We start from the raw sequence: 57,671 nt of genomic DNA on the forward strand, positions 1-57,671 counted from the left end.
TAAAACTAAAACTCATAAAATAAACTACTAAAAGACTTGGTATCCATCCGACTAAACGAAGTCGCTTACTCTCAAGTGCCTGTTGTCCAACTAAAATTCCTAAACTAGCAAAAAAGATACTGATCCCAACACCATATCGTGGCATAATCGTCACAAGAGGTTCACTAAAAATTAAAAGCACACCGTAACTAAAGATAAATAAACAAGCTAGATACACGCCTGTAAACAGCAAGGCGATCCATTTTGGTTGACGCGTTCGTTTCACAACTAAGACTACAAAACAAAGGATCATAACTACCGTGATCACTTGCCAGATTCGAGCTGAATAATCCCAAACCGTATGAAAATAAACAAGACTATTATGCAAAAAGGTCGCTGGAAGATCTGCAGCTTTCGCTACAGCGACCGTATTCCCACGGTTTGCGATTTCTGGATTTAGCGAAGATTCGAAGAAAAAAGCAATAAGCGCAAGGCAATAACTACTTGCTGCTACCCCTAACTTACTTAAAAATGCACGAATCTCAAACTGCGCAAATAAAAATTCGCGTGCGGCTAAGGTCAAGTATACACCTAGATAAATCCCGGACGAAGCTTGGTAGGTATTGCACATCAAAAAGACTCCTAAAAGACTTGCGATAAAAAATGACCCTTTACTAAAACGCCAAAATAAAAAGGGAAGAATGGAGAAGAGTATACTCAATGCCATATACGGGCTATCAAAACGAAAACTAATCATTTGTAACATCCACGGATTCAGCCCAAGTAAACTCGAAGCAAGCATCGCTCCAAATGAAGGTCGATTCCCCGCAAGGATATACGTTAAACACACACTAGATAACGTAAGCAGTGTCCCAGTTACAAAAAAAGACATATTTCCCAGATCAGTTAAATGTCGACTTCCTTGTAACACCCAAGAAGAAATCTCGCTTCCCCAACGTGAATAACTTGCAGCAAAATCGGTTATTCCTGTATTTTGGCGAAGAACATCATCGATATACGCATAATCTTTTGATCCAATCGTCAAGCATACGAGTTGATATAATCCAAAGAGCGTGAGAATCTTCCCTTTATTTTCCATCCAAAACGTTCGTTCAAACAATGCGATTTTCTCTTTTTCCATCGGCTTAGCCTTTTAGCATTTGTGCTAATGCTTCTTGCCAAGTTGGAATTACAAATCCTGTAGCTTTGGCTTTTGACAGGTCCATTACAGAATATTGCGGACGAGTGGCTTTTTGTGGAAACTGATCGCTAGTTACAGGTGCAACTTCTACAGCTTCATCTTTTAAAATCTCTGTCGCAAAATCAAACCATGTTGCACGATTATCATTGGATAAGTGATAAACACCATATTCTGCCTGTTGTGCTACTAAATACGTCATAAATTCAGCTAAAGTACGCGTCCACGTTGGACGTCCAAACTGATCATTCACAACGGTTAATTTAGGATGTGTTTGTGCTAATTTTTGCATCGTGAAGACAAAGTTGTGACCATATTGCCCAAACACCCAAGACGTACGAATAATGTAGTATTTACTCGCATACGTTTTAACAGCTTCTTCTCCTGCTAATTTTGTACGTCCATACTCATTTAATGGATTCGTTTCATCATCAACTGCGTATTCGCCATCTTTTTTCATCCCATCAAACACGTAGTCCGTACTGATATACACAAGGGTTGCGCCAACTGCTTCTGCGGCTTTTGCGACGTGTTTTGAACCCGCTACGTTGACAAGTTCGTTCAATGCTTTACCTTCATCTTCTGCTTTATCAACTGCCGTATATGCTGCACAATGGTAAATCACACTTGGGTTTAGTTCTTTAATAAACGCTAATGTTTTCGCTTCATCCGTAATATCTAGTTCTGTTGAATCTGTCGATATATAGTCTAGGCTTTGCTCATCTAAAAGATGACGCAATTCTGTTCCTAATTGTCCATTTCCACCTGTAAGTAAAATCATCTTTTTTGCTCCTTTTCATAAAGAAAGGCAGGAAGCTTCCTGCCTTTCCGCATCATTTAATTATTGGCCATTTTTCGCATACGTTGCTTCAACTGCGTCTTTTTCAGCTTTCCACCATGCTTCGTTTGCTTCATACCATTTGATCGTGTCAGCTAAACCAGATTCAAAGTTCGTAAATTCTGGTGTCCAACCCAATTCTTCACGTAATTTAGTTGAATCGATTGCATAACGTAAATCATGCCCTGGACGATCATTGACGTGATCATACGCGTCTTTTGGTTGTCCCATCAATTCTAAAATCAATTCAATCACAGTTTTGTTGTCTTCTTCACCGTCAGCGCCGATCAAGTAAGTTTCCCCGATACGACCTTTTGTTAGGATTGCCCAAACTGCTGAAGAATGATCATTTGTGTGGATCCAGTCACGAACATTTTTTCCATCTCCGTATAGCTTTGGACGAATACCGCTTAAGACGTTCGTAATTTGGCGTGGAATAAATTTTTCAATATGTTGATAAGGACCATAGTTATTTGAACAGTTTGAGATCGTCGCTTGTAATCCAAATGAACGAACCCATGCTTTCACTAATAAATCTGATCCGGCTTTTGTAGACGAGTATGGACTTGATGGATTGTAAGGCGTTTGATCAGTAAACTTTTCGCCTTCCCCTTCACCATGACCTGGAAGATCTTCACGTAATGGTAAATCGCCATACACTTCATCCGTCGATACATGATGGTAACGGACTTGATGATTGCGACATGCTTCGATCAACGTATATGTTCCAATCAAGTTCGTATGGACAAATGGATATGGATCTTTTAATGAATTGTCATTGTGCGATTCTGCTGCATAATGTACCACTGCGTCCGCTTCTTTGACTAAAGGTTCTACTACGCTCATATCCGCAATATCGCCTACCACAAGGGTAACACGATCTTCTGGTAAGCCAGCTAGATTTTCTTTATTTCCCGCATAAGTTAATTTATCTAATACAGTGACGTGAACTTCAGGATGATGGTTCACCACGTAATGAACGAAATTCGAGCCGATAAACCCTGCTCCACCGGTTACAATAATCTTTTTCATATAGACTCCTTAAATTTCCCCATAAACGAAGGGGTTTTCTGCTTCAAATTCTTTTAATGTTGGATGTTCTTTATCTTTATCCGATAATACAGCTTTAGTCAGATCCATTGGCCAATCAATCGCTAGATTTGGGTCATCAAAAGCGATCCCGCCATCTGCTTTTGCGTTATAATAATTGTCACATTTATACATGAAATTCACATTATCGGTCAATGTCATAAATCCATGTGCAAATCCTTTAGGAACCAATAATTGACGATGGTTGTGCTCAGATAGGATATACCCTTCCCACTGACCATATGTGGGGCTACCTTTCCGAATATCGACGATCACATCTAGCACAGCACCTGTGACCACACGGATCAATTTTGTTTGTGCGGCATCACCTTTTTGGAAATGCAAGCCGCGAATCACACCAGGTTGTGTCGATAACGAATGATTATCTTGGACAAAATCATGCGTGATACCTGCTGCATGGAAATCTTCTTGTGAGTAACTTTCAGTAAAGAAGCCACGATGATCGCCAAAAACAGCTGGTTCAATAATTTTTACGTCTTGTAATTTTGTATCGGTTACGTTAATTTTTCCCACAGTCTTACTCCTCAATCAATCGCAATAAATACTGACCGTATTGATTTTTTTTCAACGGTTGTGCGAGTTCTTTCAATTCTTCTTTTGTGATATAGCCCATACGATAAGAAATTTCTTCTAAGCACGCTACTTTTAGGTTTTGGCGTTTTTCGATCGTTTCGATAAACGTTGACGCTTCTAGTAACGATTCATGAGTCCCTGTATCTAACCAAGCAAATCCACGTCCCATAACTTCTACAGATAAGTCTCCGCGTTCTAAGTAGACTTTATTGACATCTGTGATCTCAAGCTCACCACGTTCAGATGGTTGGATATTTTTAGCGATCTCCACGACATCATTGTCATAAAAATAAAGTCCAGTCACTGCATAATTTGATTTTGGTTGCGTTGGTTTTTCTTCAATCGATAATGCACGCATCTCATCATCAAATTCAACCACACCAAAACGTTCTGGATCATTGACATGATAGCCAAATACCGTTGCGCCTGTTTCTTTTTGGGCAGCGCGTTGCAACATTTTAGACAAGCCGCCACCATAATAAATATTATCTCCTAAAACTAGGCAGACACTGTCGTCTCCGATAAAATCCGCACCTAAAACAAAGGCTTGAGCCAAGCCGTCTGGACTTGGTTGTACTTTATATTCGATATGTAGGCCTAATTCATGCCCATTTCCAAACAATTCTTCAAAACGAGGCGTATCTTGCGGTGTGGAAATAATTAAAATTTCTTTGATCCCCGCTAACATGAGTGTAGACATTGGGTAATAAATCATTGGTTTATCATAAATTGGCATCAATTGTTTTGATGTCGCACGAGTCAGTGGATACAAGCGTGTCCCTGAACCTCCTGCTAGGATAATTCCTTTCATAGAAAAAAGCTCCTTTGTTTTTTATTCGTAAGCATCTCGTGTTCTATTTTACCTATTTCAATTGATAAAAAAAAGGTTTTTTTATCAATTCGCATCATTTTTTAAAGATTAAGCGAGAAATCAATGCATTTATCAAGTTGTAACGCCAAATCAATTTTTGTTTACTAGAACTTGTCGTTTGAATTTCACTGGCATTTTGCTCATGTCGACGATAGTACACTAACGGTTCAGATAAAAAGTACACACGATTGCGTGCAACTAGACCTAGCCACATATCATGCATGGGAATATTTTTAGGAAATGGGAGCGCTTGATCAAGTAAGCTTTTACGCATCGCCATCCCTGCACCGATAAAACTGTTTTTTAAAATATTTCGATAAAAACCTGCTTTTACCTTCCGATAATGAAAATAAGAAGGATATAAAATTTGTTCTTGTTCGTCAACGATCGTCAAATCACTCACCACGACGTCAATATCAGGATGTTGTGAAAAAATTGCTCGCATTCTTTCGATTTTATTTTCTTTCCAAATATCATCTTGATCGGCTAAAAAAATCAGCTCTCCACAAGCATGAGACAATAAATGCTCAACATTTCGAATCACACCTTCTTGAGGTCCTTTGATCAATTTGATTCGCGGGTCCTGATAGGCTTGAACGAGTACACACGTTGTATCTGTCGACCCATCATCAGACACTATCAGTTCATCTTGTTCACCTAATTGTATCAAGATGCTATCGATTTGTTGGGTGATATAGCGTTCTCCATTATAGGCAGCCAAACAAACAGAAATCATTTTCCTACTCCTTTATAAAGTGAGTACCACTCACGAACTGTCATTTTCCAAAGCTTGCGGTTTTTGAGCGTTAAAAACTGTTTCGCACTTCTTAAAAGCAATTGTTTTTGATGTCTAGTGAATTGTGTTGTTTCATATTGCGTATAATAACGCGTTTCACTTGTTAAGATCGAGCGATAACGAGCAGTAGAAAGTGAACCATATGCAAAAACGGAGAGCTGATGATGTAACGTATATCCAGTCACTTCAACAGACTGTCGTCGTGCGTATACTTCAAAAAATATCCAGTGATCTAAAAAATCTAAAGGAAAAGCTTCATTGAACCCTCCGATTTCTTGTAAAAATTTGATGGACCATAACGTCCCAGAGTTGATCGCCATCACCCGCTGCTTGGTGATCCCTTCTTTTGGATAACGTATTGTACGATCGATATACTCATCTGCCAAAACAGGAGAGAGTTGCTTTTGGTCCATCATTTTAGGCAACACGCAAGCTACATCAGGATGGTTCGTCACGGCAAATTCTAAATAAGCAGGTGTGCACGACGTGTCTTGATCTAGCACAAGCAACCACTCACACTGATTTTGTTTCGCCCTATTGAATGCTTCATTATAGGCTGTAGCTAATCCTAGATTTCGTGGATCATGTTGATACGTTACGTTTTCTTTACATAGTATTGAATGTTGTTGCGGTTGTGTTGAATGATCATAGATGAGTACTTGCATCGATTCTGGTATAGAGTATTTCATAAAGGATTGACAAGCTGGGCTTTGATCGATAGCTAGATTGTATAAGACAATCACTACTTGAACCTTTGTTGCCATTAAAACAACCTCCATCCCCATTTATGAAAAAATTTGGCCATAGATTGTAAAAAAATCAAAAACAATTTTGGATTACGATGTGCACCTTTACCGTACAAGTGCGTCACTGTATCAAAAGGAGAATACAATAGACGATACCCTTTTTGTTCAAAGCGCAAACACAGATCATTGTCTTCAAAATACATAAAAAAGCGTTCATCAAATCCATTGATCGACTGAAATTTTGGAATATCAATCACCATAAAACAACCTGACCCCATACGAATCAGGGAATACTGATCATCTGGCAATGCGCGACACTCATAATCTGCTAGTCGCTTTTCAAATAGTCGTTTGACAAAACGAAAAGGCACAAAGCGTAGCATATAGTCAAAGACGGTTAATTTATGACGCACCAAATATTGCGTCGTCTGATCTTCATTCAATACTTTAGGGCTGACACCTGCCAACGTATGATCTTCTGTCAAAAGCCGTGTCAGTTGATCCAAAGTCGCTTGTGTCACTAAAATATCTGGATTACAAATAACACCAATTGCTGAATGTTGCGTCAAAAAAATTTGATTATGACCGTGACCAAATCCTTTATTTTCACTACCTTCTAGGACATGAACAAAGTCATATTGTCGCAAACGCGCCACGTATTCTTTTTCTGAAGCATTATCATAAATAATCACTTGGTATTTTGGATGGGGTAAAAAAGTAGCAAAGTGATCCAACGTTTGGAAAATATCTTTGCTATTATGGGTTACGATCCCAATAATTATCGGTTCCATTTCAGTCATCCTAACTATCGTTTTCTTCATTGGGCCATTATACCATAACTCCAATTCACAAAACGAAAAAACTACTGGAAAGAACCGATTCCAGTAGTTTCTTTACATTAACTAAAAAAATAGCTATTGACGATAGGTTTTTTGATATCAAATAACGTTACTTCGATCAATGGATGTTTTTTCGCAGTCGCTTGATCGATCCATTCACATTGTTCTACTTCAAATACAATGGATTCTGATCGAATTTCGTTTACTTTGCCTGTCATCGATCGTTTAAATTGCTGTGGTTTCACTTCATAGCGTTCTCCAACTTGAATTTTCTCCCAATGTCCCATAGTCACATACCCCATTTTCTTTATTTTCAGTACACTATTAGTTTTAACATGTCTAACCAAAATAGACAAGTTATTTTTGTGAAAAAAATTAAAAACAAAAAAGGGAGTGTGACAAAAGTCTGTCACACCCCCTAAAAAACGAATAAACGGCGTTCCAGAAGTAGCTCCTAAGGAAACAAGCCGAATCATTACCGAAATAGATGAACCTATTATCGGCATGATTCGGCTTGTTTCTTGGAGCTGGTCACTTCTGTCACAGCCTCTTTTTTACTTTATGGATAAATACGATTTAAAAGACGTGGGAATGGAATGGCTTCACGAACATGTTCGATACCTGATAACCAAGTTACCGTACGTTCTAAACCTAAACCAAAGCCAGAATGTGGCACAGAGCCATATTTTCTAAGATCCAAATACCAAGAGTATTCATTTTCATCCAAACCGTGTGCTTTAATTTGTTCTAATAAGAATTCATAATCAGTCGCACGTTCGGAACCACCAATGATTTCACCATATCCTTCTGGTGCGATCATGTCGGCACAAATCACTACGTCTTCACGAGTTGGATGTGGTTTCATGTAGAATGGTTTGATCGCTTTTGGATAATTTAAAATAAAGACAGGTTGATCAAATGAATTGGCAATAAATGTTTCATGCGGAGAACCAAAATCATCTCCCCACGTAATGTCTTCAAAGCCATTTTCTTGTAATAACGTTACGGCATCATCGTATGAGATACGAGGGAATGGTAATGTTGTATATTTTTCTAATACACTACGGTCACGGCCTAAAACATCTAACGCATAATCACAGTTATCTAATACGCTTTGAACTAAAAAGGCTACGTATTGTTCTTGGACTTCTAAGCTTTCTTCTTGATGCGTGAAGGCCATTTCTGGTTCGATCATCCAAAACTCGATCAAATGACGACGTGTTTTAGATTTTTCCGCACGGAAGGTTGGACCAAATGAAAAGACTTTTCCAAAGGCCATCGCAGCAGCTTCCATATACAATTGACCAGACTGTGATAAGTATGCTTTTTGATCAAAGTAATTGGTTTCAAATAAATCAGTCGTGCCTTCTGGTGCAGAACCAGTTAAGATCGGCGGATCGATTTTAACAAAGTTGTTGTTATTGAAAAATTCGTATGTTGCACGGATGATTTCATTTCGAATTTGCATAATCGCATGTTGACGAGAAGAACGCAACCATAAATGACGATGGTCCATTAAAAAGTCTGTTCCATGTTCTTTTGGTGTGATTGGGTAATCTTGGCTTTCTCCTACGACTTCGATTGCGGTTACCCCAATCTCATAGCCAAATTTAGAACGTGTATCTTCACGAATTTCGCCGGTAATTAATACAGCGGTCTCTTGTGTTAACCCTTTTGCTAAAGTAAACACTTCTTCAGGAACTTCGCTTTTCACGACGATCCCTTGGAAAAAGGCTGTTCCGTCACGTAATTGTAAAAAGGCGATCTTTCCACTTGAGCGTTTGTTCGCTACCCAAGCACCGATTTGTACCACTTCACCAACGTGATGTTTTGCTTCGATAATTTGTATTTGTTTCACGAGTGTCTCTCCTATCTTTTACTGTCATCCTTCAAAGGATATTACTTTTTTTGTTTTTTTTCAACAAATTTTTTGATTCTAGCCACCGCTTCATCTAAAGTCTGTTGATCTGCTGCATAGCTTAAACGAATATGTTGGGCTGCTCCAAAGGCTTTGCCTGTCACTACAGCTACATTTGCTTCATACAGCAAGTCGTCGACAAAATCATCGACATCCGTGTAACCACATAATTCAAGTGTTTGTTGAACATTTGGGAAAAAGTAAAACGCGCCCGCTGGCAATAAGACGTCAAATCCGGGTATCTCTTGAAGTGCCTCAAACATTGTATTACGTCTGATCTCAAAAGCTTGGCGCATCTCTTCTACTTTTGTTTGATCGCCTACTAACGCTTCCACTGCGGCATATTGGCTGACTGCAGTCGGATTACTAGTTGCTTGGGATGCAATATCGATCATCGCATTAATGATCGTTTGATTTCCAACAGCAAATCCAATACGCCAGCCTGTCATAGCATATGTTTTCGAGACACCATTGATGATGATCGTTTGTTCTTTGATTTTTTCAGATAAGGATACGATTGGTGTAAATGTTTCTTCACCATATACTAGTCGTCCATAAATATCATCAGCGATGATCAAAATGTCATGTGCGACTGCCCACTCTCCAATTTCTTTCAATTGCAGTTTAGAATAAATCATTCCTGTAGGATTAGAAGGCGAATTTAGTAAGATTGCTTTTGTCCGTGGTGTACGAGCAGCCTCTAATTGTTCGACCATCACTTGAAAATTTTGTGCACTCGTAGTCTCAACAAACACTGATCTTCCTTGTGCTAGTTTGATTTGTTCACTATAACTGACCCAATAAGGAGTTGGAATGATCACTTCATCTCCCTCATCTAAAATCGCTTGAAAAACCAAATAGAGCGCATATTTTGCCCCGTCGGTCACGATCGTTTGCGAGGGAGTGTACGTTACGTGATAAAATTTTTCTAGATACTCTACAATTGCTTGTCTCAATTCAGGGATACCAGCAGTTGCTGTATAGTAACTTGCTTTTCCATTTTTGATTACTTCGATTGCAGCATTTTGGATCGTTTCAGGAGTTGCAAAATCTGGCTCTCCTACCGTTAAACTTAAAATATCTTTGCCTTGCGCTTGCAATTGTTTTGCTTTAGTCGAGGCTTTTAATGTTGCTGAAGGTTCAATATTTTGTGCTCTTGTTGATAAGTTCATCGATCCATCTCCTTAAAAATCAAATATTTTGTTGTTCTTTGATTATTTTCCCATCAGAAAAAGATACATAATAATAATTCAATGCACCATCTTTTGATTTGGTAATCACTTCCCATACAGGTTGATCATTTAGCATCCCTAAATTTTCTTTGTAAACATTTTGATCAGCATGTGCTTGCAAAACAACTGATTTTGCTTCATTTTGATCGATTCCAGATTGCATTTCACGCACTTTGATATTCGTACCATCTTTTGGGATAAAGACTGCGATCGTCTGATTTTGTTTATTTTCTCCTACAACCGTATAAGAAGTTCCATTCTTACTCAAGCGATAAAATTGATCGACAGTTTCAATATTCCCATATTTTTGAGCAAGTTCTGTTGCTTCTTTTTTCGCTTGACGCATCGGTTGCGTCGCTTGCAAATAAATGATCGCAGTACCCGCAATGGTAACTAGTAGTACAACGATGAGACTAAATAACACAATCGTGATACGTTTTTCTTTTTTTGATAAATGAGTAGACACCAGTTTTCGCTCCTTTTGCTAATGGGTTATATTATAACAAATTTTTAGATTCTGAGGCATTTTTTTCCTGATTTGTTGCAAAAAAATCTTCAATCGCCACTACGGCCTCTTGAATCGTTCCATTCACTGCTGGCAATTCTCGTGGTAAAGAACGAATAAAGTCTGCTCCATATGAAGCAGTAAGTAAGCGCGAATCAAGCACGACCATCATTCCTTTGTCTGACGTCGATCGAATCAAACGTCCAAATCCTTGACGCAGTTTCATGACCGCTTTTGGGAGCGCTTCTGCTTGAAAGGCGTTTTTTCCTAAAGATTCAAGATAAGCATACTTAGCTTGCACAAGTGGACGTTTGGGATTTTCAAATGGTAACTTGGTGACCACTAAAAGGTGCAACTGATTTCCCGGTAAATCGACCCCTTCCCAGAAACTATCTGCACCAAATAAAATCGATTGATTGGATTGTGAAAATCGCTTCAATAATTTTTGACGCGAACCTCCAATACCTTGTGCTAAGATTTCGCGTCCTGCTTGTAAAAATTCGAAATGCAGTGCTTGGTATACTGCTTGTAGTTGTTCATGAGAAGTAAACAACACCAAAATCGATTCTGAGTAGTGTTGAAACAACGTACGTAGCTGCTCGATTAGCCGTTGTGTTGGATCACTTGTTGGACGTGCTACAACAGTAAACAAACGTGCTTGTTTTGCATAATCAAACTCTGTAGGCAAACGCAAAACAGGAGTGGCTAATCCGAGTTGTTCTGGTAAATAATTGGGACGATCTTGCGTTGTTAATGTAGCCCCTAAATATGCAATACGCTGATACCGCGCATAAAAACTTTTCGTGGTGATATCGGTTGCGTTTAGATCAATCGTTTCAAAATACATGTTTCGAATGTGCTTAGTATATACTATCCGTCGTAAATGCGACAGTCCATTTGTATAGAAAAAATGTTGGAAAGCTTGTTGCTGTTGTTTCACTTGAGCAAACAGTTCTGCTTTTTCTCCTGCATATTCTGGCATCTCTTGTAAGAGTACTTCCTCAAATTGGGCAATCAACGTCAACATATCTCGAAATGTTTGTTGTACTCGTTGGATCGTTCGCTCGACGACAATCGGTAAAGAGTCTCTTGTCGCATCTTCTACGATCCATTCTACCGTTTGTACAGGTTTTAGCTCATAAAAATATTCGGATAGTTGAAGACTTGTTTCATCCAATTGATCTAACAATCTAAAAAATAGCGCTACTTGAGGGTCGTTTTGTTGAGGCCACTTACTTTCTTTTAATCCTTGAACCACTTGATTGAGTTGTTGAGAATTGAACGCTACGGTAGCGACTCGTTCTAAAGCCGCTGGTAAGTGATGTGCTTCATCGATAAGCAAGTACGGACTTTTAGGTAAAATCGGCTGATCACGTTTAGATTCATGTGCTAAAAAAGCATGATTCACAATAATCAGATTGCTTTGATGCATTTTCGCATACAACCGTCGCAAAAAGTCCCAATTATAAAAAGCGGATTGGGACGAGATAAAATCAACACCTAAATGTGTGACTTGCGTAAAAAACAAATGATCTAAACGTAAAAGATTCAGTTCATCTAAATCGCCCGTAGTAGTTTGTGTCAGCCAAACTAAAATCATCATTTGAAATAACGCATATTGTTTCATCTCTGTCTGTTTCCCTAATGTTTTTTGGAACCGTTCAAGATCGAGATAGTGTTTATGGCTTTTCACAACAACCGCTTGTAACGGATATGGACTAATTTGATTAAGCTGTAAAATATCTCGTTGTAACAGTTGATGCTGTAATAAAATCGATGCTGTACTAATAATTAAAGGATTTTTAGCTGTCGCCAAAAAACTACTTGGAAATAAATAGCCAACTGTTTTTCCGCTGCCCGTTTCAGCTTCTATAAAACAATTTTTATCACTCGTTTGAGCACTAAAATGAGCAAAGACTTGATCCATCAACAATTGCTGGCTTTTACGATACCCCAATTGCTCTTTGAACCATTGGGCTTTTTCTTCTTTTGAAGATGGATAAGTACGTGTATATGACGGTGATTCGTATAGTCTATATTCAGGTTTCACTAACGCAAGCTGCTCTACGACTTGTAGATGATCTGGTAATGGACGTAAGCTTTCTCGCATTTCACGATAGATTGATTCAATAAACAGATTGGTCTGCATCGACAAGTGACGTGCACACTCCGTAATTTTTTCCATCGTGATCAGCGGCAACTGTCGCATTTTTTCTTCAATAGTTAAAAAAAGTTTTGCGGTTACTTCCGCATCACTATCGGCTTGGTGAGGCATATCGTGTGTAAATGCTAAACTTTCAGCTAAATCGCCTAATCGGAAACTCACTTCTGTGGGTAAAAAAATCTGTGCTAGTTCTACAGTATCGATTCCATTTAGCGTTAGTTCAGGCAGACCACAACGCATTAATTCCGCACTTAAAAAGCGATAGTCAAAATGAATATTATGTGCGACAAAAACCGTATCGCTCAACAATTGATAAATCGTTTCTGCTACATCTTCAAAATAAGGTGCGTGTTTTACTTTTCGATTATCAACTTGTGTTAAATGTTGGATTTGTTTTGAAATCGGTCGATCTGGATTAATATCTGTTGCAAACCGGCCAACGATTTCCCCTTCTTGAATCAATACACAACCAAATTGAAAAATTCGATCCTCTTTAGGATTCGTTCCAGTTGTCTCTAAATCGACAACCGCATAAGTGGTTTTCATCGAATTCCTCCTCTACATACCTGTCAAATTATACTACAGTTTTAATTCCACGACTAGAATCCAATTGTCCAGAAAAGAAAATGATGAGAACACTTGAATTTATGTAATACTCGCGTTATGCTAACTAATGGATTCGCCCTTGTAGTTAAACGGATATAACAGACCCCTCCTAAGGGCCAATTATCAGTTCGATTCTGGTCAAGGGCGTCAAAAAGCACACAAGTCTCCACTTGAGACTTGTGTGCTTTTTATTATTTTTGACGTTTGCCTTTGTTTTTTTGACTAGCAGTACGTACTTTTTTCTTTTTCATTTTTGGTTTGGATACAGGAACGTTCTCTTGAACCTGTCTTACTTTTTCAACTGGTTGCGCTTTATCTGTTACATGAGAACTGGATGCATCCTGAGTCCGTTTAGACTCTGTTGATCTTGTTTTTTTCATCGCGACTTCTGCTACCGGTTTGGTCGTCGTCAACTGTCCTCCATGCAAGAAAACTTCTTGTCCTTTAATCTGCATTTGACTCATGATCTTACGATGATCCCGTTGGCTTTGAGGTGTCACTAGCGTCAATACCACTCCATCTGCACCCATTCTACCTACGCGACCAGCACGGTGCAAGTAACTTTCTTTCGTTAACGGAACATCCACATTGACCACATAAGGCAAGCCTTGTAGATCTAAGCCTCTTGCTGCTAAATCTGTTGTTAGTAAAGCCGTCACTTGTTGTTTTTTGAAGGCGTTTAAAGCCAATCGGCGCATTTCTTTACTTTGATCTGAAGCCAGCGAAGCTACTTTAACGCCATTAAACAAAAGTTTTTCCTCTGCGCTACCTAGTTCACTGAGCTGGTTAAAAAACAACAATCCTTGAAAAGCATCGATATAACATAAACGACGTAGCGTATCCACGATCTTACGTGGAGAAACGTTCAAATAATAATGGAGGATCTCTCCTTGACTATCGTCGATATCGGTTGTATCGATCACCATGATATCACGATCGATCAAGGCTTTTACTTCTTCTAAAGCCTGTGATGCAGTAGCGGAAAAGAAAGAAAAAGTCGTTTTTCTTCCTAAGCGTTGCACGATCTCTTTGACTAAACCTTGAGTATCATCTTTGACCAATTGATCGGCTTCATCTAAAATCAACGATTGTACTTGAAACGCATTGATCTTTTTCGCTTTGATCAGTTCTAATACACGACCTGGCGTTCCAATAATGACTTCTGGTTTCTTTTTGAGCTGCTCGATTTGGCGTTTGACATTTGCACCACCAATACATGATTGACAAGTTAAATCTAAAGGCGTTGCCCATTCTTTCGCCACTTCATAAACTTGTACTGCAAGTTCTTGTGATGAAGTTAAAATCAGTAATTGGTTCCCACCTTTTGATTCGACTTGTTGTAAAGCCGGCAATAAATACGCTATCGTTTTACCAGATCCTGTTGGTGAAACAGCTAATATAGACTCTTTTTGACACATTGGTTTGTAGACTTGTTGTTGGATGGCAGTTGGTTGACGAAACTCTTTGTCTTCCCATAATGTTTGCCATGCTAAAGGTAATTGTTTAATTTCCATATGATCCTCAATTCATTTTTTGATCTGCTGGGAAATGAATTCCAGCTTTTTGTCTCATTTCATATAATACCAGATTTACGCTTCGTGACAATTCAACTAACTCTTCATATTGCGTTGCTGTTTTGGCTTTATCGATAGATGTTAAAAGGTCTGCAAATGCACACGCCTCTTCATACAAAGGATTTTCATGTGCTTTTTGTAAAGCAAGCGTTGCTTCTGTTTTGGTCTGGCGGTTTGTCTGAGTTGCAGAAGTAATCACATTAATTCCATCTAATACAATCGTTCCATCAGTTAAATAGATTTCAGATGGAGCAAAAGAATCTGCAGTTTTTCCAAAATGCACCGAAACATCAAATCCATCGTAATGTAAGATTCCATAACCGGAACCATCGACACCTGTACGAATTTTTTGAGCATAATATTCTACAGTTTGCGGTTGGCCAAACAAGCCTACTGCCGCATAAATTGGATAGACACCTAGATCCATCAAGGCGCCTCCAGAAAATTCCAAAGAGAAAATATTCGGAACATCTCCAGCTAATACATCATCATAACGAGATGAATACTTCATATAGGTGAAGCTTGCACCCATGATCTGGTTGAGCGTTGGCAATTGGTTTTTGAGCACTTGAAAATTATGTTCGTGAATATTTCGTGCCCCTTCGAAGTAACATACTTTATGAAGATTGGCCAAGTCAATAATTTCATTCATTTCTGCTGGATTCGAAAATGCGGGTTTTTCTACGATCACATGTTTTCCATTTAAAATGGCTTGTTTTGCTTGTTCAAAATGAAGAGCATTTGGTGAAGCAATATACACAACTTCTAACTGTTTATCCTGAAAAAACTCTTCTAAATGTGTGTAGGACTGTACATTATCTTGCATAGATTCTTCAATAAACTCGGTTGCGGAACTTTGTCTGCGCGAATACACACTATGCAACGCATAACGTTTACTTGATACTGCTGCTTGAACAAATTGTTGTGAAATCCAATTGGTGCCAATAATCCCTAATTTTAACATATGCTTTCCCCATTCCATTTTTTATTATCATAAACGATTTAACGCTTTAAAAGTGTAGAATGATGCTTTTCTAATTCAATGCTCGATTCGATTGGACAATACAACCACAACTCTCCTGGTGTATCTGTTGCGGCATAAAACTCTTGAATGGCACCTGTAAGAATGACTTGTTCTTTTGGTAAAATCACTTCAAATATTTCTTTTACTGTCTGATCGACTAATAAGACATTTGTTTTTAAGACTAAATAATCTTGATCTGGAAGCTCCCAATACGTCCATCCCTTTGGTGCTACCGTGCCTTTTTTCACTTGAATCCCTGCAAGATATAGACCTTCTTTTTCCGGAGGAGCTAAAAAAGTATCTTGATCACTTGAAATTCCCCAGCAATCAACTGTTTCTTCTGTTAATGGCTGTGTAAATAGCGGCTGTAATTCCGTTAGATATTGTTCAAATTCAAACCAGAGCAATTGGATCCATGTACTTGTTTCATCAGATTGCTGCCGCCCTAGACGACCAAGGATCGCCAAATCATGTATTCTTTTTTTATAGTAGTCCATCACACGTCTCCTTTCTTAAATAAAATAACCTCCATAATTTATATTTACGCTATACAAAACTTCGTATAATTCGCTATACTGTAAAAGAGGAGTTGACTATATGCATATTTTACCATTATTTTTTTTCTTACTCTATTATAGTTTGGGATTTTGGCTACTTTTTCGTTGGCGAAAAAAACAAATCGAACCCCAGCAATTTTTTTATCAAGGTACTTGGCTGCTTATTGCCATTATTGGCTACACAAGCGTATTAGAAGCATTAAATGGTAGTTTCTTTTTTGCTATCCCATTGTTCTTTTTTGCCTTATTTTTCTTTAGTTACAGGAGGCAAAAAGCCCGTACCTTAAATGGATTTTTGTTTAATTTATTTATTGTCGTATATGGTGCCTACTTGATTTACGCCACAATGACCACGCGAGATCTTTTAATTGCAGGCTTATTCTTTTTCGCATTTGTGGTTGTTATTTTAGCAGCGACTTTAGGCATTATTGGATTGATTATCTTCTTATACTGGAATGCTTTTATTGTGATGAAACGCGAATCTCGCTCGATTGCAAATCTACTCACTTTACTACTTGCGATTGCGTTAACGATTTATGTCGTGATCACTTTCTTTGTCACACAAAATTCTGCTTGGTATATCGCGCTTCCTGTGACACTATTGACGTTAACTTTAGGGTATTTGTTTTTAGTTTTTGTCAATTTTTTAACCATTTCAATTTTATACCAATTTAATCAACCAAGAAAACGTCAGGATTTTATTATCGTTTTAGGTGCAGGACTGATCAACGGTGAACGCGTGACTCCGCTCTTGGCTAGACGAATTGACAAAGCGATTTTATTTTACCGGGAACAAAAAATCAAAACTGGACATCCATTGAAGTTTATTATGTCTGGTGGACAAGGACCAGATGAAAAAGTTCCTGAAGCTGTGGCGATGCAACAGTATGCGTTGGAACAAGGAATTCCGCATGAAGATATCTTATTAGAAGCCAATTCTACAACGACTTATGAAAATATGATGTTTTCAAAATCAATCATCGATGCTCAAGGTCTAAAACAGGCAAAAGTCATTTTTGCATCGAACAACTACCATATCTTTAGAGCGGCTATTTTTGCAAAAGAAGCCAACTTAGATGCAGATGGAATTGGGGCAAAAACAGCCTTTTACTATTTACCAAATGCATTCTTACGTGAATTTGCGGCTATGCTCAAAATGAAAAAGCATCGCCATGCACTTATTTTAGGAATTTTATTTGTTTTAATCACTGCAGTCAGTTTATTCAATGTCATTTTATCTTAAAAAAAACTGTAGCCAAACGGCTACAGTTTTTTTTAACGTTGTTCAGTTGAAACAGATTTTCTTAATAATTTTTCTTTAAATAATTTGGTCATTGGTGTTGCCGCTTCTTTGATCGCACAATATTTATCCACCATTGTGACGATGTAGCTTTCTTTATATTTCGGTGGAGCAATCGTTGCTCCCCACATATGTTTGATAATGATATCACGTTCAACTTCTGAAAGTTCAGTGATTTTTTCCGCATTTTTCACGGCAATTCGAGGATGCATGTACGCATGACTACCTCCATCAAACTTCGTTGTCCGCCAATCATAATAAAACATATCGTGTAATAAGCCTGCACGCGCTACAGCACGTGCATCAGCATTTGTTTTTTTTGCAATTTGATAGCTGTGGTAAGAAACACTAATCGAATGGTCTAAGCGAGTCGAGTGAAGATGTTGTACGAACTCGGCTAAACGTTGAACCTCTGGGTGTTCCAATAAATCTGCTACATAAGACATATACTCGGCATCTTGTTTCCATTTTTCTGTCATAAATTTGTACGCCACCTTTTCATTCTGTACAATTGTGTACAAGAAAAAGTATAGCACGCTGATTAGAACTCTTCTAACGAAATTGGCCAATTTTATCATTGTTTAATCATTTCTTATAAAAACTAAATTTTAGCCTAAATCTCCTATCTACTTGAAATTTGAGCTATTTTTCCAAAAAATGATACATCAACACTCCAGCAGCAACGCCAACATTTAACGACTCAGCTTTTCCAAATAAAGGAATATAAAGATTTTTTGTGGTACGTTGGAGTAACTCCAAACGTACACCTTGCCCTTCATTTCCTAAAATCAATGCCACATGAGTCGTGGGTACAACCTGACGATAATCGACTGCCTGTTCATTTAATTCTGTACCATAAACCGGAATATTTGCTTGTTCAAACTGAGCGCAGACTTCCATAAGATCTTGTTGGATGACCGGTAAATGAAAATGACTTCCTTGCATGCTTCGCAATACTTTAGGATGGAATAGATCCACTGTTCCTTTCCCTAGAATCACTCCTGAAAATCCAGCAGCATCTGCCGTACGGATCATTGTCCCAACATTTCCAGGGTCTTGGACTTGATCTAAACAAAGCCATTTCCCTTGTGTTAAATCGACAACAATCTCTTTCATATGAAGCACAGCTAAGATTCCTTGTGGCGTGACCGCATCAGTCAACGTATCAAAAATAGCATCCGAGACAAATGTATAATCTAGTTGTTGGCTGTGAAGCCAGTTTTGCCATTCATGCAAGCCTCTTGAGTTTACAAAAATGTGCTCAAGATCTTGATTTGTGTGAACGGCTTCTTCAACTAGATGAAATCCTTCGATCACGTAACGTTGACTTTGATCACGATATTTTTTTTGCTGTAGTTTTTTTAATTCTTTAATTAGTCCATTTGATTTTGATGTAATTTCGTTCATACTTTCACCTCAATTGGCATTATAGCATGGATTTAGTATAATCAAACTACCGAATACAGTTTCTAAAGGAGGATATTATGCGTACAGTGAATATAAGAGTAAGTGGTCGTGTTCAAGGAGTGGGCTTTCGCTACTTGACTAAACTAGCAGCAGATGAAAAACAGATTACTGGTTCCGTTAAAAACGAAGAGAATGGAGATGTCACGATCGTCGCACAAGGACCAGAATCTACGATTGCTTTTTTTATCCAAACCGTCAAATCTTCTCCTTCTCCGATGGGAAAAGTTAAAAAAATGGTGGTCCATGAACTACCAAATGAACCACACTATACTTCTTTTGAGGTTCTTTACTAATTCTTAAGTCTTTAGAATAGAACGGATGTTTTTGCTTCGTGTGATTGAAAAGACACGAAAACTTTAGTATAGTTAACTTTGTCTAAATTACATGAAAAGGAAGAAATAAATGAAAAATAAGAAAACTTGGTTCTTAGCAAGCGGTCTATTCACGCTGTTGTTCTTTTTATCGGGTTGTGTAAAAACAATCGAACAAAATGGTACTCGAGTTCCCGATCCAGATGGGTTCATCTATAAAACGTTGGTCGTGCCTCTAGGCGGGTTTTTAACCTATCTAGCCGAAAACTTTAACTGGGGCTTTGGTCTGGCTATCATTATTGTGACCATTATCGTCCGCATTATTTTACTTCCAATGGGCATTAGTCAATCGAAAAAAGCAATGGTTCAAGCAGAAAAAATGCAGTACTTGAAACCACAAATCGATATCGCCCAAGCGAATATGAAAAAGGCAACAACAAAAGAAGACCAAATGCAAGCGCAAATGCAAATGCAACAAGTCTACAAAGAAAATAGCGTCAGTATGTTTGGCGGAATCGGATGTCTTCCGCTCTTGATCCAAATGCCGATTTTCTCTGCGCTTTATTTTACAGTAAGTTATACGCAAGGAATCAACAGTGCTTCCTTCCTAGGTATCGACCTTGGAAAATCTAGTTTGATCTTAGTGATCTTAGCTGGATTATCTTATGTTGGGCAAGGATATCTGTCGTTGATCGGAGTTCCAGAAGAACAAAAGAAAACGATGCGCAGTATGTTGATCGTCTCACCTTTGATGATTGTTTTTATTTCATTTAGTGCCCCAGCCGGAGTAACACTTTATTGGGTTGTCGGTGGGATTTTCAGTTGTGTACAAACCTTTATTACAAACGTCTTGATGAAACCAAGAATTAAACAAAAAATTGCAGCTGAAATGGAAAAAAATCCACCAAAAATTGTCGTGACTCCTACGGTAAAAGATGTAACACCTGATCAAGCTGCACCAAAAGCGAAAGCTAAACCGATCAATGCACCTAAAAATGGTCGCAATGCTGGAAAACAACAAAAACGTAAATAAAAAAAGCGTTCAGAGAAATTCTCTGAACGTTTTTTCTATTTGGTCATCAATTGATCTAAACTGGCAACAGTTAATGCAAGTTTAGCTAGACGGGTCAACATCGCTAAACGGTTTTGACGAACGCGTTCGTCTTCTACCATGACCATCGTTTGCTCAAAATAAGCATCGATCGGTGCTTGTAAAGCCATTAAAGCAAGGTAGTTTTCTTCTAATGTACGAGATAAGAACTCATTTTCTACAGCTTGAATCGCGTCATACAACTCATGCTCTGCTTGATTTTCAAATAATGCTGCATCGACTGTGACATCTGTTAGCTCTTGTTTTTTCGCTAAATTGATCACACGCGTCAAGGCCTCGATCGATGGTTTAAATTCTGCATCTTGAACATGTTGATTCAATACAGTAGCGGCTTCAAACATCTGGCTAAGATCGGTTTGATTGGAATTTACGACCGCGTCAATAATATCATGACGGATCGCTTTAGTTGCTAAGAATTGGCGCACACGTCCGTTTAAAAAGTCTAAAAATGGCGTGTGATCATCTAATTGGATATTTAATTCAGCCAGATCTTCCGCTACTGCGGCTTTGATTTCTTCACGCAATTTCAGTAATGAAAGATTCCACTCTTGTTGTTCAATGATACGAATGATCCCGTATGTTTGACGACGTAGTGCAAATGGATCGTTTGACCCGCTTGGTACCATCCCCGCTGCAAAGAAAGTCAATAAACTATCTAGTTTATCGGCTACAGCTAACACAGCGCCAATCGCAGACTCTGGTAATGCCCCATCACTAGAAATTGGTAAGTAATGCTCACGGATCGCTTGTGCGACTGCGGGCGTTTCACCTTGTACTAATGCATATTTCTCACCCATGATTCCTTGTAATTCTGGAAACTCACCTACCATATTCGTCACTAAATCAAATTTATAAATTTCGCTAGCACGCAGTAGATCTGCTTTTTGTGTCGAGGTTAGACCAATGGTTTCACCAATAAGTTGTGCGACTTTTGTCACACGTTGCATTTTTTCATATAAAGAGCCGATTTTTTCATGGAATGCAACATTTTTTAATTTTTCAACACATTCTGCGATCGTTAGTTTTTGGTCTTCTTGATAGAAAAACTCCGCATCTTCTAAACGTGCAGTCAGTACTTTTTGATTTCCTTTTGCGACATTTTCGATCCCTTTTTCATTTCCATTACGTACGGAGACGAAATAAGGCAGCAAGTGTCCTTCTTTAGCTCGAACATCAAAATAACGTTGGTGTTCTTTCATCGACGTGACCAATACTTCTTCTGGTACACTTAAATATTTTTCTTCAAACGTACCTAAAAAGGCAGTTGGATATTCAACTAAGTTGGTTACTTCTTCTAAAAGGTCAGCATCTAGATCGATCGTCACTTGTTTATCCGTTGCGATCGCTTGAATCTGTTCTCGGATCATTGCTTCACGTTTCTTAGCATCCACGATTACCGCTTGTGCAGCTAGTGCGTCTTCATAGGCTCCTGGTGTTGCAATGAGCGCTTCTTGACCTAAAAAGCGGTGACCACGTGACGTGCGCCCTGTGTGTACATCCAATAAGGTAAACTCGATAACATCTTCTCCAAACAACGCCACGATCCAGTGAATCGGACGAATGTATTCAAAGGTATATTTATTCCAATGCATCGTGACAGGGAATGTCAGACTTGTAATGACCTCTTTTAACCCAGGCAATACATCAATTGTCTTTTGGCCTAAAATTTCTTTTGTCACATACACGTATTCGACATCTTTGATGGTTTTAAACGTAATGTCTTCTACTGTCACTCCTTGACCACGTACAAATCCTTGGGCCGCTTTTGACCAATCACCATTTGCATCTAGTGCGATTTTTTTAGCAGGACCTTTGACTTCTTCTTTGATATCCGCTTGCGTCTCAGGTACATTGGTTACTCTAAGAGCTAATCGTCGTGGTGTTGAAAATACTTCGATCTGATCAAACGTTAGACGATTTGTTTCTAGAAAAGCGGCTGTTTTTTCTTTTAATTGTGTGACACTTGGCAAGACCACGTGTGCTGGCATTTCTTCTAAACCAATTTCTAATAAAATATCTCGAGACATTAGTTTTCCTCCTTGATCCATTTTGCTGCTTCTTCACGACTAAGTAATGGATACCCTAATTTTTCACGTTCAGCAACAAAAATTTTCGCTACCGCTTTTGCCATATTTCGAATGCGCGCTAGATATGCCGCACGTTCCGTAACCGAAACTGCACCTCGAGCATCAAGTAGATTAAAATTGTGGCTACATTTTAAAATATAATCATATGCTGGATGGACTAAATTTTCAGCAATACAACGTTTTGCTTCTGCCTCAAATTTAACAAAATTATCTAATAACAAAGCTTGATCGCTTAATTCAAATGAATATTTTGAATGTTCATATTCAGGCTGTGTAAAAATCTCACCATATTTAACTCCTGGCATCCATTCTAGATCATACACGCTTTCGACTTCTTGAATATACGAAGCTAAACGTTCTAATCCATATGTGATTTCTGAAGTTACAGGTTGACATTGTAAACCGCCTACTTGTTGGAAGTACGTAAACTGTGTGATCTCCATTCCATCTAACCACACTTCCCATCCTAAACCAGCACAACCCATTGATGGATTTTCCCAGTTATCTTCGACGAATCGAATATCATGTTCTAATGGATCAATACCTAATAAGGACAAGCTTTCTAAATACAATTCTTGGATGTTTTCTGGTGAAGGTTTCATCACTACTTGAAATTGATGATGCTGATACAAACGATTTGGATTTTCACCATAACGTCCATCAGCTGGTCGTCTTGACGGCTCTACATAGGCTGCATTCCAAGGTTCTGGTCCAATCGCACGTAAGAATGTATACGGACTCATCGTGCCTGCTCCTTTTTCGGTATCATATGCTTGCATCAGCATACAACCATTATCTGACCAAAATTTTTGTAACGTCAAAATCATTTCTTGAATCGTTAGCGTTTTTTTCATAATGTACACTCCTTTAATTTGTAAAAGTCCATACAAAAAGTCCCTATACTCAAGATGAGTATAGGGACGACGAATCGCGGTTCCACCCTACTTCCAGCTTTAAAACTGGCGCTTTGTTTAACTTGCTCTCAAATGCCGCAACATTGACTTTCTTTATTTGTCTCTCACTATCACAAATTCGCTTGAAAAGAAAACTGTCAGGTTGTTTTTGATCATCGCAATGGTCTATTTACTTTTCTTCTATGATAGTGGGTAAGCCCTTGGTTTGTCAACCTAAAAATCAATCTTAGACGCAAAGACGACAAGATCACGCATTGGGATACCAAGTTCCCAATTGATCAATAAATTTTTTGCTTTTTAAATTGATCCCGACATACTCTTCATATAACTCATCTAACACTTGGCGGATCGCCCGTTTCGTCTCTATCTGTAAGGCAATCGATTGGATTTTGGAATACTCGATTTGATGGAATAGACGTAGAAAATGGATCGCTCGAGGATCTCCATGATACCGATGTGGATCTAACTCCCAATGTTTATCACACAATATCCCACTATATGCTGAGGAAAAATCAAATTTCCCTGTGGTTTGATGACATACTACGCAATCACGAAAATGGAGATTGACCCCAAAGCGTTGCATCAATTGGATCTCAAAGATATTGGTGATGATCTCCACGTCTTTTCCTTCATCAATTAGAGTCAGTGCTTGATCTAAAAAATGAAATAAATTCGGATCATACACGTGGTCTTCAATCGCTGCATCGGCTAGATTTAATAAATAAGTCGCATATCCGGCTTTAAAAATATCGGCTTGAATTTGTTGGAAAGGAGTAATGTATTTAGCAGCATTTAAAAATGAGAGTCCTTCTGTCTGGAAAGATCCAATATAGGTCGCTTTTGTATATGGTAAAATCGCAGCAGTAAGAGGATTGTTTTTTCGATGAATCCCTCGTACATAAAACATTTGCTTTCCAGCAGATTCTGTAAAAATTTTAACTAACTTATCTTTTTCTTTGTGGTTTTTAGCAAATAAAATCAGTCCTTTTGATTCTACGATCCCCATGATACTCCTCCTAACGACACAAAAAGTTACACAACATTGGCTGCGTAACTTTTCATTTCAGTTTAATATTCGTTTTCTTTATAGCCATAATCGGTCAAATAGCGTTGTTTGTCACGCCAGTCTTTTTGTACTTTGACCCATAACTCTAAAAAGACTTTATCGCCCAACAAGTGCTCAATATCTTGACGCGCTTTTGTTCCGATTTGTTTCATCATTTTTCCGCCCTTGCCAATCACAATTCCTTTTTGGCTGTCGCGTTCCACAATAATTGTCGCTTGGATCTCTACTTTATCCTGATCGTTACGTTTCATCGAATCGACAACAACAGCAACGGAATGTGGAATTTCATCTCTCGTTAACAATAAAATCTTCTCACGAATCAATTCCGCTACAATAAAGTACTCCGGATGATCGGTGATTTGATCTTCTGGGAAATATTGCGGACCTTCTGGTAATTTATCTTCGATGATCTGCATCAATGTTTCAAAATTATTGCCTTCTGTAGCTGAAATTGGTACGACTTCGGCAAATTCCATTTGTTTTGCATAATCTTCGATCGTCAGTAGCAATTGATCAGGTTGGACTTTATCTAATTTGTTGACGACCAAAAAGACAGGCACATTACTTTTTTTCAATCGTTCAATAATAAAGTCGTCTCCCTTACCACGTTTTTGATCTGCGCTGATCATGAACAAGACGACATCGACTTCACGTAGTGCACTGTACGCAGTTTCCACCATAAAATCACCTAAACGCGATTTTGGCTTATGGATACCAGGCGTATCGATAAAGACGATCTGAGTATCTTCTGTGGTATATACTCCTTGAATCTTATTTCGAGTAGTCTGTGCTTTATCACTCATAATGGCAATTTTTTGCCCTACAATTCGATTTAATAATGTTGATTTTCCTACGTTCGGGCGTCCAACGATCGCCACAAATCCTGATTTATGTTCTGTCATACTCTCTCCTTAATTAAACCATTCTACTAATTTAGGGATAAAAATCAAGCAACCAATCAAGAAGGCAAAACAGGCGGTCAATAATACTGCACCTGCGGCAATGTCTTTTACTTTCTTTCCAATAGGATGAAAGTGTTGATCGGTGACCATATCCACTACATTTTCAAATGCGGTATTTACTAACTCTGCAAATAACACTAAAAAACAACTGCCCAATAGCCAAAACCATTCATACATCGCAAGCTTGAAAATAAATCCAGCCACAATAGCTAAACCTGTCGTAGCAATATGACTTCGAAAGTTTCGTTCGTCATGAAAAGCAGTTTTCCATCCAGTGATCGCAAAGTCTGCTGACTGAATAAACGATTTATTTTTTTCAGTTTGTTCGTGTGTTTTATCTTTCAAGTCCATATGCATCAAGAATTTCTTTTTGAAGGCCAAACATTTCTTTTTCATCTTCTGGGGTCATATGATCGTACCCGTTGATATGTAAAAAGCCATGTAAGGCAAGGAAGCCTAGCTCACGATCAAAAGAATGACCATACTCACTCGCTTGCTCTTTCGCACGCTCAACTGAAATCATGATATCTCCTAATGTACGTGGCAAGTCTAGAGCGTTTTCTTCATCAAAGAAAATCTCTATTTCTCCCTCCCCTTCTTCTTCAAATGCAAAACTAATGACATCAGTCGGAGCATCTTTTCCTCGATACTCACGGTTGATGACTTGAATTTCATCATTATTCATAAATGTTACAGACATCTCTGCATCTGGTTCAATCGCTAGATGTGCCGCAGCAAAATTCAGTAAGGTTTCGATCTCACTGATCTTTTCAGGTGTCACGAGTGCTTGCTCGTCAATAAATGTAATTTCCATTTCATTACGCTTCTTTCTTTGAGTCTTGCGACGCAGTAGGTTTCATTTTAGGATATTTGATACGCGAATGGAAAGTAGAACATAGGCCATTCACTAATGATTCTTCGATAAGTCGAATTTCTTTTAACGTTAACCCAGAATCTTCTAATTGTCCATCCAAAATTCGATCTTTTATCAAATTTGAAACAAACTGTTGAATATCTTGATTGCTTGGATGATCCATCGCACGTACTGCTGCTTCACAACTATCAGCAATACTGACAACACCAGCTTCTTTTGACTGTGGTTTTGGTCCTGGATAACGAAAATCCTCTTCTTTGATTTGATCATTTCGTTCTTTGGCTTTTACGTAAAAGAATTTCATCAATGTTGTCCCATGGTGCTGACGACAAATATCGACCACCATCTGTGGCATTCGTTCTTTTTCTAACACGTCCGCACCATCTAATACATGACCAAAAATAATATCCCGACTATCTTCTGGTAGTAAAAAGTTATGTGGATTTTCTGCACCCGCTGGTAAATTTTCAACAAAAAAGTTTGCATGTTTTAATTTTCCGATATCATGATAATAACAAGCAACACGCGTCAGCAGTGAATTTCCTCCGATCGCAGCTACAGCATTTGCACTTAAGTTTGCGACCATCATACTATGATGATACGTTCCCGGAGCTTCTTCTAATAATCGTTTTAGTAACGGATGATTTGGATTACTCAATTCATTCAATACGATCACGCTGTCATCTGTTACCAATAGTTCGATATATTGATGTAGACCCATCGTCAACAATAAGGATAGCAATGTTCCAGCTAACGCACACGCAAGCGTGATCCATGTACGACCTTCTGTAATACTCATTCCTTGATAAATGACTAACATAATATTCATCAAAAATGGGAATAACACTAGCCAAGTCATGGAAATCACTAACTGCTCTGAAATTCGTTGTTGACGAATAATCGCTCCCATAACTCCAGAAAACAGATAAGAAAGAAAAATAAAGATCAAAATATTAGTCCCAATATCGCTATAAGTATTATTAAAAATAAATACAGCGAAAATCACTTGAAATAACGCAGCCAATAAACCTGAACGTCGATTCATAAACAAGTTTAGTACGAGCGGCGCAAATGCTGCTGGGAAAAACAATGGAATATAAGGCAAGCCATCTGATTGAAACAGCTGAAAAAATTTCATTGCGATCATACTTAACGTCATAATCGTCATATAAAACAAGTAACAATCAGTCGCTTTGTTCTTTTCTTCCATTTGATTCACAAAGAATACCAACATACTGATCTGTAATAAAATCGCACAAATCACAGCAATTAGTGGAAAGAAACTCTTATTTTTATTGGTCAAGCCTAGTAATTTCAACTTTTCAATAGCCGTCTGATCAATTTGTGACCCTTCTCGAACAATAATTTCTCCTTGGTAGATCATCACGGGTTGAATGGCGTCTTTTGCTTCGTTTTGCAGTTCTGTTGTACGTTTTTCATTTAAAAACGTATTCGCTACAATCCCTTTACTTAACATATAACGAATCACGCTCGCTTGACTCACGCTAAGTTCTAGTTGATCTAACTGATTTTCTGCCGTTTGTCGTGCCGTTTCCACTTCATTGGCTTTGATTTGCTTGGACATTTGTTCGTTCATCAGTTCCAACGTTTGATCGCGGACAGTGGCGATTTCTGAAGCAGACAAAGCAAAGATGTTTTGTAGAAAGTTCGTACTCATCCCTTGATAGAAGTCTAGATCGTCCGCATCGATCGATTTAAATTCTTTTTTCAATGCCGTAATCAATTCATCGATAGTCGGTTTCACAACCTCAGTTCCATTTTTCGCTGCTTGAACTTTTTGTTGATACGACTTATCGGCTGCATCTTTGACACGTAGAATCAGGGTAAACAAATTATTGACTAAGTCATATTGTTTTTTTGCCATATCTGATTGATAGGTATACTCTGGTGTAACAGCTTCTGCTGCTAATTTACGTTTCTGCTCAGTCGCATTTGTATTTTCAATCGTTTTATTTGCTCGAATATTTTCTTCTGCTACTTGACCTTCTTGATAGCTGATATTTTTTTGTTGCACGCTTGGATACAACAATAATGTACTAATAATAAAAAATAGGACCAAAATAGTCGGAATAAAAAATCGTCCCATTTTTTTGTGTAAATTAGCTAAAGGTTGAATTATCATACGTTCTCCCTTCTTTACTCACGTTCAGATTCGTGCTCATACGCCTTGATGATTTCTGCTACCACTGGGTGTCGTACGACATCGGCTGCATCAAAGTGAACAAATTCAATTTGTTTGATGCCCTCTAATGTACGCTGAGCATGAACTAGGCCACTTGTGACACCTTTAGGTAAATCAATTTGGCTTGCATCCCCATTTACAATCATCTTTGAGTGAAATCCTAAACGAGTTAAGAACATTTTCATTTGTGCAATCGTCGTATTTTGCGCTTCATCCAAAATAACAAAAGCATTTTCAAGTGTTCGCCCCCGCATATAGGCTAATGGCGCAATTTCAATCACGCCTCGTTCCATCAAACGAGTCGTGTGTTCGATGCCGAAAATTTGATACAACGCATCATAGACCGGGCGAAGATAAGGATCGACTTTTTCTTTTAAATCTCCAGGTAAAAATCCTAATTTTTCTCCAGCTTCTACAGCTGGTCTAGTTAAAATAATTTTTTCAACTTGTCCTTTTTTTAGCGCTGCAATGGCTAAAACTACTGCTAAAAATGTTTTTCCGGTACCTGCTGGCCCGATTCCAAATACAACATCATGCTTTTCAATCGCTTCGACATAGCGAATTTGCCCTAGATTTTTTGCACGGATAACTTTGCCCGTACGATCTTTTAAAATTTCTTGTTCATATAAGGTTAAAAATGAACCTAATTTATTCTGATGCATTAATTTTAGGGCACTGATCACATCAGGAGTCGTGACCGAGATCCCTCGATTAATCAATAATAACAAAGCTTCAATTAACTCGATCACTTGGTCGACTTGTTCTTGTTCTCCAAGAACTTGGATAACCTCTCCACGAGTTAAAATCGTTGTTTTCGTATGTTCTTCAATAACTTTCATGTGCTTATCGTGTGCACCGACTAGCATGGCCAAATCGTCTGTCGATGCTAATTCGATTTCTCTAGAATACTGATTTTCAAACAAAAAAATGATCGCTCCTTTATGGTTGAACTGTAGTACCATCATACCATAACTCGTTTTAAAACGTTACTGCTTTTCATTTCGGTCTTTAAATTGAAAAAAGTCGCAGACAAGATTGTCTGCGACGTGTCCTTACCTCTTATTTCAATAACTCTTTCACAATTGCATTCACTTGATTTCCATCGGCTTTGCCTTTAACTTGAGGCATTACGACACCCATCACTTTACCAAATTCACTGGTAGAAGTTGCATTCGTGTTCGCGATTGCTTGTGATACGATCTGACGAATTTCTTCTTCAGACAATTGCTGTGGAAGATATTTTTCAACAATGATAATTTCACTTTTTACTTTTTCAACAAGATCTTCGCGACCTGCTTTTTCAAATTCAGTCAAAGAATCACGACGTTGTTTCATCTCACGAGATAAAATCGTCAATTCTTCTTCATCATTGAGTTCATGTCCGACCTTGATTTGCTCATTTTGAAGCGATGCTTTCAACATGCGAATCACGCTCAAACTTTCTTTGTCTTTCGCCTTCATCGCCGTTTTCATGTCATCGTTCAACGTACTAAGTAGCGTCACACTACCAGCTCCAATTCTTCGCGACTAGATTAGAATTTTTTACGTTTTCTAGCTGCTTCAGATTTCTTCTTACGTTTCACACTTGGTTTTTCATAGAATTCACGTTTGCGAGATTCTTGTAAAGTACCTGCTTTTGACACGGAACGTTTGAAGCGACGAAGAGCATCGTCAAGAGATTCATTTTTGCGAACCACTGTTTTTGACATATAAATTCCCTCCCTCCGAGCTTAAAAAGTAACCGTTTTTGTTAATTGATCACTCAACTAACAATACTGTCCTTAAAAAATTATATATGAGGCGTTCTAAACTGTCAAGATGTTGTCTTAAAATGTTCCAATATTTCTGAGATTTCGTTATTTTTGACACGATTCACATCGGCCATAAATTTCAAATCGATGTCCTTCGATTTTACAGCCTTGCAATTGATCTTCAAAAATTGACATGGGACAATAACTTAATTCTTTGGTTTCACCACATACTGAGCAGATAAAGTGATGATGATGCTCGCCAATGCCATGTAATTGACAATGAAAGCGAAACTTCATCTCTCCATTCAAATCCGTTTTTTCGACAATGCCGATTTCAGAAAAATCGTGCAAATTACGATAGATCGTATCATAGCTGACATTTGGATAAATTTGGCTCAACGCATCGTATACTTCTCGAGCTGGAAGATAACGATTCGTTTTCGCTAGATAAGTCAACAAAAGCTCTCTTTTTTTAGTATACTTAAAGCCATAATTTTTTAATACTTCAAGGGCCTGTTCAATTCCCGATTCATGTGTATGTGTTTTCATCTTCCCACTCCTAAATCAAAATGATTCCGATTCACTTTTTCGATTTTATGGTATACTAAAGTTATAAAAAAAACAAGTGAGGCGATTTTTAATGACTGATAATCCGTTAATTAATTTCTTCGTAGTATCTGATTCTGCAGGTGAAACTGCAACGAAACTAGCTCAAGCTACTATGGCCCAATATCCTTCTGTTGATTTTTCATTGCATCGACGAACATTTATTCGTTCGAAAGAAGCATTGCTAAAAACTTTAAAAGATGCTAAAGAAAAAAATGGTGTGATCTTACATACTTTGATCAAAACGGAATTGATCGAACTGACTAATGACTTTTGTGAACAAAGTGGTGTCTTTCATATGGATGTTTTATCTCCTGCTGTAGATGAAGTGGCAAAACGCACCGGGATCGAACCTTCTCGTGAACCTGGTGCGATGCATCATTTAAACGAAAATTATTTTAAACGAATCAAAGCGATGGAGTTTGCAGTAAAATATGATGATGGAAAAGATCCACGTGGATTCTTAGAAGCTGATGTTGTTTTACTTGGCGTATCTCGTACCTCCAAAACTCCTTTAAGCCTATTTTTAGCCAATAAAAATCTAAAGGTAGCCAACTTACCCATCGTGCCACAAGCTCATATTCCAAAACAGATCTGGGATGTTGATCCTAAAAAAATCGTCGGTCTAACCAATGACCCTGATGTCTTAAACTCCATTCGAAAAGAACGGATGCTGACTTATGGCTTAAATCCAGATACAGCCTACTCAAATATTGATAAAATCCGAGAAGAACTAGACTTCGCTCAAGATCTTTATAAAAAAATCGGCTGCGTTGTCATTAATGTCGCTTCCCTATCGATCGAAGAAACAGCTTCGATGATCTTAAATGCCTTAAAATTAGAAGATCATAGTTATTACATTACAGACTCAGATGAATCGACCAAACCAATTTAAAAAAATGAGACTGTGACAGTCCAAGAAATAAGCCGAATCATTCCGATAATAGTATGCTCTATTTCAGGAACGATTCGGCTTATTTTTTTGCAGCTACGTCTAAAACAATCGTTTACTCATTGTTTAATTGATGTGACAGACTTCTGTTACACCAATTATCTTTTATTAGTCGATGACTTGAATACCTTGTCGATCAATTGACAATGCTTCTACGGTTACACGATCTTTACCATAAGCATGTAAACTATCCATCAGGCGTTGTTGCTTGTCTGTAGGCGTTAAAAATAACACCGTTGGACCCGCTCCACTTAAAAAGGCGCCATAAGCTCCGTTTTCACGTGCTACTTCTTTTAATTCCGTTAACTCGGGAATAATTTGGCTTCTAAACGATTCGTGAAACCGATCTTTAGCCATCATTTTAGCAGCTAACGCGATATCTTGTGTCAATAAGGCAGCTAGCATGACGTTAGCTACCGCACTTGCTTTGACCGCTTCTTTATACGAAAACGTTTCTGGCAATACGGAGCGACTGGTTTTAGTCAGCAATTCATGTTTGGGAATATACGCCACGATCCCGCATTCTGGAAACGATGCGTTGACTACATTTACTTCATCGCTATCTTCTTCATACGAAGCAATCGCTAATTGACCCAAAATAGCAGGTGCAACATTATCGGGATGCCCTTCGATCGCCGTAGCCAAATTCAATTTTTCTTGAGCAGACAACTGTAATTTCCCTAACTGATTGGCTAGCTCAATTCCTGCTACAATAACAGATGAACTACTACCCAAACCACGCGCTAAGGGAATCGTCGACTGCATTACAATCCGATGTGGTGGCAATTCAGGCATAAGTTGAAGAGCAGTTTGAATGAGAAGGTTTTCTTGGTCAGTCGCAATATCTGCACCTAATGTGTGTTCAATCACCCATGCAGTGGTGGCTTCTTTTACTGTAATTTCTAAATAACGATTTAATGCAATGCCACAGGAATCAAATCCTGGTCCAAGATTCGCACTAGTTGCTGGAATTTTAATTTTCATTGTCCGCCCTCTTTTTCAGTCGATTCAATTCGATCTAAACACATCAATACAGGTGTGATTGACTCGATTTGTTCCACTAATTGTGTTTTTTCCTCAGATAAGATTTTTTTTGTTGTCACCATCGTATAGGTTTGTTCATGAATTTCTTTATGCTCGATAGTCTCGATCCAATCTAGTTGCTCATTTGTAAATTTTTTGACTCGAGTCGGTTGTTTAAAAAAGATACCATACTGTTTAGGATAGGCCTCGACTGCCACATCTTGATCAGATACGTAATGAGAACTTGTAGAAGACGTTGCATAGACAAAAATATCTGTCAATACACTAGACGCAGTCGGTGCTGCCCCAGCTCCTGGTCCACTTAAAAATGTCGTACCGATTTGGGTACTTTGAATCATGAGCGCATTCGTTTCTTGATCGATTTGGGCAAGTAATTGATGTTCTTCTAAGAGCATAGGGGCTACGATGAGTTCAAATGCCTGTTGGCGATAAGTCAAGCGATTCAATAATTTGATTTTATACCCAAATTGCTTAGCGACTTGCAAACTTTCTTTTGTTAACAACTCGATCCCTGTTAGATGAATTTGAGAAAGTTTGGGTGAAACACCGTAAGCAACTTGTGCTAAAACGAGTAGTTTGTACGCAGCGTCAGTCCCTGAAACATCATTAAAAGGATCAGATTCTGCATATCCTAGCTCTTGCGCTAAAGAGAGCGCATGTTCGTAACTTAAATCCTCTTCAAGCATTTTAGTTAAGATAAAGTTTGTTGTTCCATTCAAGATCCCTGTCATTTGAATAATCGGGTCAAACGCAAATTGTTGTCTTAGTGTATGAATGATAGGGATACCACCACCTACACTTGCTTCATAAAGTAAAGCGACATTTTGTTTACACGCCAATTCTTGCAGGGTCACTCCATGTGTCGCAATCAAATCTTTATTTGCTGTGATGACACTTTTTTTATGAGCTAAACACGCTTCGATATACGTTTTCGCAGGTTCGATTCGACCTAATAGCTCGATCACTAGTTCAACCTCTGAGTCGTGCAAAATGGAGTCGATCGAATCTGTCAATAACACATCAAACCGCTTGGCTAGTTTGATTTTATCAGTCTGTGTAGTAGAACGAACGAGTGCCCATTTCACTCGGACCGGTCTTTTTATTTTTTGTTGGATTCGTTCTTGGTGTTGTTCAAGTAGTTCAACTGTCTTACTCCCCACTGATCCTAGTCCCAAAACCGCAATATTTAGTGGCTTCTCTTCCATATAAACTCCTTTTCTGAAAGAATCTTCTTTCATTGTTTTCTAATAATTTCCACTAGCATAACAAAAAGAAGCTATAAAAACTAGGATTTTCTGAAAATTCAACCGAAAGAATCTTTATTGATGATGGATATGTTCAAATGTTTCAGTCAAAATCTCTACGACATGGTGGTCATCTAAACTATATAAAATGGCTTTACCTTCACGTCTAGTCTTTACAATATGTTTATCTCGTAATAGTCGCAATTGATGGGAAACCGCGGATTGTTCCATATCCATTTCTTGTGCAATCGTCGTCACATTTTTTTCACCAGTCTGTAAAAATAACAAAATTTTCAAACGATTCCGATCGCTTAATACTTTAAATAATTGTACAACTTGTTCGATTTCATTGGATGATGCTGTCATAAGTCACCTGCTTTATAGGATAGAAAAAACTAGGATAAAAAACATCCTAGTTTTTTTATTTATTCGGCTAATGCATTGATTGCAGCTTCTAAGTCACTGATTTTTTGATCTGCTGCTTCTTTTGAATCTGCTTTTACACCGATGTAAAACTTGATTTTAGGTTCAGTTCCAGAAGGACGCACTGCAATCCAACTACCTTCGACTAATTGATATTTCAATACATTCGAAGCTGGTGTGGTCATTTCTTTTGTATCCCCTGTAGCCAATTCTACAATTGTACCTGCTTGAAAATCTTCTACGATCGCTACGTCAATATCGGCAAATGAAGTAGGCGCTTCTTCACGAAAACGTGACATCAATGCGGCAATTTTAGCAGCCCCTTCTTGTCCGCTCATCGTAACAGAAATTGTTTTTTCAGCGTAGTATCCATACGTTTCAAAGATTTCTTGCAACGCATCATATAGTGTTTTCCCTGCTTTTTTGTAGTACGCAGCAATTTCAGCTAATAACACTAATGCTTGAATCGCATCTTTATCTCGAACAAAAGATTTCACTAAGTAGCCATAGCTTTCTTCGAACCCGAACATAAACGTATAGGAATGATCTTCTTCGAATTGCTCGATTTTTTCCGCAATAAATTTGAATCCTGTTAAGACATTCATCATTGTCGCGCCATAACTTTGTGCGATTGCAGTTGGCAATTCACTAGATACGATCGATTTCAATACAGCAGCGTTTTTAGGTAAAGTACCTGCTTGTTTATGTGCTTCTAAGATATAATGAATAAAAATCGCACCAATTTGATTTCCAGTCAATACTTGATATTCACCATTTGGCAAACGTACTGCTGCACCCAAGCGATCTGCATCTGGATCTGTCGCAATCAATAGGTCCGCTTCTTCTTTTTTCCCTAAGGTCATCGCATACTCAAATGCACCTGCTTCTTCAGGATTTGGTGATTTAACAGTTGAAAAATCAGGATCTGGAATCCCTTGATTAGGTTCAATTACAAATTTTTCAAATCCTGCTTGTTTTAATGCGCGCTCGCCAAGCATACGTCCAGTTCCATGCAAAGGCGTATAGACTAATTTCAATTCTTTTCCCATCTCTTCGACTAATGCATGGTTGATCGTTACTTCTTTGATCCGTTCCAAATAAGCATGATCGACTTCTTCACCAATGATTGAGATCAATCCACTTGTACTGATTTCTTTTTCAGATAGTACCGGAATTTCTAATGGATTTTCGATTTCGCGCACAAAACCAGTCAATGCGTCAGCATCAGCAGGCGGCATTTGGCCTCCATCTTCTCCGTATACTTTATAGCCATTATATGCTGCTGGATTGTGAGATGCCGTGATCATGATCCCAGTAAAGGCATGTAAATGACGAACAGCAAATGATAATTCTGGCGTTGGACGTAATCCTTCAAATACAAATGAAGGAATATCATGTTGTGCTAAAGTGCGTGCAGCTTCCATCGCAAATGTTTCAGAAAAATGACGTGAATCATATGCAATCGCTACTCCACGTTTTTTCGTTTCTGGATCTTGTGTGTCCATAAAACGAGCCAATCCTTCTGTTGCTTGTCGCACCGTGTAAATATTCATGCGATTAATCCCTGGCCCTAATAATCCACGCATTCCTGCTGTTCCAAATTCTAATTGCGTATAAAATGCATCCTCTAATGCATTTGGATCTTTCTCCATTTCGATTAACTCTGATTTTAAAGAAGAATCTAATGTTTCTTCATTTTTCCATTGTTCAAAAACTTCTTTCCAAGACATAAAGAACACCCTTTCATCATTCATTCATTTTAAGTATATCATTAATTACATAGGACGCCTAGAAAAAAAAGATGAGCCTAGGCTCATCTTTTACAGTGATTCGATATAATTATAAACACCTTGTCCGGCAATACTTCCTTCGCCGACTGCTGTCGTGATTTGACGTAATTCTTTTTCACGTGCGTCTCCGACTGCAAAAACGCCTGGAATCTTCGTTTGCATGTTGTTGTCTGTCACGATCCAGCCTTCTTCATTTAAAATGCCTGCTGTTTGAAATGGTTCTGTCAACGGATCTAACCCAACGTAGATAAAGACGCCATCTGCTGCTTCTTCTTTGACTTCATCTGTTTTCACATTACGTGTTTTCACGCTTTGAACGACCATATCGTTACCTGTAATTTCTTCAACGACTGTATCCCAGATAAATGAGATTTTTTCATTGGCAAAGGCACGTTCTTGGATAATTTGTTGTGCACGTAATTCATCGCGTCGGTGAATAATCACGACTTCTTTAGCAAAACGTGTTAAATAGATCGCTTCTTCAACAGCAGAGTCTCCACCGCCGACAACGACTAATTTTTTATTGCGGAAAAATGCGCCATCGCAGACTGCACAATACGATACTCCACGTCCAGCATATTCCTCTTCTCCTGGAACTTCCAATTTACGATGATCACACCCTGTAGCTACAATCACCGTTTTGGTTTGATAGACTTCATCGTCTGTGATAACTTCTTTATACTCCCCTTGATCTTTGATTTCTTTTACGATACCGTATGCATTTTTTGTACCAAAGCGCTCCGCACTTTCATACATTTTATTGGCTAAATCCGGTCCTAAAATAGAATCAAAACCTGGATAATTTTCGACTTCTGCGGTGTTGTTCATTTGACCACCAGGTGCGCCACGTTCGATCATGACTACACTTAAGTTGGCACGTGAAGCATAAAGCGCTGCGGTCATTCCTGCAGGTCCTGCTCCGATAATTACTACATCATACATATTTTTCCCTCCGTTTTCTTGCTGTCTAAACTTTACTTTTTTCTAGACGCTCTGTCGACTATTTTGCTTTGAATTTTAAAAAAAAGCAAGTGTTCTTTTTTTATGGGAGTTTCTTCATAGAACTTGACTTTCTTTTTTTCTAAGGTAAACTTTTCAAGAAGTTATTGCTAAGTCGTGTTCAAAAGAAAGGAACCTGCTCGTGCCCAAATTATTTCGTCTTACGTCGTCCGATTCTGAATTATTATTTCTAAGCTGGCCTATTTTTATTGAATTTTTTCTTCGTGTCGTAATCGGAAATATCAATGTTTGGATGATTTCTCATTATTCAGAACCTGCGGTAGCTTCTGTAGGTGCCGCCAACCAATTATTGAATTTATCGATCTTTATCTATGGTTTTGTGACGGTTGGTACTCAAATCATTATTGCACAATTACTTGGTGCTAGACGCAATCATGAAATAAAAGAAGTGATTAATACAAGTTTATTTAGTGCATTAGCAATCGGCTTATTGATCAGTTTGACGTTTATCTTATTTTCTAACCCACTACTGCATATGATGAATTTAACACCAGATCTAATTGACATTGGACAAGACTATCTACAAATTTTTGGTGGTAGTTTAGTGATTTCAGCACTATCTGCAGTCATTATTGCGGTTTTACGTACACATGGGTATACAAAACCTGCGCTGTTGATTCCGATGACTGCTAGTATTTTAGCTGTAGTTGGCAATTATTTTGCACTTTACGGCCCCTTCGGCTTACCAAGTTTTGGTGTCGCTGGTTTGGCTTGGTCAAGTGTATTCGGCAATTTTATCGGTTTATGCATTGCCGTCGTCTTATTGAACAAACATATTTATTATTCATTGAAGGAATTGTCGCTGTCACGTTTTTCATTTGGTCGGATGAAACAAATTTTAACTTATGGCCTACCTTCTTCAGGAGAGTCTTTATCTTATCAAGGTGCCCAAGTGGTCGTAACCATGATTGTAGCTTCGCTTGGAGCAAGTGTATTAATTGCAAAATCCTACATTACGGCAATTTCCCAATTTGTCTATCTGATTGCCGCAGCACTAAGCCAAGGAAATCAAATCATGATCGGTCGTCATGTTGGGGCTAAAGAATTCGATCGCGCGTATACACGTGGGATGCGTTCAATGATTATTGGTGTGAGTGCTTCGGTGATCATTTGTATATTGACCTATCTCTTTATTGAACCGATCATGGGTATTTTTACAACCGATGAAACCGTGATTGCGATTGCCAAACAAGTCTTTTTAGTCGAAATTTTATTAGAAGCAGTTCGTTCGATCAATATGATCTTAGTGGGCTCATTAAATGCTAGTGGTGATGTGAAATATCCACTGATTTGTAGTTTGATCGTCCTTTGGGTCATTAGTTTACCTTTTTCTTATCTACTGGCGATTCCTGTAGCTTGGGGGTTGGTGGGAGTTTGGATTGCCTACGCGATCGATGAACTCTTACGAAGCCTGTTGATGATTTATCGCTGGCGCTCTGGGGTATGGCGTTCTAAAGCCGTACTAGATCAAAAAGAAGAAGTCGAACTGGCTTAATTCGTGGGTATTTCTTTAGTTTTTGTGTATACTAAAGCTATACTGATTTCGTACTGGAGGGTATAATATGACAACAATTTATGATATTGAAGTAGTAGATGAATCAGGTAATCCGTACACACTCGAACGATACAAAGGACAAGCGATGATGATCGTCAATACAGCGACAAAGTGTGGTTTAAGAGGACAGTTTTCTGATCTAGAAGCATTGTATAAAAAATACCAAGACCAAGGATTTGTGGTACTCGGCTTTCCATCAAATCAGTTCCATCAAGAAGTCAGCGATGGCCAAGAGGCTGCTGAAAGCTGCCGTCTTTCCTACGGCGTAAGTTTTCCAATGCATGAGATCATTGCCGTAAATGGAAAAGAAGCCCATCCTTTATTCACCTATTTAAAAAAAGCTCAAGGCGGCATGTTATCTGATGCTATCAAATGGAATTTCACAAAATTTTTAGTCGATAAAGACGGACATGTCATCAAACGCTATGGCCCACAAACATCGCCATTAGACGCAACTGCTGATATCGAAGCAATTTTATAAAAAAAAAGGAGAACGACGTCTGTCGTTCTCCTTTTTTAGACTTCTGCACTTTGTAGAGCATACATGTCGGCATAAAGCCCCATTTGCTCGATCAATTGTTCATGTGTCCCACGTTCTACGATTTTCCCGTGATCTAACACTAAAATCAAATCAGCATCTTTAATGGTCGACAAGCGATGAGCGATGGCGATCGTCGTTCGACCACGGCGCATATTTTGTAAGCCTTCTTGAATGAATCCTTCTGTTTCGGTATCGATATTAGCGGTTGCTTCATCTAAAATCAAAATTTTCGGTTGCGTAACGATCGTTCGCGCAAATGAAATCAATTGGCGTTGCCCGCTAGAATATCCCGCACCACGTTCGATTACTTTAGCCTGATACCCGCCAGGTAATTTTTGAATAAACGTGTCCGCTTGTACAAATCGAGCGGCTTCTTCGACTTCAAATTGTGTGATTTTTGGATTCATCAGACGAATATTGTCACTGATATCTCCATAAAATAAGAAGGCATCTTGTAGTACTAATCCTAATTTTTCACGCAACTCCGTTAACGAAAATTCGCGAATATCACGATCATCGATTAAGACTTGTCCTTCACCAAATTCATAAAAACGCATCAATACATTGATAATCGAACTTTTTCCACTACCCGTATGCCCGACCAAGGCTACCGTTTGTCCTGGATAGGCAATAAACGAGATATCTTTTAATACCGGATGTTGCCCATCATAAGAAAACGTCACATGACGAAATTCGATTTTCCCTTGGGTCACAGTAGCGTCGGCTTTTGCATAAGGTTGTGGCGTTGCTTCTTCATGGTCTAATATCGCTAAGATCCGGCTACTGGCTACGATTCCATCTGTAAAAACACTTAATGAATCCATCATTTGAGTCATCGGATTAAAAAAGCTCGATACGTACGTTGTAAAAGCATAGATCAAGCCAACTTCGATCGGAGACTGCATCGCGTCGATCCCAAATAAACTCAACGAAACTGCTACTGCTAGAGCATATAATAAATTAATAATTGGGGCCAAAAGCAAAGAATTTGTACGAATCATCGCAAAACGTGTAGCCAAATAATCATTATTTGTCGCTTCAAATTCACGATTCAAACGCTCTTCTTGCCGAAACTGTTGGATAATACTCATTCCCGAGATCGATTCGTTCAACTTGGTATTTAACTGGCTCAAACGTTCACGCATTTGACGATAGATTTTCGAGCTGTATTTTTGATAATACCAAATCACAAATAATAAGATCGGCAAAAACAATAAATTGATACAGGCAATTTTCGCATTGATTTGAAACATCGCGATAAATGACGACACGACAGCAAACACACCCGTAATAACAGTTAAAAAGACATACCAAAATTCATTAAGCGACTCGGTATCGTTGGATACTCGGGATACGATCGATCCAGCCGGTGTTTGATCAAAGTAGCGCATACCAAGTGTGTGTAACTTTTTAAATAGCACTAAACGTACATGTTGTAACGTTTTGAGCGAGGCCATCGAATACAAATAACTTTGGAAAAACCAAATGACGGCTTTCAACAGTGTCCCAATCAGATACAACAAACCAAAAAAGAGAATGATTTGTGTTGTAGCGGATTTAGTCGTCAAATAATTATCGATCAAATATTGTAATACTTTTGGCATCAAGATATTTACGATCGCTAAAGCTAAAGAAAATCCAATCGCAATTAGATACGTCTTGCGATAGGCTTTGGTAAATTTGAGCATTCGTTTAATGATTACGAGTTGTTCTTTCAAAGGCAAGGATTTGGACCATTCTGACTGTTTTTCCATTAGGCTTCTCCTCCTTCAATTTTTGCTTCGAGTTGTTGTTTTTCCCACATCTTACGGTACCACCCATCATACGCCAACAACTCGTGATGTGTCCCACGTTCAGTAATCTTCCCTTCATCAAGGACTACGATCTCATCTGCATGCATCACGCTACTTAAACGATGCGCAGCGATAATCGTCGTTTGTCGATGGTGTGCTGTGCGTAGTTGAGTTAAGATTTTTTCTTCGGTTTTTGCATCCACTGCCGATAAAGCATCATCTAAAATCAACAGTTCCGGTCGAACGACTAAAGCCCGAGCAATCGACAACCGTTGCTTTTGACCACCAGATAAGGACACCCCTCGTTCGCCGACCATCGTGTCATAGCCTTCTGGTAATTGCAAGATATCTTCATGAATCGCCGCTATTTTCGCTGCTTGATAGACTTGTTCTTTGGGTAAAGTCGGGTTAGCAAAGCGAATATTGTCTAAAATCGTCATTGAAAACAAGAAATGATCTTGCGGGACATACCCAATCGATTGCAACAACGCATCTAAGGTATATTGACTCAATCCATGTTGGCCAAATAAAATCTTGCCATCAAAATGATCGTATTCACGCAATAATAATTTCAACAGTGTCGTTTTTCCCGCTCCGGTCTTTCCAACTAGTCCTAACGTCTGGCCTTCTTTTAGGGTAATTTGAATCTCTTGTAGCGCAATGGCTTTTTGTTTAGGGTAATGAAATTCATTGATCGCAATCGTCAAATCTCCATGAGCCTTCGTTTTGATCCCATGTTTTTCTTCGATAATATGCGTTTGATGCGCAAGGAGCGCTTCGATGCGATCATAACTGGCATTTCCGCGTTCGATCACATTAAACAAGCGTCCGATCGCAAACATTGGCCACACCAACATCCCGATATAACTCACAAACGAAACCAATTGTCCAATTGTAATGGTTCCATTCATGACATAGCGACCTCCAATAATGATCGTCAAGACATAAGAAAGTCCAATGATCAAAGTAATGGCCGGATCAAATAACGCATCTAAACGATTGACCCGTTGATTTTTAACAATCGCGTGTTCGATCTTCGTTTCAAAGTCAGCGATATCTTCTTGTTCTTGACCAAATGTTTTGATGACTTTCATTCCGGTGATACTTTCTTGGGCTTTATCATTGATAGTTGAAAAAGCAGCTTGGGATTCACGAAACGCTGCGTGAATTTTTGACCCTAAAACCCGAGATGTTACGGCTAGTAAGGGTAATGGGATCATCGCTAAAATCGTCAAACGCCAATCTACAAATAATACCATGGCGACGATTGTCGAAATCCCGGTGATCAACGAATCAGCAAAGGTTAAGATTCCTGCTCCAGCAACGTTTTGAACCGCACTCACATCATTTGTCGCATGCGCCATTAGATCTCCGGTACGATGTTGTTGGTAAAATTCATGATCCATTTTCGTAAAGTGACGAAACAGGCGCTCGCGTAAGCTTCGTTCTAAACGCGCAGCACTTCCCCAAATATTTGTCCGCCAAATAAAACGGAAAACATATTGTAAAATCGCCGCAATCACTAAAATACTGATCCACATCACTAAACGTGAACGCGTCAACACACGCCCATCGATTTCATCGATGATCACACCAATAATTTTAGGCGGGATCAATTGGACGATCGCCACTACGATCAAGGCGATAATGCCAATGATATAGTGTTTTCTTTCGGCTTTAAAAAACCACCCTAACTTTTTAAATATCGACACCTTGCTTCACTCCTTTTAGCGTCAGAAAAACGCGAACTAAAATATCAGCTCGCGTTCAAATCAATTATTTTTGATTTTTCATTTGTTGCATCATTTGACGAATTTTTTTCTCAGATGGTTTTTGCCCCATCGACATCATCATTGAACGTAACATATCCTCGTTGATTGGAGGATTTTTTTTCAAGTAATCTTGCATATATTTACGCGCTAAGAAAAAGCCACCTACAGCTCCTAAAGCCAATGCAACAATTGCCACTAATACGTACCACATTTCGCAAACACTCCTTTCTTGAATGCACTCTCAATTTTCTATTTTACTAGAAAATAAAATAAAAACAATCCAAAAATCAAAAGTTAACCTTCTAAAATTTCCGCTTGGATCTTTTCGATCATCTGTGGATCAAATGTTTGCGTCCGAAACATCTCAATTTCGCGTTTATATGGTGCACGTTTTGTCTTTTTATCTTCCCCAACGTAAGGTGTTTCTAAAATTTTAGGTAACGTTAGTAATTGTGGATGATGAACGACGTGATTTAATGCCTCAAAGCCAATCGTTCCAAATCCGATATTGGCATGACGGTCTTTATGAGACCCTTGTGGATTTTTTGAATCATTGACATGGAGGACCTTCAAGCGATCTAATCCAATAATATGATCAAACTCGTTTAATACCCCATCGAAATCTTCACGAATATTGTAGCCAGCGTCATTCGTGTGACAGGTATCTAATGTAACCGATAATTTTTCATTCAAGGTAACTCCCTCAATGATTTGGGCTAATTCTTCAAATGTTCGTCCGATTTCGGTTCCTTTTCCAGCCATCGTCTCAAGTGCGATTTGTGGAATTTGATCTTTATCTAAGACTTCGTTCAACCCTTTGATGATTTGTTTGATTCCAGCATCTGCGCCTTCACCTACGTGTGCACCTGGATGTAAGGTGATTTGTGTAGCACCTAGCGCTTGAGCACGTCGAATTTCTTCACGTAAAAAATCAATTGCAAAGCCAAAATTTTGGGGTTTGATCGTATTGCCTAGGTTAATGATATAAGGTGCGTGGACAACGATATCACCTAAGTCATGTGACTCCATAAAGGCTTTTCCGGCCTCAATATTTAATTCTTCAATTGGCTTACGGCGTGTATTTTGAGGTGCTCCAGTATAAATCATAAACGTTGTTGCATCATAACTTGCTGCTTCTTTTGCTGAAGCGAGCAACATGTCTTTTCCACTCATGGAAACGTGTGATCCAATTCTCATAATCTGCTCCCTTCGTAAAAAAAGGTGCGCTATTTAGCGCACACTTTTTAAAATGTTAATAAGAAATATTTTTTCTTTCCACGACGAATCACCACAAATTGGTCGGCTAATTTATCGTCTGATGTAATCGTATATTCTAGTTCCTGAACACGATCTCCATTGACATAAATCGCACCATTTTGTAAATCTTCACGTGCTTGACGTTTTGAAGAAGCAATGTTAGCTGCAATCAGTAACTCTAATAATTGTTCAGAGTCTTCTGCTTTCACTTGGTAAGTCGGTACATCTTTAAACCCTTGCGTGATTTCCTCACCTGTCAATTGTTTGATTTCACCATTAAACAACGCATTAGAGATACGTACGGCTTGTTCGTAACGTTCTTTTCCATGAACAAGTGTCGTCACTTCTTTAGCCAAAGCTTTTTGTGCAACCCGTGTTTCTGGTGCAGCAAGAAATTCTTGTTCGATCGCAGCGATTTCTTCTAATGATAAAAACGTGAAGTATTTTAAGAATTTGATGACATCACGATCATCTGTATTGATCCAAAATTGGTAAAATTCATAAGGCGTTGTTTTTTCAGCATCTAACCAAACCGCATTGCCTTCTGTTTTCCCAAATTTTGTTCCATCGGCTTTCGTGATCAATGGCATAGTTAGTCCAAATCCTTGGACTTCTTTTTCACGACGTAATAATTCGATTCCTGATGTGATATTTCCCCATTGATCGCTACCACCTAGTTGCAATAGACAACCATGTGTTTCATATAGTTTTAGAAAATCATATGCTTGCAACAATTGGTATGCAAATTCAGTATATGAAATACCGCTTTCGATACGACGTTTTACACTTTCTTTACTCATCATGTAATTGATCGTGAAGTTTTTACCGACATCACGTAAAAAATCGATCATTGAAATTTCGCCTAGCCAATCATAGTTATTGGCAATGATCGCAGGAGTAGTCTCACTCTCAAAATCAATAAAGCGTGACAGTTGGTTTTTGATTTGATCCGACCATTGTTGAACAATATCTAATGTGTTTAATTGGCGTTCTTGATCCTTAAATGAAGGATCACCAATCATACCGGTACCGCCACCAACTAATGCAATCGGCACATGTCCATTTTGTTGAAAACGACGAAGCATCAATACTGGTAGTAGATGTCCAATATGTAAGCTATCGGCTGTAGGATCAAATCCAACATATAATTTTACGGATTCCTCATTAAGTTGTTTTTCTAACGCAGCTTCATCGGTAGTTTGAAATACCAAGCCACGGTCTTTTAGTTCTTGAAAAAAGTCAGAACTCATATTTTTTCCCCCTTACGGCGTAGTCATTCTCCATATTAACTGATATTTTTAATAAAGAAAAGCATCTAATGCAAATTCTTCTCATTTTCTACTCAAACGTCCACCTATCCATCTAATTCATTTTTTGATATAATCATACAGAATAATATGAAAATTGAGGTGACCATTTTGGCACAAAAAAAAGTAACAAAGAACACAAGAAAAACACCTCGTTCCTCTGGTGGCTTATTTTATTTTAATGTAACAATGCGCGTGATCCAATCCTTGATATTATTTGTACTTTGTATTGGAATATTTGCAGCGTCACTTGGCCTTGGAATCGGTGTGGGTTATTTTGCCTTTTTAGTAGAAGACACAAAACTGCCTAGTAAAAGCACACTGCAACAAGAACTAGGAAACATCTCGCAAACCTCGACATTGACGTATGCAAATAATGACATCATCGCAACCGTTAACTCTGATTTACAACGGACGACTGTCAAATCTGATCAAATTTCAGATTTACTAAAGAAAGCCATCGTTGCAACAGAAGATGAAAATTTTTATGAACACAATGGATTTGTTCCAAAAGCCGTGTTACGTGCATTAGTTTCCGAAGTAACTGGAATTGGGAGTAGCGGAGGCTCAACATTAACTCAGCAGTTAGTCAAACAACAAATGCTGACAAATGAAACGACCTTCAAGCGTAAAGCAAATGAGATTATTTTATCTAGACAAGTCGATGATGTTTTTTCAAAAGATGAGATCGTCACGATGTATTTGAATGTTTCCCCATTTGGACGTAACAATAAAGGACAAAATATTGCGGGTGTCCAAGAAGCTGCTGAAGGGATTTTTGGTGTTCAACCTAATGAATTAAATCTTGCACAAGCGGCATTTATTGCCGGACTTCCTCAAAGTCCAATCAGTTATAGTCCTTATAACGCTGATGGATCAATCAAAGAAGATGTCTCGCTTGGTCTGAAACGAAAAGACTTTGTCTTGTTTAGCATGTATCGCACGAAAGCGATCACCAAGCAAGAATATGAAGATGAAAAAAATTATGACTTAGCAAAAGACTTTTTACCGCAAGCACAGGCCAATCAAAATGAACAAAGTTATCTGTATTATGCCGTCTTAGATCAAGCAAAAGAAGTGTTAGCACAAGAACTCGCGACACAAGCTAAAGTCAGCAAGCAAGATTATCAAAAAGAAAGTGTCAAGAACTCCTATGAAGAACTTGCAGAACAAAAAATGGCTTCAGGAGGCTATACAGTAAAATCGACGATCGATCCAGCAATCTATCAGGCGATGCAAGAAGCTGTAGCTGCAAATGGCTACTTACTAGATGATGACACTGGTGTAGAGACACAAGTTGGGAATATCTTAATGGACAATAAGACCGGTAAGATTTTAGGTTTTGTTGGTGGACGTGACTTTTCAACGAATCAATTTGACCATGCTTTCGTATCTAAACGTCAAGCAGCTTCGGCAATTAAACCTGCATTAGTCTATGGACCGGCAATCGATCAAGGATTAATCGGTTCGGAGTCTCGAATATCCAATTATGAAACCAATTGGGGCGGTGAAGGTGATGATAGCGGAGATGCGGTGGTCAATGCAACACAAATCAATATGAACACTTTCCAAACGGTTCGTGATGCAATCTCTTGGTCAAATAATATTCCGGCTTATCAGACGTATCAAGCCGTTTTGGCAAATGCAAAAGACGATCGTTTTGTTTACGATCAATATCTATCAAAAATGGATTATCCCGATTTAGATCAATGGAGCTATAAATCAGCACCTTTAGGGGTAATGGATATTACTGTCTTAGAACAAACTGCTGGTTTCCAGACTTTAGCCAACGGTGGAGCCTATCAAAAAGGACATATGATCGATACGATCACTGATTCTACTGGTAAAGTAGTATATAAATACGATGAAAAACCAGTCCAAGTCTATTCTAAAGCAACTGCTTCCATTATGAACGATTTAATGCGTAGTGTTTTAGATAGCAAGATCACTACTCCTTATAAGAGTGTTTTAGGTTCCGTAAATGGTACCCTAGCTTCAGCTGATTGGATCGGAAAAACCGGTACTACTAATGATTATAAAGATTCATGGCTTATTGTCTCAACTCCTTCAATTACCTTAAGTAGTTGGACTGGTCATGACGATAGTACTCCTTCTGATTCCGGTGCTGGGAAACGCCAAGCAAATTATATGGCTTACTTAGCAAATGCGATCTATCAAGCAAACCCAGATGTCGTGGGTGTATCTGAGAAATTCACACTAGATAATAGTGTGAAAAAAGAAAAAGTCGCTACATTTACTGGTGAAAAATTAGTCAATAATGTGACGATCAATAATTATAAAGTGAGTGTTCCAAGAGACACTACGACTTCTTATTGGGCAAAAGATGGCGTGAAAGATAGTACGTTTAAATTTGGAATCGGTGGAACAGATGCTGATTATCTTAATTACTGGAGAACGATTGCCCCACGTATTCCAAGTAACTAAAAAAGATGTGCCAATTGGCACATCTTTTTTTTATTTAGAAGATCCTTTTTCTACGATATGATATGGTAGTGTAATGGTTTTTTCTTCTACTTCTTCTTTGTTCATTAATTTTGTTAATAGACGCATTGAAACTGCACCCAAGTCATATAAAGGTTGGCTGATACTTGTCAAACGTGGACGAGCAACTTCAGTCAACAATGAATTATTACTTGTGATAATCTCAAACTCTTCTGGCACGTTGATACCGCGATCTAATAATCCATCTAAGATCCCGATCGCAAGTTCATCATCCGTCACGTAAGCCGCCGTTGCTCCACTATTTAATAAACGATCGACTAAAGCTAAACCATCTTTAAAACTATAAGGTGTTTCAAAGATCAATCCTTCATTATAAGCCAAATCCGCTTCTTTCAAAGCTTCTTTGTATCCTGTTAAACGATTGTGTCCATTAATTGGATCAATCAACGCACCACTGATAAATGCGATTTTTTCGTTGCCATTTTTTGCAAGTAAACTTACAGCATCTTTCGTTGCGGCTGTGTAATCGATATTTACACTTCCAACTTGTTCGTCTGGATCAATTGATCCTGCTAAAACTACGGGTGTTTTCGAACGTGAAAACTCTCCACGGATCTCATCTGTAATATGATGGCCCATAAAGATGATTCCATCGACTTGTTTAGCCAATAAGTTGTTTAGTACAGAAACTTCTTTCGCACTTTCACCATCTGAATTGGTTAAAATAATATTGTATTTATACATCGTTGCAACATCATCGATACCACGTGCTAGAGAAGAGAAAAACATATTGCTGACGTTAGGAATAATAACCCCAACGGTAGTCGTTTTCTTACTTGCAAGCCCTCTAGCAACTGCATTAGGACGGTAATCTAAACGATCGATTACCTCTAAAACTTTTTTTCGTGTAACAGGTTTTACATTTGGGTTTCCGTTTACTACACGAGAAACTGTGGCCATTGAAACATTTGCTTCGCGGGCTACATCATAAATCGTAATGGTTTGTTTTTCCATGATAGTGCTCCGTTCTTATATTTTTTCAGAAAATCTTATTTACATTTCCTATTAAGAATAGCAAAAAAACAGACATTATGCAACCGTTTTATTACGACTTTCATGAAATTTACTTTCTAGCCACCATCTAAAATCAATGCTAAAATAAGATGACTCGATATAGAAAGAAGGCTCATTTTATATGAACAAGACAAAATTAAACGAATTGACCACTTGGTTAACACAACAGGATATTTCCTTAGCCTATCTCACAAATCCTGAATCGATTGCGTATTTTACTGGATTTGAGAGCGAACCACATGAACGGATATTAGCATTATTTGTTCCAGCTAATGGAGAGCCTTTTTTATTCACACCTGCACTTGATGTCAAGGAAGCTGAACATAGCGGTTTTCTTTACGATGTTGTTGGCTATTTAGATAGCGAATCCCCTTTCAAAAAAATCAAACACGAAATTCTTGCACGATACGGCACACCAAAACAAATGGCACTAGAAAAAGGTGCACTTACATTGGACCGTTTCGAACAATTGACTGCTTTATTTGATACAACAGCCTTTGAATTTGATTTGACACCTCAAATTCAAGCAATGCAACTTGTAAAGACGGCTGCTGAAATCGAAAAATTACAAGTTGCTGGTTCTTGGGCAGATGTAGCCTTTGAAATTGGCTTTCAGGCCGTTAGAGAAGGGATTAGTGAACAAGAAATCGTAGCGGAAATCGAGTATCAATTAAAAAAACAAGGGATTTCTCATATGTCTTTTGATACGCTTGTACTTGCTGGTGACAATGCTGCAAATCCTCACGGTACTCCTGGGGCGCGAAAAATCGCACCAAATGAATTGGTTTTATTTGATTTAGGCGTAATCGCAAATGGCTACTGCTCAGATGCGACACGTACAGTCTCGTTTAAAAAACCTACTGCTTTACAAGCGAAGATTCACGCAATCGTATTAGAAGCACAACTGACGGCACAAAAAGCGGTACGACCAGGAATCAAAGCAAGTCAATTGGATCAAATCGCTCGAGATGTTATTGAAAGCTATGGATATGGTGAGTATTTCAATCATCGCTTAGGACATGGGATCGGGGCTTCTGTTCACGAATATCCGTCGCTTGTTGCTGGAAATGATTTAGTGATTGAAGAAGGCATGTGTTTTTCTTTGGAACCAGGTATTTATATTCCGAATGAAGTGGGCGTTCGAATCGAAGACTGTGTCTATGTCACAAAAGACGGTTGCCATTCGTTTACAAAAACATCAAAAGAACTATTACAACTTGATTAAAAAAACATCTCGGCTAATTTTAGCCGAGATGTTTTTTGATTGCTTAATGATTTGCTTCTTCTTTAATTTCGTTTTGTAACTTTTCTGTGATGTCTTTTGTTTCGTTAGTGGCATCGCTTGTAACCGCTTTGGCCTCTTCTTTACCTTCTTTAACGGTTTCTTTTGCATCTTTTGCTGCTTCATCAACTTCAATAAAGATATCTTGTGCATGCTCTTTGCTTTGTTCTGTTACATCAGCTGCTGTTTTTTTGAAACGATCTGATAATTCATCCGTTTGTTTTTTCACTTCATCCGTTAACTCAGAAGCTGTATCCATCATGTCATCGTTTGCCTCTTCTGTTTTGCCTTTGATCGTACTCGCTAGACCATCTGCTTGTTGCGCCAATTGGCTAGCTTTATCTTTTGCGATTTCTGCTAAGTCCATTCCTTTATCTTTTGCAACATCGGTATAATCTGAAGCAGCATCCATTAAATCATCGACTTGTTTAGCTAACTTCCCACGAATTTCTTTACCTGATTCTGGAGCTAATAGTAATGCTGCAGCAGCTGCAGCTGTTCCACCAATAATTGCACCTAATAAAAATCCACTTGTTTTACCCATGAAAATTCCTCCTTTTATTTCGCTGTTTCTTTATTTTTTGAAAAATATTTTGACGCCGCTTGTCCAACTTTACCCGCAACTGTTGCTTTGGCCGTTGTGCGTCCTAATGAACTCACACGCGTTAACAAGTTACGACTAGAGTAGTTTAAATCTGAAACGGAAGTTCCTAAATCAGCGACTGCTGTAAATAAAGGATCGATTGTCGCCACTTTACCATTTACATCGATTAGCAATTCGTTACTTTTAACCAATAAGCCTTCGACCTCACGAGACAATACATCGACATCTTTTGTCACAACCGTGATGGTCTCGTTTGCTAAATCCACTGTTTTTTGTACTTTATCCACTGTTTGCGATACTTTCGCTAATAAGCGAATAACAAAAAATACCAATACAACAAAAGCTAACGCCGCAATCAATGCTGCGATTTCTCCCATTGACATACCAACACTCCCTTCCATAGACTATTTAAAATAAGCATAGCATTTCCATGATTTTTCGACAAATATAAACTATGCGTCTTCGGATTTTTCTTCTTTTTTCATCGCTTTTGGCTGTTTTGCACTCAATTCTTGTCCCAATTCAATAATAAACTGCGTTAAGTTTTCTTTTACTTCAGGATGCGTCAATCCATATTCGATACTTGTTTTCATAAATCCAAATTTATCGCCCACATCAGAACGTTTTCCCAAAAATTCACGTGCAAATACACGTTGAGTGCGGTTTAATTCATCAATTGCATCCGTCAACTGAATTTCATTTCCTGCACCTGGCTTTTGTGTTTCTAATACTTGGAAAATCTCAGGCGTTAACAAGTAACGACCAATAATCGCTAAATCACTTGGGGCTTCATCTGGTGTGCTTGGTTTTTCGACAAAGTTTTTCACATTGTACAATCCAGGTTCTACTTGTTCCCCAGGATTGATGATGCCGTATTTAACCGTTTCTTCATGTGGTACATTCATCACAGCAATCGTTGATGCATGTGTCACTTCATAGTCATTGATCAATTGTTGCGTTAACGGAACTTCATCTTCCATTAAATCATCCCCTAGCATCACGACAAATGGCTCATTGCCCACAAAAGCTTTGGCTTGAAGAACAGCATGCCCTAGACCTAAAGGATGTGATTGGCGAATAAAATGTAAATTCACTTCAGTGGTTTCTTCCACTAATTTTAATAGTTCAGATTTTCCTTTTTCTTTTAGATTCATTTCTAATTCAAGATTTGCATCAAAGTGATCTTCGATTGGACGTTTCCCTTTACCGGTCACGATCAAAATATCTTCGATTCCTGATTTTAATGCTTCTTCAACGATAAACTGAATCGTGGGTTTATCTACGATCGGCAACATTTCTTTTGCCATCGCTTTGGTTGCAGGTAAAAATCGAGTTCCTAATCCTGCTGCTGGAATAATTGCTTTTCTTACTTTCATTTAAACGGCTCCTTTAGTCTTCAATAGAAAATTCATTTTCAATTTTACCATCGCGCAACATGATCTCTTTTAGCGCGACTTGAATATCTTTTCTTTCATACAACACTTGATAAATTGTTTCCGTAATCGGCATTTCGACTTGTAATTCTTCAGCCAATTCTTTAGCAGCTTTGGTTGTCGCCACTCCTTCAACGACCATTCCCATATTTTCTAATACTTCATCTAAAGAATGGTTTTGACCTAGAAGATGGCCAGCACGCCAATTTCGAGAATGAACACTCGTACACGTTACGATGAGATCCCCGACACCACTTAATCCAATAAAGGTTAACGGATCTGCCCCCATTGCAACTCCTAACCGACTAATTTCAGCTAATCCCCGCGTCATGATGGCGGCTTTAGCATCATCCCCAAAGCCAAGCCCTACAAGTGCTCCTGCACCGATCGCAATGATATTTTTTAATGCCGCCCCAGTTTCAACGCCAATCACGTCTGGATTGGTATAAATGCGAAAATAATCATTCATAAACAACTTTTGAACATATGCAGCAGCTTGTTCATTTGTCGATGCCGCTGTAATGGTTGTAATGTCTCGTCTAGACACTTCTTCTGCATGACTTGGTCCAGATAAAACGATAATCTCTTGACGCTTTGTTTCAGGTATTTCTTGCGCCAATACTTCCGAAATTCGAGTATGAGTATGTTGTTCTAATCCTTTTGAGGCATGAATGATTTGTGGACGATGAGTTAATCGTGCGGCAACATTTTTGGCCACCTCACGCATTGCTTTTGTTGGAACAACAAATAAAATCGCATCGGTATCTGCAATGGCTTTATCTAAGTCCGTTTCTGCTTGGATACTAGAAGACAGCACCAGGTCGGGAAGATAACGTGTATTTGTATGATGCTCCTTAATTTCAGCAATTTGCGCTTCATTATTGCCCCATAAGGTTACGCTGTGTCCATTTTCTGCCAATACTTGGGCTAATGCTGTTCCCCAAGATCCAGCGCCTAGGACAGCTATCTTTTGTTGATTCATTTTTTTCCTCACCTTTACACGATCCACTGATTTTTCCAGTGACTACGATCATATGATTTTAATTGTTTATTTTGTTTACGACGCCAAATAAAGACACCAATTGCGCCAACTAACAAAATAAACGATAACAATTGTGACACACGAATCGAACCTACTAGATATAAGCTATCTGTTCGCATTCCTTCAATAAACATACGGCCAAAGCTATACCAAATCACATAGCTTAATGCCACTTCTCCTCGTTTTAACAATCCTGTTTTTTTACGTAAAAAAAGCAAGACAATAAATCCGATGAATGTCCATACAGATTCATATAAAAATGTCGGTTGGCGGTAAGCGCCATCGATATACATATTCTCGATGATAAACTGTGGAAGATGTAGCGATTGTAAAAAAGCTTTGGTCGTTTCGCCACCAAAAGCTTCATGGTTCATAAAATTCCCCCAACGACCAATCGATTGCGCAATCATCACACTCGGTGCGGCAATATCTAAAAACGTCCACACGGAGATAAAATGACGTGAGCAAAAATAATACAACCAAATGCCCCCAACAATCAATCCACCATAAATCGCTAGTCCACCTGAACGAATATTAAAGACTTGAATCGGATCTGCCAAATAAGGTTGTAGATCAAATAAAATATAGTATAATCTAGCACCTATAAAGGATAACGGCAATCCAACCAACATGAAATCCGTCACATCATCGGCTTTCATCCCGACACGCTCAGCTTCTCTTGAGCTTAATACCATCGCAATGACCACTCCTGAGATAATGATCACCGCATACCAATAAATCGACAAGCCAAATAATTCAAATGCTACACGATTGACATATCCTATCATTTATAACGCTCCTTTATTCCGCTGAATTTTCTTCAATCAAACGACTTAAGCGTTGTTCAAATGATTTCGTTGCATCAAATCCCATTGAGCGCGCACGATGATTCATCGCAGCTACTTCAATAATAATCGCAACATTTCGTCCTGTTTTTACAGGAATCTTGATTTGTGGGATCTGAACTGATCCAATATAAATCGATTCATCAGCACTTCCCAAACGATCATATTGTTTATCTTTAGCCCAATTTTCTAGATACACAACTAGTTGGACTTGCATCGAACCACGCACAGCACTCGCACCAAATAAGTTCATCACATCGATAATCCCGATCCCGCGAATCTCGATTAAATGTTCTAAGATTTTTGGGGGTTCTCCTACTAGCGTCAAATCGTCTTTTTTAAAGACATCCACTCGATCGTCGGCAATCAAACGGTGTCCGCGTTTGATCAATTCTAAAGCTGTTTCACTTTTTCCGATTCCACTGTCTCCTTGAATCAACACACCTAATCCATAAACATCCACTAATACACCATGGATACTCGTACGTGTAGCCAATTGTTCTTCTAAGTAACTTGAAATTTCACCTAATAAGCGGGAGGTGGACACTTTTGAACGTAAAATCGGGATTTGATGTTCTTCACACGCTTGGATCATCTCGTCTGGTATCTCAAGTCCTCTAGATACAATAAATCCTGGTGTGTCATCAGAGCATAAGCGACGTAAAATCATCAAGCGCTCTTCTGGCATCATACGCTCGGCAAAGGTAATTTCTTTATTGCCAAACAATTGCAAACGATCATTTGAATAATAAGAAAAATAGCCAGTCAATTCCAAACCTGGTCGAGAAATATCACCGGTAAAAATTTCTTTTTCTAATGCAATTTCATTGCCTGTTACAATTTCTAAATTCAGTGCTTGTGTTAATTCACTAATCTTCACTGATTCTGTCATAGTTAGACCTCTCTTTCTATGCTTAATACTGTTATATTTTATCATTGTATGTGTGAAATTCCTATCATCTATCGTGGATATTTCGTTTTTTATAAAAAAACATGCATACCGCAAGCGATATGCATGTGTTTACTCTAATTTTTGTAGACGATGCTCGGTCACGATCATATTGATCAAAGACATGATAACTGCTACTAATAACGCTGCTCCAAAAGAAGAAAAACCAAATTTTGTTGCACCAACGACACTAGACGTGATTTGTAAAATCGCCGCATTGACTACAAAACTAAACAATCCTAAAGTCAAAAAAGTCAAAGGGAATGTTAGAAACAATAAGATTGGACGTAAGAATGCATTTAGTACCGATAAGATGATACTTGCCAGTAATGCCGTCCATAAACTTTGTACGTGAACCATTTGAGGCAACAATACCGAAAGCGAAATAAATGTTAACACATTCATGATCAGTCGTTGCATATAGTTCACTAGAAATCGCTCCAATCTTCATCTTTCGTTTCATTAGGGTCTACTTTTTCAGCTTCTTTACGCTCTCTAGAACGTGTGTTGTTTTGGTAATATAGATTATCATGGCCGTAATTCGTACGACGTGTTTGCGCATTTGGCATGATGATCGCTAAACCAATATAAAGCAAGATCCCAGGGAATCCTGTCGACATCAAGGAAAGAACAATATAGATGACCCTTACGATGGTTGGATCAAAGCCAAAATATTCTGCAATCCCCCCTAATACCCCTGAGACTACTCGATTATCTGAAGATTTTGTTAACCGTTTTTTCATAATTATCACCTTTCTATTCTTTCAATTTATCTTATTGGTCCGTGTCTTTTAAGTATACACTACCTGTTGTTGTAGACACATCGATTTGCGCCATATGATCCATCACGCGTTCAAATTCAAGTAACTGGTTCATTTTTTCACGTTTTTCACGAATAATCTCATAACCGGTCATTCGACTTTGAACAGCACCAATATTTGTTTTTGCTTCACCTGCTAAACCTAATGTAACGGGAAGTGCCACTTTCACATCTCCATTAACAGAAGAAGCTTGTAATTTACGTAGATTTTCTTGTTCAAAGGTTAGCTTGATATCACCATTGACTAAAGACAGTAGGGCTGTTTCTGGTGTCGTAGTTACGATGATGGCACCGTTAATATTTTCGATCACAGTATCCCGAATCGTTCCTGCTTCGATTCCGATAGATCCGTTGACTCCTTCTAATTCTAACATGGTTGCGTCGATATGGTGTAGTTGAATATCACCATTTGTCGTTTTCATGTACACATCTTTTGCTGTCAACTCATCTACTATGATTGTTCCATTTAACATCTTGATTGCAACGTGATCATATGTTTGATCAGGCAAGAAAACTACTAAATCCGCACGTACACGTTTATTTGGGATGTGTAAACGTATAGCTTCGTTATCGACTTCAATTTGACTACGTTCTGCAAATAATTCTTCCGCATTTTCTGAATGGAATTTTCCATATAATTTGATTTTTGCGTCGACTTTAACAAAATCTTCTGACCAACGTTTCAATACGATCGCGCCGTTTGCGATTTTCACGTCTAAAATCGTCGCAGGTGTAGCATCAAAAACAAATTCTTTGTCAAATTTTGTTGAAGCCACCCCAGGTACTTTCACATGGAAATCTTTCCACTCTACATTTTCACTAATCGAATCGGAAACATTTTGCAACGTACGTAATAGTACTTTACTAAATTTTGTTCCATGTTTGACTACTTTTTCGCTAGCATTCGTCAGTTTTTCAGTCGCTTGTTCTTTCCAGTCTTCTGGAATATCAAATTTTTGACTCATTTTTTCTTTTGAATAGATCCATTGCTCACGACGGATTTCTTTCATCTGTTCTTCTAGTTCGCGTTTTTGTTGATGTAATTTGGTTAGTTGATGATCCAATTGTTTGACTTCATCTTCTAAACGTTCACGAACCTTGATTTCTTCATCCGATACTTCTTCTAATTCTTCGTGAGTATAGTATTCAGTTAACGTATCTTTAATCGTTTGACGTTCTTTCGTTACAAAATTCATTTGTTCTTGGACTTGATCTAAAGAAGCAGAAATCGAAGTGGTTTGACTCGCTAATTCATCTAAAATCGCCTCTAAGTCTTCTG

Annotated in this window: 57 protein-coding genes and 1 tRNA gene (2 of these 58 only partly in view); 9 read left to right on the top strand and 49 right to left on the bottom strand. The window is 38.4% G+C overall.

Annotation, left to right across the window (positions count from 1 at the left end; all coding sequences use genetic code 11):
- The 13 genes from I573_RS09050 to I573_RS09110 all read right to left on the bottom strand — a co-directional run.
- Nucleotides 1–1,120, bottom strand: partial view of a glucosyltransferase domain-containing protein gene (locus tag I573_RS09050; protein ID WP_016185314.1) — the 5' portion only. 368 nt of this gene lie to the left of the window's left edge; 1,120 of the gene's 1,488 nt are visible here — the first part of the coding sequence; it begins with the start codon at nt 1,118–1,120; its stop codon lies off the left edge, out of view.
- A 4-nt stretch (nt 1,121–1,124) separates the two neighbouring features.
- Nucleotides 1,125–1,958, bottom strand: a complete 834-nt coding sequence (gene rfbD, locus I573_RS09055; RefSeq protein ID WP_016185313.1) for a dTDP-4-dehydrorhamnose reductase — start codon at nt 1,956–1,958, stop codon at nt 1,125–1,127.
- Nucleotides 1,959–2,018: 60 nt separating this feature from the next.
- Nucleotides 2,019–3,047, bottom strand: coding sequence for a dTDP-glucose 4,6-dehydratase (gene rfbB, locus I573_RS09060; RefSeq protein WP_016185312.1), 1,029 nt, complete (start codon nt 3,045–3,047; stop codon nt 2,019–2,021).
- Nucleotides 3,048–3,056: 9 nt separating this feature from the next.
- The gene (rfbC, locus tag I573_RS09065) at nt 3,057–3,629 is read right to left on the bottom strand and encodes a dTDP-4-dehydrorhamnose 3,5-epimerase (protein ID WP_035020771.1); all 573 of its coding nucleotides are present in this window, start codon (nt 3,627–3,629) and stop codon (nt 3,057–3,059) included.
- Between the two features lie 13 nt (nt 3,630–3,642).
- Complete coding sequence (gene rfbA / locus I573_RS09070) at nt 3,643–4,509, bottom strand: glucose-1-phosphate thymidylyltransferase RfbA (protein WP_016185310.1); 867 nt, start codon at nt 4,507–4,509, stop codon at nt 3,643–3,645.
- Nucleotides 4,510–4,603: 94 nt separating this feature from the next.
- The gene (locus I573_RS09075) at nt 4,604–5,305 is read right to left on the bottom strand and encodes a glycosyltransferase family 2 protein (RefSeq protein WP_016185309.1); all 702 of its coding nucleotides are present in this window, start codon (nt 5,303–5,305) and stop codon (nt 4,604–4,606) included.
- Nucleotides 5,302–6,129: a glycosyltransferase gene (locus I573_RS09080; RefSeq protein ID WP_016185308.1), complete on the bottom strand. Its 828-nt coding sequence runs from the start codon at nt 6,127–6,129 to the stop codon at nt 5,302–5,304. The genes I573_RS09075 and I573_RS09080 overlap by 4 nt, the downstream gene beginning before the upstream one ends.
- Nucleotides 6,129–6,902 (bottom strand): glycosyltransferase, encoded by a 774-nt coding sequence (locus tag I573_RS09085; RefSeq protein ID WP_016185307.1) that lies wholly within the window; start codon nt 6,900–6,902, stop codon nt 6,129–6,131. Before I573_RS09085 ends, I573_RS09080 begins: the two co-directional genes overlap by 1 nt.
- Nucleotides 6,903–7,009: 107 nt before the next feature.
- Nucleotides 7,010–7,237: a transcription antitermination protein gene (locus I573_RS09090; protein WP_245555078.1), complete on the bottom strand. Its 228-nt coding sequence runs from the start codon at nt 7,235–7,237 to the stop codon at nt 7,010–7,012.
- A 272-nt stretch (nt 7,238–7,509) separates the two neighbouring features.
- The gene (asnS, locus tag I573_RS09095; protein WP_016185305.1) at nt 7,510–8,808 is read right to left on the bottom strand and encodes an asparagine--tRNA ligase; all 1,299 of its coding nucleotides are present in this window, start codon (nt 8,806–8,808) and stop codon (nt 7,510–7,512) included.
- 41 nt (nt 8,809–8,849) lie between these two features.
- Nucleotides 8,850–10,040, bottom strand: coding sequence for a pyridoxal phosphate-dependent aminotransferase (locus I573_RS09100; protein WP_016185304.1), 1,191 nt, complete (start codon nt 10,038–10,040; stop codon nt 8,850–8,852).
- A gap of 19 nt (nt 10,041–10,059) precedes the next feature.
- Nucleotides 10,060–10,566, bottom strand: a complete 507-nt coding sequence (locus tag I573_RS09105; RefSeq protein ID WP_016185303.1) for a cell wall elongation regulator TseB-like domain-containing protein — start codon at nt 10,564–10,566, stop codon at nt 10,060–10,062.
- A 31-nt stretch (nt 10,567–10,597) separates the two neighbouring features.
- Nucleotides 10,598–13,315, bottom strand: coding sequence for a helicase C-terminal domain-containing protein (locus I573_RS09110; RefSeq protein WP_016185302.1), 2,718 nt, complete (start codon nt 13,313–13,315; stop codon nt 10,598–10,600).
- 135 nt (nt 13,316–13,450) lie between these two features.
- Here I573_RS09110 and I573_RS09115 point away from each other — a divergent pair.
- Nucleotides 13,451–13,522, top strand: a tRNA-Arg gene (locus I573_RS09115).
- A 44-nt stretch (nt 13,523–13,566) separates the two neighbouring features.
- On the opposite strand, the gene I573_RS09120 is transcribed toward I573_RS09115, so the two are convergent.
- The 3 genes from I573_RS09120 to I573_RS09130 are packed head-to-tail and all read right to left on the bottom strand — an operon-like array spanning nt 13,567 to nt 16,470.
- Nucleotides 13,567–14,889, bottom strand: a complete 1,323-nt coding sequence (locus I573_RS09120) for a DEAD/DEAH box helicase (protein ID WP_016185301.1) — start codon at nt 14,887–14,889, stop codon at nt 13,567–13,569.
- 7 nt (nt 14,890–14,896) lie between these two features.
- A complete protein-coding gene (locus I573_RS09125) occupies nt 14,897–15,913 on the bottom strand; it encodes a Gfo/Idh/MocA family protein (RefSeq protein WP_016185300.1) in 1,017 nt (338 codons plus the stop codon).
- Nucleotides 15,914–15,951: 38 nt separating this feature from the next.
- Nucleotides 15,952–16,470, bottom strand: a complete 519-nt coding sequence (locus I573_RS09130; RefSeq protein ID WP_016185299.1) for a GyrI-like domain-containing protein — start codon at nt 16,468–16,470, stop codon at nt 15,952–15,954.
- Nucleotides 16,471–16,570: 100 nt separating this feature from the next.
- Between I573_RS09130 and I573_RS09135 the strand changes: the two genes are divergently transcribed.
- Complete coding sequence (locus I573_RS09135; RefSeq protein WP_016185298.1) at nt 16,571–17,773, top strand: YdcF family protein; 1,203 nt, start codon at nt 16,571–16,573, stop codon at nt 17,771–17,773.
- A gap of 32 nt (nt 17,774–17,805) precedes the next feature.
- Here I573_RS09135 and I573_RS09140 read toward each other — a convergent pair whose 3' ends face one another.
- Together I573_RS09140 and I573_RS09145 are read right to left on the bottom strand one after the other, a co-directional pair.
- Complete coding sequence (locus tag I573_RS09140; protein WP_016185297.1) at nt 17,806–18,309, bottom strand: HD domain-containing protein; 504 nt, start codon at nt 18,307–18,309, stop codon at nt 17,806–17,808.
- Nucleotides 18,310–18,472: 163 nt separating this feature from the next.
- Nucleotides 18,473–19,237 carry a TrmH family RNA methyltransferase gene (locus I573_RS09145; protein WP_016185296.1) on the bottom strand — a complete coding sequence of 255 codons (765 nt, stop codon included), beginning with the start codon at nt 19,235–19,237 and terminating at the stop codon, nt 18,473–18,475.
- 77 nt (nt 19,238–19,314) lie between these two features.
- Here I573_RS09145 and I573_RS09150 point away from each other — a divergent pair, with 77 nt between their 5' ends.
- Both I573_RS09150 and yidC read left to right on the top strand, forming a co-directional pair.
- The gene (locus I573_RS09150) at nt 19,315–19,590 is read left to right on the top strand and encodes an acylphosphatase (protein WP_016185295.1); all 276 of its coding nucleotides are present in this window, start codon (nt 19,315–19,317) and stop codon (nt 19,588–19,590) included.
- 109 nt (nt 19,591–19,699) lie between these two features.
- Nucleotides 19,700–20,641 carry a membrane protein insertase YidC gene (gene yidC / locus I573_RS09155; protein ID WP_016185294.1) on the top strand — a complete coding sequence of 314 codons (942 nt, stop codon included), beginning with the start codon at nt 19,700–19,702 and terminating at the stop codon, nt 20,639–20,641.
- 35 nt (nt 20,642–20,676) lie between these two features.
- On the opposite strand, the gene glyS is transcribed toward yidC, so the two are convergent.
- The 11 genes from glyS to I573_RS09210 all read right to left on the bottom strand — a co-directional run bounded on the left by glyS (nt 20,677) and on the right by I573_RS09210 (nt 31,125).
- On the bottom strand, nt 20,677–22,746 hold the full coding sequence (gene glyS, locus I573_RS09160) for a glycine--tRNA ligase subunit beta (RefSeq protein ID WP_016185293.1): 2,070 nt from the start codon (nt 22,744–22,746) through the stop codon (nt 20,677–20,679).
- Nucleotides 22,746–23,660: a glycine--tRNA ligase subunit alpha gene (glyQ, locus tag I573_RS09165; RefSeq protein ID WP_016185292.1), complete on the bottom strand. Its 915-nt coding sequence runs from the start codon at nt 23,658–23,660 to the stop codon at nt 22,746–22,748. The genes glyS and glyQ overlap by 1 nt, the downstream gene beginning before the upstream one ends.
- Before the next feature lie 307 nt (nt 23,661–23,967).
- Nucleotides 23,968–24,726 carry a DNA repair protein RecO gene (recO, locus tag I573_RS09170; RefSeq protein ID WP_016185291.1) on the bottom strand — a complete coding sequence of 253 codons (759 nt, stop codon included), beginning with the start codon at nt 24,724–24,726 and terminating at the stop codon, nt 23,968–23,970.
- 62 nt (nt 24,727–24,788) lie between these two features.
- Nucleotides 24,789–25,688, bottom strand: coding sequence for a GTPase Era (era, locus tag I573_RS09175; RefSeq protein ID WP_016185290.1), 900 nt, complete (start codon nt 25,686–25,688; stop codon nt 24,789–24,791).
- A 9-nt stretch (nt 25,689–25,697) separates the two neighbouring features.
- Nucleotides 25,698–26,105, bottom strand: a complete 408-nt coding sequence (locus I573_RS09180) for a diacylglycerol kinase family protein (protein ID WP_035020738.1) — start codon at nt 26,103–26,105, stop codon at nt 25,698–25,700.
- Nucleotides 26,083–26,562 (bottom strand): rRNA maturation RNase YbeY, encoded by a 480-nt coding sequence (gene ybeY, locus I573_RS09185; protein WP_016185288.1) that lies wholly within the window; start codon nt 26,560–26,562, stop codon nt 26,083–26,085. The genes I573_RS09180 and ybeY overlap by 23 nt, the downstream gene beginning before the upstream one ends.
- Before the next feature lie 4 nt (nt 26,563–26,566).
- Nucleotides 26,567–28,765: an HD family phosphohydrolase gene (locus I573_RS09190; protein WP_016185287.1), complete on the bottom strand. Its 2,199-nt coding sequence runs from the start codon at nt 28,763–28,765 to the stop codon at nt 26,567–26,569.
- A gap of 14 nt (nt 28,766–28,779) precedes the next feature.
- Nucleotides 28,780–29,787: a PhoH family protein gene (locus I573_RS09195; protein ID WP_016185286.1), complete on the bottom strand. Its 1,008-nt coding sequence runs from the start codon at nt 29,785–29,787 to the stop codon at nt 28,780–28,782.
- Between the two features lie 97 nt (nt 29,788–29,884).
- Nucleotides 29,885–30,328, bottom strand: a complete 444-nt coding sequence (locus I573_RS09200) for a GatB/YqeY domain-containing protein (protein WP_016185285.1) — start codon at nt 30,326–30,328, stop codon at nt 29,885–29,887.
- A 29-nt stretch (nt 30,329–30,357) separates the two neighbouring features.
- Nucleotides 30,358–30,534: a 30S ribosomal protein S21 gene (gene rpsU, locus I573_RS09205; RefSeq protein WP_002356740.1), complete on the bottom strand. Its 177-nt coding sequence runs from the start codon at nt 30,532–30,534 to the stop codon at nt 30,358–30,360.
- A 147-nt stretch (nt 30,535–30,681) separates the two neighbouring features.
- On the bottom strand, nt 30,682–31,125 hold the full coding sequence (locus tag I573_RS09210) for a Fur family transcriptional regulator (protein ID WP_016185284.1): 444 nt from the start codon (nt 31,123–31,125) through the stop codon (nt 30,682–30,684).
- A 91-nt stretch (nt 31,126–31,216) separates the two neighbouring features.
- On the opposite strand from I573_RS09210, the gene I573_RS09215 reads away from it, so the two are divergent.
- The gene (locus I573_RS09215) at nt 31,217–32,077 is read left to right on the top strand and encodes a pyruvate, water dikinase regulatory protein (protein ID WP_016185283.1); all 861 of its coding nucleotides are present in this window, start codon (nt 31,217–31,219) and stop codon (nt 32,075–32,077) included.
- A gap of 165 nt (nt 32,078–32,242) precedes the next feature.
- Here I573_RS09215 and thrB read toward each other — a convergent pair whose 3' ends face one another.
- The 5 genes from thrB to trxB form a co-directional block, all read right to left on the bottom strand.
- Entirely contained in the window at nt 32,243–33,118 is an 876-nt protein-coding gene (thrB, locus tag I573_RS09220) for a homoserine kinase (protein WP_016185282.1), read from the bottom strand.
- Entirely contained in the window at nt 33,115–34,383 is a 1,269-nt protein-coding gene (locus I573_RS09225) for a homoserine dehydrogenase (RefSeq protein ID WP_016185281.1), read from the bottom strand. The genes thrB and I573_RS09225 overlap by 4 nt, the downstream gene beginning before the upstream one ends.
- A 114-nt stretch (nt 34,384–34,497) precedes the next feature.
- The gene (locus tag I573_RS09230; protein ID WP_016185280.1) at nt 34,498–34,788 is read right to left on the bottom strand and encodes an ArsR/SmtB family transcription factor; all 291 of its coding nucleotides are present in this window, start codon (nt 34,786–34,788) and stop codon (nt 34,498–34,500) included.
- A 59-nt stretch (nt 34,789–34,847) separates the two neighbouring features.
- Nucleotides 34,848–36,575: a phospho-sugar mutase gene (locus I573_RS09235; protein WP_016185279.1), complete on the bottom strand. Its 1,728-nt coding sequence runs from the start codon at nt 36,573–36,575 to the stop codon at nt 34,848–34,850.
- Between the two features lie 90 nt (nt 36,576–36,665).
- Nucleotides 36,666–37,577, bottom strand: a complete 912-nt coding sequence (trxB, locus tag I573_RS09240; protein WP_016185278.1) for a thioredoxin-disulfide reductase — start codon at nt 37,575–37,577, stop codon at nt 36,666–36,668.
- 199 nt (nt 37,578–37,776) lie between these two features.
- On the opposite strand from trxB, the gene I573_RS09245 reads away from it, so the two are divergent.
- On the top strand, nt 37,777–39,150 hold the full coding sequence (locus I573_RS09245; RefSeq protein WP_016185277.1) for an MATE family efflux transporter: 1,374 nt from the start codon (nt 37,777–37,779) through the stop codon (nt 39,148–39,150).
- A 67-nt stretch (nt 39,151–39,217) separates the two neighbouring features.
- Nucleotides 39,218–39,691 (top strand): glutathione peroxidase, encoded by a 474-nt coding sequence (locus I573_RS09250; protein ID WP_016185276.1) that lies wholly within the window; start codon nt 39,218–39,220, stop codon nt 39,689–39,691.
- Nucleotides 39,692–39,726: 35 nt separating this feature from the next.
- Here the strand turns inward: I573_RS09250 and I573_RS09255 are convergent, their stop codons facing one another.
- The 5 genes from I573_RS09255 to tyrS form a co-directional block, all read right to left on the bottom strand.
- On the bottom strand, nt 39,727–41,505 hold the full coding sequence (locus I573_RS09255; protein ID WP_016185275.1) for an ABC transporter ATP-binding protein: 1,779 nt from the start codon (nt 41,503–41,505) through the stop codon (nt 39,727–39,729).
- Nucleotides 41,505–43,256 carry an ABC transporter transmembrane domain-containing protein gene (locus I573_RS09260; protein WP_016185274.1) on the bottom strand — a complete coding sequence of 584 codons (1,752 nt, stop codon included), beginning with the start codon at nt 43,254–43,256 and terminating at the stop codon, nt 41,505–41,507. The genes I573_RS09255 and I573_RS09260 overlap by 1 nt, the downstream gene beginning before the upstream one ends.
- Nucleotides 43,257–43,320: 64 nt before the next feature.
- On the bottom strand, nt 43,321–43,527 hold the full coding sequence (locus tag I573_RS09265) for a YneF family protein (protein ID WP_016185273.1): 207 nt from the start codon (nt 43,525–43,527) through the stop codon (nt 43,321–43,323).
- 83 nt (nt 43,528–43,610) lie between these two features.
- A complete protein-coding gene (locus I573_RS09270) occupies nt 43,611–44,513 on the bottom strand; it encodes a deoxyribonuclease IV (RefSeq protein ID WP_016185272.1) in 903 nt (300 codons plus the stop codon).
- A 47-nt stretch (nt 44,514–44,560) separates the two neighbouring features.
- Nucleotides 44,561–45,823, bottom strand: a complete 1,263-nt coding sequence (gene tyrS, locus I573_RS09275; protein WP_016185271.1) for a tyrosine--tRNA ligase — start codon at nt 45,821–45,823, stop codon at nt 44,561–44,563.
- 147 nt (nt 45,824–45,970) lie between these two features.
- Here tyrS and I573_RS09280 point away from each other — a divergent pair, with 147 nt between their 5' ends.
- Nucleotides 45,971–48,325, top strand: coding sequence for a transglycosylase domain-containing protein (locus tag I573_RS09280; protein ID WP_425387054.1), 2,355 nt, complete (start codon nt 45,971–45,973; stop codon nt 48,323–48,325).
- Nucleotides 48,326–48,355: 30 nt separating this feature from the next.
- On the opposite strand, the gene ccpA is transcribed toward I573_RS09280, so the two are convergent.
- Nucleotides 48,356–49,357, bottom strand: coding sequence for a catabolite control protein A (gene ccpA / locus I573_RS09285; RefSeq protein ID WP_016185268.1), 1,002 nt, complete (start codon nt 49,355–49,357; stop codon nt 48,356–48,358).
- Between the two features lie 181 nt (nt 49,358–49,538).
- On the opposite strand from ccpA, the gene I573_RS09290 reads away from it, so the two are divergent.
- Nucleotides 49,539–50,642, top strand: a complete 1,104-nt coding sequence (locus I573_RS09290; RefSeq protein WP_016185267.1) for a M24 family metallopeptidase — start codon at nt 49,539–49,541, stop codon at nt 50,640–50,642.
- A 43-nt stretch (nt 50,643–50,685) separates the two neighbouring features.
- Here I573_RS09290 and I573_RS09295 read toward each other — a convergent pair whose 3' ends face one another.
- The 9 genes from I573_RS09295 to liaX form a co-directional block, all read right to left on the bottom strand.
- The gene (locus I573_RS09295) at nt 50,686–51,243 is read right to left on the bottom strand and encodes a YtxH domain-containing protein (RefSeq protein ID WP_016185266.1); all 558 of its coding nucleotides are present in this window, start codon (nt 51,241–51,243) and stop codon (nt 50,686–50,688) included.
- A gap of 14 nt (nt 51,244–51,257) precedes the next feature.
- On the bottom strand, nt 51,258–51,686 hold the full coding sequence (locus I573_RS09300; protein WP_016185265.1) for a DUF948 domain-containing protein: 429 nt from the start codon (nt 51,684–51,686) through the stop codon (nt 51,258–51,260).
- 69 nt (nt 51,687–51,755) lie between these two features.
- On the bottom strand, nt 51,756–52,679 hold the full coding sequence (galU, locus tag I573_RS09305) for a UTP--glucose-1-phosphate uridylyltransferase GalU (RefSeq protein WP_016185264.1): 924 nt from the start codon (nt 52,677–52,679) through the stop codon (nt 51,756–51,758).
- Between the two features lie 13 nt (nt 52,680–52,692).
- Nucleotides 52,693–53,718, bottom strand: coding sequence for an NAD(P)H-dependent glycerol-3-phosphate dehydrogenase (locus I573_RS09310; RefSeq protein WP_016185263.1), 1,026 nt, complete (start codon nt 53,716–53,718; stop codon nt 52,693–52,695).
- Nucleotides 53,719–53,732: 14 nt separating this feature from the next.
- Nucleotides 53,733–54,566, bottom strand: coding sequence for a prolipoprotein diacylglyceryl transferase (lgt, locus tag I573_RS09315; RefSeq protein WP_016185262.1), 834 nt, complete (start codon nt 54,564–54,566; stop codon nt 53,733–53,735).
- Between the two features lie 13 nt (nt 54,567–54,579).
- The gene (hprK, locus tag I573_RS09320; RefSeq protein WP_016185261.1) at nt 54,580–55,515 is read right to left on the bottom strand and encodes an HPr(Ser) kinase/phosphatase; all 936 of its coding nucleotides are present in this window, start codon (nt 55,513–55,515) and stop codon (nt 54,580–54,582) included.
- Between the two features lie 129 nt (nt 55,516–55,644).
- Nucleotides 55,645–56,001 (bottom strand): phage holin family protein, encoded by a 357-nt coding sequence (locus tag I573_RS09325; RefSeq protein WP_016185260.1) that lies wholly within the window; start codon nt 55,999–56,001, stop codon nt 55,645–55,647.
- Nucleotides 56,001–56,315: a PspC domain-containing protein gene (locus tag I573_RS09330; RefSeq protein WP_016185259.1), complete on the bottom strand. Its 315-nt coding sequence runs from the start codon at nt 56,313–56,315 to the stop codon at nt 56,001–56,003. The genes I573_RS09325 and I573_RS09330 overlap by 1 nt, the downstream gene beginning before the upstream one ends.
- 31 nt (nt 56,316–56,346) lie before the next feature.
- On the bottom strand, nt 56,347–57,671 hold the 3' portion of the coding sequence (gene liaX, locus I573_RS09335; protein WP_016185258.1) for a daptomycin-sensing surface protein LiaX. 193 nt of this gene lie beyond the right edge of the window; 1,325 of the gene's 1,518 nt are visible here — the last part of the coding sequence; the start codon falls outside the window, past its right edge — the gene reads right to left on this strand; the stop codon is at nt 56,347–56,349.

Origin of the sequence: Enterococcus sulfureus ATCC 49903 (assembly GCF_000407605.1) — a bacterium.
Taxonomy (GTDB): domain Bacteria; phylum Bacillota; class Bacilli; order Lactobacillales; family Enterococcaceae; genus Enterococcus_G; species Enterococcus_G sulfureus.

Excerpts from the sequence above, each read along its gene's own strand:
- tyrS (WP_016185271.1), bottom strand. The coding sequence starts at position 45,823 with ATGAGTTCTGACTTTTTTCAAGAACTAAAAGACCGTGGCTTGGTATTT.
- I573_RS09150 (WP_016185295.1), top strand. The coding sequence starts at position 19,315 with ATGCGTACAGTGAATATAAGAGTAAGTGGTCGTGTTCAAGGAGTGGGC.
- I573_RS09090 (WP_245555078.1), bottom strand. The coding sequence starts at position 7,237 with ATGGGACATTGGGAGAAAATTCAAGTTGGAGAACGCTATGAAGTGAAA.
- I573_RS09085 (WP_016185307.1), bottom strand. The coding sequence starts at position 6,902 with ATGGAACCGATAATTATTGGGATCGTAACCCATAATAGCAAAGATATT.
- I573_RS09255 (WP_016185275.1), bottom strand. The coding sequence starts at position 41,505 with ATGGAAAAACAGTCAGAATGGTCCAAATCCTTGCCTTTGAAAGAACAA.
- I573_RS09225 (WP_016185281.1), bottom strand. The coding sequence starts at position 34,383 with ATGGAAGAGAAGCCACTAAATATTGCGGTTTTGGGACTAGGATCAGTG.
- I573_RS09215 (WP_016185283.1), top strand. The coding sequence starts at position 31,217 with ATGACTGATAATCCGTTAATTAATTTCTTCGTAGTATCTGATTCTGCA.
- trxB (WP_016185278.1), bottom strand. The coding sequence starts at position 37,577 with ATGTATGATGTAGTAATTATCGGAGCAGGACCTGCAGGAATGACCGCA.
- I573_RS09280 (WP_425387054.1), top strand. The coding sequence starts at position 45,971 with ATGAAAATTGAGGTGACCATTTTGGCACAAAAAAAAGTAACAAAGAAC.
- I573_RS09180 (WP_035020738.1), bottom strand. The coding sequence starts at position 26,105 with ATGCATATGGACTTGAAAGATAAAACACACGAACAAACTGAAAAAAAT.
- ybeY (WP_016185288.1), bottom strand. The coding sequence starts at position 26,562 with ATGGAAATTACATTTATTGACGAGCAAGCACTCGTGACACCTGAAAAG.
- I573_RS09130 (WP_016185299.1), bottom strand. The coding sequence starts at position 16,470 with ATGGACTACTATAAAAAAAGAATACATGATTTGGCGATCCTTGGTCGT.
- I573_RS09265 (WP_016185273.1), bottom strand. The coding sequence starts at position 43,527 with ATGTGGTACGTATTAGTGGCAATTGTTGCATTGGCTTTAGGAGCTGTA.
- I573_RS09190 (WP_016185287.1), bottom strand. The coding sequence starts at position 28,765 with ATGATAATTCAACCTTTAGCTAATTTACACAAAAAAATGGGACGATTT.
- lgt (WP_016185262.1), bottom strand. The coding sequence starts at position 54,566 with ATGATAGGATATGTCAATCGTGTAGCATTTGAATTATTTGGCTTGTCG.
- rfbA (WP_016185310.1), bottom strand. The coding sequence starts at position 4,509 with ATGAAAGGAATTATCCTAGCAGGAGGTTCAGGGACACGCTTGTATCCA.
- I573_RS09100 (WP_016185304.1), bottom strand. The coding sequence starts at position 10,040 with ATGAACTTATCAACAAGAGCACAAAATATTGAACCTTCAGCAACATTA.
- I573_RS09080 (WP_016185308.1), bottom strand. The coding sequence starts at position 6,129 with ATGGCAACAAAGGTTCAAGTAGTGATTGTCTTATACAATCTAGCTATC.
- ccpA (WP_016185268.1), bottom strand. The coding sequence starts at position 49,357 with ATGGAAAAACAAACCATTACGATTTATGATGTAGCCCGCGAAGCAAAT.
- I573_RS09075 (WP_016185309.1), bottom strand. The coding sequence starts at position 5,305 with ATGATTTCTGTTTGTTTGGCTGCCTATAATGGAGAACGCTATATCACC.
- I573_RS09270 (WP_016185272.1), bottom strand. The coding sequence starts at position 44,513 with ATGAGAATTGGATCACACGTTTCCATGAGTGGAAAAGACATGTTGCTC.
- I573_RS09300 (WP_016185265.1), bottom strand. The coding sequence starts at position 51,686 with ATGTCAATGGGAGAAATCGCAGCATTGATTGCGGCGTTAGCTTTTGTT.
- rfbD (WP_016185313.1), bottom strand. The coding sequence starts at position 1,958 with ATGATTTTACTTACAGGTGGAAATGGACAATTAGGAACAGAATTGCGT.
- I573_RS09295 (WP_016185266.1), bottom strand. The coding sequence starts at position 51,243 with ATGGGTAAAACAAGTGGATTTTTATTAGGTGCAATTATTGGTGGAACA.
- rfbB (WP_016185312.1), bottom strand. The coding sequence starts at position 3,047 with ATGAAAAAGATTATTGTAACCGGTGGAGCAGGGTTTATCGGCTCGAAT.
- I573_RS09140 (WP_016185297.1), bottom strand. The coding sequence starts at position 18,309 with ATGACAGAAAAATGGAAACAAGATGCCGAGTATATGTCTTATGTAGCA.
- I573_RS09120 (WP_016185301.1), bottom strand. The coding sequence starts at position 14,889 with ATGGAAATTAAACAATTACCTTTAGCATGGCAAACATTATGGGAAGAC.
- I573_RS09290 (WP_016185267.1), top strand. The coding sequence starts at position 49,539 with ATGAACAAGACAAAATTAAACGAATTGACCACTTGGTTAACACAACAG.
- I573_RS09330 (WP_016185259.1), bottom strand. The coding sequence starts at position 56,315 with ATGAAAAAACGGTTAACAAAATCTTCAGATAATCGAGTAGTCTCAGGG.
- yidC (WP_016185294.1), top strand. The coding sequence starts at position 19,700 with ATGAAAAATAAGAAAACTTGGTTCTTAGCAAGCGGTCTATTCACGCTG.
- I573_RS09235 (WP_016185279.1), bottom strand. The coding sequence starts at position 36,575 with ATGTCTTGGAAAGAAGTTTTTGAACAATGGAAAAATGAAGAAACATTA.
- I573_RS09210 (WP_016185284.1), bottom strand. The coding sequence starts at position 31,125 with ATGAAAACACATACACATGAATCGGGAATTGAACAGGCCCTTGAAGTA.
- I573_RS09310 (WP_016185263.1), bottom strand. The coding sequence starts at position 53,718 with ATGAATCAACAAAAGATAGCTGTCCTAGGCGCTGGATCTTGGGGAACA.
- I573_RS09145 (WP_016185296.1), bottom strand. The coding sequence starts at position 19,237 with ATGAACGAAATTACATCAAAATCAAATGGACTAATTAAAGAATTAAAA.
- rpsU (WP_002356740.1), bottom strand. The coding sequence starts at position 30,534 with ATGTCAAAAACAGTGGTTCGCAAAAATGAATCTCTTGACGATGCTCTT.
- I573_RS09230 (WP_016185280.1), bottom strand. The coding sequence starts at position 34,788 with ATGACAGCATCATCCAATGAAATCGAACAAGTTGTACAATTATTTAAA.
- glyS (WP_016185293.1), bottom strand. The coding sequence starts at position 22,746 with ATGTCTCGAGATATTTTATTAGAAATTGGTTTAGAAGAAATGCCAGCA.
- era (WP_016185290.1), bottom strand. The coding sequence starts at position 25,688 with ATGACAGAACATAAATCAGGATTTGTGGCGATCGTTGGACGCCCGAAC.
- recO (WP_016185291.1), bottom strand. The coding sequence starts at position 24,726 with ATGGGGATCGTAGAATCAAAAGGACTGATTTTATTTGCTAAAAACCAC.
- I573_RS09135 (WP_016185298.1), top strand. The coding sequence starts at position 16,571 with ATGCATATTTTACCATTATTTTTTTTCTTACTCTATTATAGTTTGGGA.
- I573_RS09110 (WP_016185302.1), bottom strand. The coding sequence starts at position 13,315 with ATGAAAACCACTTATGCGGTTGTCGATTTAGAGACAACTGGAACGAAT.
- I573_RS09125 (WP_016185300.1), bottom strand. The coding sequence starts at position 15,913 with ATGTTAAAATTAGGGATTATTGGCACCAATTGGATTTCACAACAATTT.
- I573_RS09250 (WP_016185276.1), top strand. The coding sequence starts at position 39,218 with ATGACAACAATTTATGATATTGAAGTAGTAGATGAATCAGGTAATCCG.
- I573_RS09195 (WP_016185286.1), bottom strand. The coding sequence starts at position 29,787 with ATGGTACTACAGTTCAACCATAAAGGAGCGATCATTTTTTTGTTTGAA.
- glyQ (WP_016185292.1), bottom strand. The coding sequence starts at position 23,660 with ATGAAAAAAACGCTAACGATTCAAGAAATGATTTTGACGTTACAAAAA.
- hprK (WP_016185261.1), bottom strand. The coding sequence starts at position 55,515 with ATGACAGAATCAGTGAAGATTAGTGAATTAACACAAGCACTGAATTTA.
- galU (WP_016185264.1), bottom strand. The coding sequence starts at position 52,679 with ATGAAAGTAAGAAAAGCAATTATTCCAGCAGCAGGATTAGGAACTCGA.
- thrB (WP_016185282.1), bottom strand. The coding sequence starts at position 33,118 with ATGAAAATTAAAATTCCAGCAACTAGTGCGAATCTTGGACCAGGATTT.